This is a genomic window from Buchnera aphidicola (Sitobion avenae), assembly GCF_005082585.1.
Classification (GTDB): domain Bacteria; phylum Pseudomonadota; class Gammaproteobacteria; order Enterobacterales; family Enterobacteriaceae; genus Buchnera; species Buchnera aphidicola_Z.
The window spans coordinates 461,374-519,044 of the sequence record NZ_CP034855.1; the positions used below are offsets into that span (position 1 = coordinate 461,374).

46 protein-coding genes, 1 tRNA gene and 2 pseudogenes (2 of these 49 only partly in view) are annotated in these 57,671 nt (G+C 24.7%); 33 read left to right on the forward strand and 16 right to left on the reverse strand.

What is annotated here, in order from left to right; all coding sequences use genetic code 11:
- Both D9V77_RS02140 and mutS read right to left on the reverse strand, forming a co-directional pair.
- A protein-coding gene (locus D9V77_RS02140; protein ID WP_158338629.1) for an assimilatory sulfite reductase (NADPH) flavoprotein subunit crosses the window boundary here: on the reverse strand, positions 1 to 1,295 show its 5' portion. Its footprint begins 511 nt before the window's first position; 1,295 of the gene's 1,806 nt are visible here — the first part of the coding sequence; it begins with the start codon at positions 1,293 to 1,295; its stop codon lies beyond the left edge, outside the window.
- 197 nt (positions 1,296 to 1,492) lie between these two features.
- Positions 1,493 to 3,907, reverse strand: a complete 2,415-nt coding sequence (gene mutS, locus D9V77_RS02145) for a DNA mismatch repair protein MutS (protein WP_158338631.1) — start codon at positions 3,905 to 3,907, stop codon at positions 1,493 to 1,495.
- Positions 3,908 to 4,040: 133 nt separating this feature from the next.
- Here mutS and D9V77_RS02150 point away from each other — a divergent pair, with 133 nt between their 5' ends.
- Both D9V77_RS02150 and D9V77_RS02155 read left to right on the forward strand, forming a co-directional pair.
- Positions 4,041 to 4,670 (forward strand): DsbA family protein, encoded by a 630-nt coding sequence (locus D9V77_RS02150; protein ID WP_158338633.1) that lies wholly within the window; start codon positions 4,041 to 4,043, stop codon positions 4,668 to 4,670.
- Between the two features lie 136 nt (positions 4,671 to 4,806).
- Entirely contained in the window at positions 4,807 to 5,670 is an 864-nt protein-coding gene (locus D9V77_RS02155; protein ID WP_158338978.1) for a 5'-3' exonuclease, read from the forward strand.
- Between the two features lie 27 nt (positions 5,671 to 5,697).
- Here the strand turns inward: D9V77_RS02155 and yihA are convergent, their stop codons facing one another.
- The gene (gene yihA / locus D9V77_RS02160) at positions 5,698 to 6,315 is read right to left on the reverse strand and encodes a ribosome biogenesis GTP-binding protein YihA/YsxC (protein ID WP_158338635.1); all 618 of its coding nucleotides are present in this window, start codon (positions 6,313 to 6,315) and stop codon (positions 5,698 to 5,700) included.
- 189 nt (positions 6,316 to 6,504) lie between these two features.
- Here yihA and typA point away from each other — a divergent pair, with 189 nt between their 5' ends.
- A complete protein-coding gene (gene typA, locus D9V77_RS02165; protein WP_158338637.1) occupies positions 6,505 to 8,331 on the forward strand; it encodes a translational GTPase TypA in 1,827 nt (608 codons plus the stop codon).
- A gap of 101 nt (positions 8,332 to 8,432) precedes the next feature.
- On the opposite strand, the gene gmk is transcribed toward typA, so the two are convergent.
- On the reverse strand, positions 8,433 to 9,056 hold the full coding sequence (gene gmk / locus D9V77_RS02170; RefSeq protein ID WP_158338639.1) for a guanylate kinase: 624 nt from the start codon (positions 9,054 to 9,056) through the stop codon (positions 8,433 to 8,435).
- A gap of 117 nt (positions 9,057 to 9,173) precedes the next feature.
- The gene (gene ygfZ / locus D9V77_RS02175) at positions 9,174 to 10,133 is read right to left on the reverse strand and encodes a tRNA-modifying protein YgfZ (RefSeq protein WP_158338641.1); all 960 of its coding nucleotides are present in this window, start codon (positions 10,131 to 10,133) and stop codon (positions 9,174 to 9,176) included.
- A 173-nt stretch (positions 10,134 to 10,306) separates the two neighbouring features.
- Between ygfZ and prfB the strand changes: the two genes are divergently transcribed.
- From prfB to tusA, 12 genes are all read left to right on the forward strand, one after another.
- Positions 10,307 to 11,405 (forward strand): peptide chain release factor 2 gene (gene prfB, locus D9V77_RS02180; protein WP_158338643.1). Its coding sequence is split into 2 segments (ribosomal slippage): positions 10,307 to 10,381 and positions 10,383 to 11,405, totalling 1,098 coding nucleotides; the frame shifts between segments, so codons are not numbered across the junction.
- Between the two features lie 9 nt (positions 11,406 to 11,414).
- Positions 11,415 to 12,935, forward strand: coding sequence for a lysine--tRNA ligase (gene lysS / locus D9V77_RS02185; RefSeq protein ID WP_158338645.1), 1,521 nt, complete (start codon positions 11,415 to 11,417; stop codon positions 12,933 to 12,935).
- 73 nt (positions 12,936 to 13,008) lie between these two features.
- Complete coding sequence (gene lysA / locus D9V77_RS02190) at positions 13,009 to 14,256, forward strand: diaminopimelate decarboxylase (RefSeq protein ID WP_158338647.1); 1,248 nt, start codon at positions 13,009 to 13,011, stop codon at positions 14,254 to 14,256.
- A gap of 64 nt (positions 14,257 to 14,320) precedes the next feature.
- On the forward strand, positions 14,321 to 15,175 hold the full coding sequence (gene lgt / locus D9V77_RS02195) for a prolipoprotein diacylglyceryl transferase (protein ID WP_158338649.1): 855 nt from the start codon (positions 14,321 to 14,323) through the stop codon (positions 15,173 to 15,175).
- Positions 15,176 to 15,181: 6 nt separating this feature from the next.
- Entirely contained in the window at positions 15,182 to 15,976 is a 795-nt protein-coding gene (gene thyA, locus D9V77_RS02200; protein WP_158338651.1) for a thymidylate synthase, read from the forward strand.
- A 65-nt stretch (positions 15,977 to 16,041) separates the two neighbouring features.
- Positions 16,042 to 17,367, forward strand: a complete 1,326-nt coding sequence (miaB, locus tag D9V77_RS02205) for a tRNA (N6-isopentenyl adenosine(37)-C2)-methylthiotransferase MiaB (RefSeq protein WP_158338653.1) — start codon at positions 16,042 to 16,044, stop codon at positions 17,365 to 17,367.
- A gap of 181 nt (positions 17,368 to 17,548) precedes the next feature.
- The gene (gene ybeY / locus D9V77_RS02210; protein WP_261979301.1) at positions 17,549 to 17,848 is read left to right on the forward strand and encodes an rRNA maturation RNase YbeY; all 300 of its coding nucleotides are present in this window, start codon (positions 17,549 to 17,551) and stop codon (positions 17,846 to 17,848) included.
- Positions 17,849 to 17,928: 80 nt separating this feature from the next.
- Positions 17,929 to 18,807, forward strand: coding sequence for a CNNM family magnesium/cobalt transport protein CorC (gene corC / locus D9V77_RS02215; RefSeq protein ID WP_158338657.1), 879 nt, complete (start codon positions 17,929 to 17,931; stop codon positions 18,805 to 18,807).
- A gap of 90 nt (positions 18,808 to 18,897) precedes the next feature.
- A complete protein-coding gene (gene leuS / locus D9V77_RS02220) occupies positions 18,898 to 21,477 on the forward strand; it encodes a leucine--tRNA ligase (protein WP_158338659.1) in 2,580 nt (859 codons plus the stop codon).
- Positions 21,478 to 21,515: 38 nt separating this feature from the next.
- Complete coding sequence (holA, locus tag D9V77_RS02225; RefSeq protein WP_158338661.1) at positions 21,516 to 22,520, forward strand: DNA polymerase III subunit delta; 1,005 nt, start codon at positions 21,516 to 21,518, stop codon at positions 22,518 to 22,520.
- Positions 22,521 to 22,545: 25 nt separating this feature from the next.
- Complete coding sequence (gene nadD / locus D9V77_RS02230; RefSeq protein ID WP_158338663.1) at positions 22,546 to 23,187, forward strand: nicotinate-nucleotide adenylyltransferase; 642 nt, start codon at positions 22,546 to 22,548, stop codon at positions 23,185 to 23,187.
- Positions 23,188 to 23,252: 65 nt separating this feature from the next.
- Entirely contained in the window at positions 23,253 to 23,483 is a 231-nt protein-coding gene (gene tusA, locus D9V77_RS02235; protein WP_158338665.1) for a sulfurtransferase TusA, read from the forward strand.
- Between the two features lie 153 nt (positions 23,484 to 23,636).
- Here the strand turns inward: tusA and asd are convergent, their stop codons facing one another.
- Positions 23,637 to 24,749: an aspartate-semialdehyde dehydrogenase gene (gene asd / locus D9V77_RS02240; protein ID WP_187307863.1), complete on the reverse strand. Its 1,113-nt coding sequence runs from the start codon at positions 24,747 to 24,749 to the stop codon at positions 23,637 to 23,639.
- 297 nt (positions 24,750 to 25,046) lie between these two features.
- Between asd and D9V77_RS02245 the strand changes: the two genes are divergently transcribed.
- The 8 genes from D9V77_RS02245 (at position 25,047) to recD (ending at position 37,591) form a co-directional block, all read left to right on the forward strand.
- Complete coding sequence (locus tag D9V77_RS02245; protein ID WP_158338669.1) at positions 25,047 to 25,640, forward strand: YhgN family NAAT transporter; 594 nt, start codon at positions 25,047 to 25,049, stop codon at positions 25,638 to 25,640.
- Between the two features lie 89 nt (positions 25,641 to 25,729).
- Positions 25,730 to 26,896 carry a phosphoglycerate kinase gene (locus tag D9V77_RS02250; protein WP_158338671.1) on the forward strand — a complete coding sequence of 389 codons (1,167 nt, stop codon included), beginning with the start codon at positions 25,730 to 25,732 and terminating at the stop codon, positions 26,894 to 26,896.
- Positions 26,897 to 26,941: 45 nt separating this feature from the next.
- Positions 26,942 to 28,018 (forward strand): class II fructose-bisphosphate aldolase, encoded by a 1,077-nt coding sequence (fbaA, locus tag D9V77_RS02255; protein ID WP_158338673.1) that lies wholly within the window; start codon positions 26,942 to 26,944, stop codon positions 28,016 to 28,018.
- Positions 28,019 to 28,159: 141 nt separating this feature from the next.
- Positions 28,160 to 29,005, forward strand: a complete 846-nt coding sequence (mscS, locus tag D9V77_RS02260) for a small-conductance mechanosensitive channel MscS (protein ID WP_158338675.1) — start codon at positions 28,160 to 28,162, stop codon at positions 29,003 to 29,005.
- A gap of 55 nt (positions 29,006 to 29,060) precedes the next feature.
- The gene (recC, locus tag D9V77_RS02265; RefSeq protein ID WP_158338677.1) at positions 29,061 to 32,279 is read left to right on the forward strand and encodes an exodeoxyribonuclease V subunit gamma; all 3,219 of its coding nucleotides are present in this window, start codon (positions 29,061 to 29,063) and stop codon (positions 32,277 to 32,279) included.
- 1 nt (position 32,280) lies between these two features.
- Positions 32,281 to 32,445 carry a UvrD-helicase domain-containing protein gene (locus D9V77_RS03155; RefSeq protein WP_261979265.1) on the forward strand — a complete coding sequence of 55 codons (165 nt, stop codon included), beginning with the start codon at positions 32,281 to 32,283 and terminating at the stop codon, positions 32,443 to 32,445.
- An 8-nt stretch (positions 32,446 to 32,453) separates the two neighbouring features.
- On the forward strand, positions 32,454 to 35,774 hold the full coding sequence (recB, locus tag D9V77_RS02270) for an exodeoxyribonuclease V subunit beta (protein WP_261979302.1): 3,321 nt from the start codon (positions 32,454 to 32,456) through the stop codon (positions 35,772 to 35,774).
- Between the two features lie 5 nt (positions 35,775 to 35,779).
- Positions 35,780 to 37,591, forward strand: a complete 1,812-nt coding sequence (gene recD / locus D9V77_RS02275; protein ID WP_158338679.1) for an exodeoxyribonuclease V subunit alpha — start codon at positions 35,780 to 35,782, stop codon at positions 37,589 to 37,591.
- A gap of 37 nt (positions 37,592 to 37,628) precedes the next feature.
- Here recD and argA read toward each other — a convergent pair whose 3' ends face one another.
- Together argA and D9V77_RS02285 are read right to left on the reverse strand one after the other, a co-directional pair.
- Positions 37,629 to 38,957 (reverse strand): amino-acid N-acetyltransferase, encoded by a 1,329-nt coding sequence (argA, locus tag D9V77_RS02280; RefSeq protein WP_158338681.1) that lies wholly within the window; start codon positions 38,955 to 38,957, stop codon positions 37,629 to 37,631.
- A 146-nt stretch (positions 38,958 to 39,103) separates the two neighbouring features.
- Positions 39,104 to 39,180 (reverse strand) — tRNA-Met (locus D9V77_RS02285).
- A gap of 843 nt (positions 39,181 to 40,023) precedes the next feature.
- Between D9V77_RS02285 and ribE the strand changes: the two genes are divergently transcribed.
- From ribE to nusB, 4 genes and pseudogenes are all read left to right on the forward strand, one after another.
- Positions 40,024 to 40,500 carry a 6,7-dimethyl-8-ribityllumazine synthase gene (gene ribE, locus D9V77_RS02290; RefSeq protein ID WP_158338683.1) on the forward strand — a complete coding sequence of 159 codons (477 nt, stop codon included), beginning with the start codon at positions 40,024 to 40,026 and terminating at the stop codon, positions 40,498 to 40,500.
- A gap of 49 nt (positions 40,501 to 40,549) precedes the next feature.
- Positions 40,550 to 41,521 carry a thiamine-phosphate kinase gene (thiL, locus tag D9V77_RS02295; protein ID WP_158338685.1) on the forward strand — a complete coding sequence of 324 codons (972 nt, stop codon included), beginning with the start codon at positions 40,550 to 40,552 and terminating at the stop codon, positions 41,519 to 41,521.
- A gap of 59 nt (positions 41,522 to 41,580) precedes the next feature.
- Positions 41,581 to 42,684, forward strand: a pseudogene (ribD, locus tag D9V77_RS03160) (bifunctional diaminohydroxyphosphoribosylaminopyrimidine deaminase/5-amino-6-(5-phosphoribosylamino)uracil reductase RibD).
- A gap of 21 nt (positions 42,685 to 42,705) precedes the next feature.
- The gene (nusB, locus tag D9V77_RS02310; RefSeq protein ID WP_158338687.1) at positions 42,706 to 43,137 is read left to right on the forward strand and encodes a transcription antitermination factor NusB; all 432 of its coding nucleotides are present in this window, start codon (positions 42,706 to 42,708) and stop codon (positions 43,135 to 43,137) included.
- A gap of 57 nt (positions 43,138 to 43,194) precedes the next feature.
- Here the strand turns inward: nusB and dxs are convergent, their stop codons facing one another.
- The 3 genes from dxs to D9V77_RS02325 all read right to left on the reverse strand — a co-directional run bounded on the left by dxs (position 43,195) and on the right by D9V77_RS02325 (position 47,181).
- A complete protein-coding gene (dxs, locus tag D9V77_RS02315) occupies positions 43,195 to 45,021 on the reverse strand; it encodes a 1-deoxy-D-xylulose-5-phosphate synthase (protein WP_158338689.1) in 1,827 nt (608 codons plus the stop codon).
- 19 nt (positions 45,022 to 45,040) lie between these two features.
- A complete protein-coding gene (gene ispA / locus D9V77_RS02320; protein ID WP_158338691.1) occupies positions 45,041 to 45,925 on the reverse strand; it encodes a (2E,6E)-farnesyl diphosphate synthase in 885 nt (294 codons plus the stop codon).
- Between the two features lie 95 nt (positions 45,926 to 46,020).
- The gene (locus D9V77_RS02325) at positions 46,021 to 47,181 is read right to left on the reverse strand and encodes an MFS transporter (protein ID WP_158338693.1); all 1,161 of its coding nucleotides are present in this window, start codon (positions 47,179 to 47,181) and stop codon (positions 46,021 to 46,023) included.
- A 75-nt stretch (positions 47,182 to 47,256) separates the two neighbouring features.
- Between D9V77_RS02325 and D9V77_RS02330 the strand changes: the two genes are divergently transcribed.
- The gene (locus D9V77_RS02330; RefSeq protein ID WP_158338695.1) at positions 47,257 to 47,601 is read left to right on the forward strand and encodes a TusE/DsrC/DsvC family sulfur relay protein; all 345 of its coding nucleotides are present in this window, start codon (positions 47,257 to 47,259) and stop codon (positions 47,599 to 47,601) included.
- A 20-nt stretch (positions 47,602 to 47,621) separates the two neighbouring features.
- Here D9V77_RS02330 and cyoE read toward each other — a convergent pair whose 3' ends face one another.
- From cyoE to cyoA, 5 genes are read right to left on the reverse strand one after another with little or no spacing between them, the layout of a single operon-like run.
- The gene (gene cyoE / locus D9V77_RS02335) at positions 47,622 to 48,479 is read right to left on the reverse strand and encodes a heme o synthase (protein WP_158338697.1); all 858 of its coding nucleotides are present in this window, start codon (positions 48,477 to 48,479) and stop codon (positions 47,622 to 47,624) included.
- A gap of 28 nt (positions 48,480 to 48,507) precedes the next feature.
- On the reverse strand, positions 48,508 to 48,825 hold the full coding sequence (gene cyoD / locus D9V77_RS02340) for a cytochrome o ubiquinol oxidase subunit IV (protein WP_158338699.1): 318 nt from the start codon (positions 48,823 to 48,825) through the stop codon (positions 48,508 to 48,510).
- On the reverse strand, positions 48,825 to 49,445 hold the full coding sequence (gene cyoC / locus D9V77_RS02345; RefSeq protein ID WP_158338701.1) for a cytochrome o ubiquinol oxidase subunit III: 621 nt from the start codon (positions 49,443 to 49,445) through the stop codon (positions 48,825 to 48,827). The genes cyoD and cyoC overlap by 1 nt, the downstream gene beginning before the upstream one ends.
- Positions 49,442 to 51,427, reverse strand: a complete 1,986-nt coding sequence (gene cyoB / locus D9V77_RS02350) for a cytochrome o ubiquinol oxidase subunit I (protein ID WP_158338703.1) — start codon at positions 51,425 to 51,427, stop codon at positions 49,442 to 49,444. Before cyoB ends, cyoC begins: the two co-directional genes overlap by 4 nt.
- Before the next feature lie 4 nt (positions 51,428 to 51,431).
- A complete protein-coding gene (cyoA, locus tag D9V77_RS02355) occupies positions 51,432 to 52,352 on the reverse strand; it encodes a ubiquinol oxidase subunit II (protein WP_158338705.1) in 921 nt (306 codons plus the stop codon).
- Positions 52,353 to 52,601: 249 nt separating this feature from the next.
- Between cyoA and D9V77_RS02360 the strand changes: the two are divergent.
- From D9V77_RS02360 to lon, 5 genes and pseudogenes are all read left to right on the forward strand, one after another.
- Positions 52,602 to 52,926: pseudogene (locus D9V77_RS02360) on the forward strand (BolA family protein).
- Positions 52,927 to 53,027: 101 nt separating this feature from the next.
- Positions 53,028 to 54,353 (forward strand): trigger factor, encoded by a 1,326-nt coding sequence (tig, locus tag D9V77_RS02365; RefSeq protein WP_158338709.1) that lies wholly within the window; start codon positions 53,028 to 53,030, stop codon positions 54,351 to 54,353.
- A 139-nt stretch (positions 54,354 to 54,492) separates the two neighbouring features.
- On the forward strand, positions 54,493 to 55,110 hold the full coding sequence (gene clpP / locus D9V77_RS02370) for an ATP-dependent Clp endopeptidase proteolytic subunit ClpP (RefSeq protein ID WP_158338711.1): 618 nt from the start codon (positions 54,493 to 54,495) through the stop codon (positions 55,108 to 55,110).
- A 95-nt stretch (positions 55,111 to 55,205) separates the two neighbouring features.
- Positions 55,206 to 56,492 (forward strand): ATP-dependent protease ATP-binding subunit ClpX, encoded by a 1,287-nt coding sequence (clpX, locus tag D9V77_RS02375; RefSeq protein WP_158338713.1) that lies wholly within the window; start codon positions 55,206 to 55,208, stop codon positions 56,490 to 56,492.
- A gap of 186 nt (positions 56,493 to 56,678) precedes the next feature.
- Positions 56,679 to 57,671, forward strand: the start of a protein-coding gene (gene lon / locus D9V77_RS02380; protein WP_158338715.1) for an endopeptidase La. The gene runs 1,347 nt beyond the window's last position; 993 of the gene's 2,340 nt are visible here — the first part of the coding sequence; it begins with the start codon at positions 56,679 to 56,681; the stop codon falls past the right edge of the window.

The following is a 57,671-nucleotide window of genomic DNA, read 5'->3' on the forward strand; positions in this document are numbered from 1 at the left end:
TTTAAAGATTGCGTAAGATAACTAGAAGCTCCTCCTAAATATAAACAACCAGAAATTAATTTTTTTACAACTCCAACTGTAATATGAATTTCATTATCTATTTCTTGTTGTGAGGAAGAAATAGAATATAATCTAGGTGTTAATGGACGAAGCAGACTAATTAATTGTTCAGAAGATAACTTTGATGGATGATCAGTTATCATTTTAATTAAAGGAGTTTGAACAGTATAACTTTGCAAATTAGAATTATCAGATATAATATTTTTTAAAAATTTATTCTCAGTAAGAATCGCATAATTTTTCACAATATTTTTAGTGTTCGTTGTTAATTCAAAATTATTTTTTAAAGCTTCAAAAATTGTAAGAATATTATCTTTAATTTTAATTTTATCAGATGAATTGATAGAAAGTAATTCTAATATATTTCTTACTAAATTAGTATCATTTTTATACCAAACACCAAGCGCATCACCAGGTTCATAATTAATATCAATATTACTAATATCAATTTCAATATGATGAATATCTTTTTTAGAATTGCGTCCAGTAATTTTTTGGTTCGTTAACACAACAGCTTGAGCAGGATTTTTTTTTGTATAATAACTTTTTGAAATGATAACTTTTTTTTCTTGTTCTAATAATGATGAAGAAGATTTGTAATCTTTATTATTATGATCAATAGATCGCAATAATTCTTGAGACCATTGATAATAATTTTCCTCATACTCAATATCAGAATCAAATCGATTTAATAAAGAACGCGCACCTAGCTCTTTAAATCTTTTATCAAAATCTTTTCCTGCTTGACAAAATAAATTATAGGATGTATCCCCTAATCCAAATATACTATAATATAAATTATTTAGATTCGGAGCGTTTTTTGACATTATAAATTTATATAAGGATAATGCTTCTTCTGGAGGTTCACCTTCGCCTTGAGTTGAAATAATCAATATTAATATTTTTTCATTTTTAATTTTTTTAAATTGATAATCAATTGCATTAATTAAACGAGTTGTTTTATTGTTTTTATTAAAAAACTTATAAAGACGTTCAGATAACAGTTTTGCATTCCCAGTTTGAGAAGCTGAAACAATAGTAATAATTTGATTGTTTTTATTTGATTCATCTATTTTGAGAGAAACACTATTAGATTTTTGATTTGCAACTTTCCAAAAATAACCTGATAACCAAGCACTTTGAATATTAGTACAAGTACTTTCAAGTTTTTTTACATTATTTAATTGTTCTGGGCTTAATGGGAGTAAAAGATCAAACATATTTTGATTTTTCATTGTACTAAACATCCAAATTGTATTGCATTAAAAACCTAATATTATAAATATTATAAATAGAATATAATTTACAGAAAATATTAATATTACGCTACTATCTAATAACAAAATTAAGATTTTATATAAAAATATTTACTTTAAAATACAAAATAAATTATTTATATTATTTTGTAAAAAAATACACTTGTTATAAAACATTATATATTCTCTATTTCTATCAATTTTATTTTTGCATTTTCTATAACACTCTCTGGTAATCCAGATAGTGAAGCCACTGATATACCATAACTTTTTTTTGATACACCATTTTTTATTTTATATAGAAAAGCAATATGTAAATTACTCTCAATAGCAGTAAAATGAAAATTTTTTACAAATTTTTCTATTGATTCTAATTTTGTTAACTCAAAAAAATGTGTGGACAACAACGTCATGGATTTATTTATATTTATTAAATGTCTAGAACATGACCAAGCTAAAGACAACCCCTCATTAGTTGAAGTCCCTCTTCCTAGTTCATCAATTAAAACTAAACTATTAGATGTTGCATTATGAAGAATATTAGATATTTCTGTCATTTCCATCATAAATGTTGAACATCCATTGCTTAAATCATCTGCAGAACCAATCCTTGTAAAAATCTTATCAATCGAACCTATTAATGCATATTTAGCAGGAACAAAACTTCCTATACAAGACATTATAACAATAAGAGCAATTTGACGCATATAAGTACTTTTTCCACCCATATTTGGACCAGTTATAATAAGCATTCTTTGTTTTTTTGACAATACAACAGAATTACTTATAAACGGTGTCTTTAAAAAAGACTCTACAACTGGATGACGACTTTCTAATAAAGAAATACCATATTTTTTACTCATAATAGGACGAACATAATTTAAAGATATAGAACGTTCAGATAAATTTACCAATACATCTAATTCTGATAATGCTAATGCACTATCTTGTAATTTCTCCAAAAAAGGTTCTATAATATTAAAAAGATCTTCATATATTTTTTTTTCTAGGCATAAAGATTGAATTTCTGAAGTTGAAACTTTTTGCTCATATTCTTTTAATAAAGGAATACTATAACGTTCTGTATTTTTTAATGTTTGTATTCTTGTATAATGTTGAGGAATTAAATGAATATGACGTTTGCTGACCTGAATATAATAACCAATAATTTTATTAAATCTAATTTTAAATGATTCGATCATTAATTTTCTTTTTTCTTCACTTTCAAAATTTTTAATATATTCTTTAGAATTTTTTTTAATCGAACGAAGAGTATCCAATTGATCATTATAAAATGAAGCTATTACACCTCCATCTCGAATAGAAACAGATGGTTTTAAACTAATAGCTTTTTTCAATAAAAATAAAATTTCTTTAAAAGATCCAATAGATACACGTATTTTTTTAATATGTTTACATTTAATATTTTTTAAAATTAAATGTAAATTAGGTAAAATTTCTAATGTAGCACGCATTCGTACAAAATCATAAGGGGAAGCAGTACGTAAAGATAAACGAGAATAAATTCTTTCTAGATCATTAACTTGACGAAGAATAGGTTGTAATTCTTTATAAAAAGATTGTAAAATACTTACACTTTCATGACGATTTTTAACTATATTAAAATTTTTTAGAGGAGAATTTAACCACCGATTCAACATTCTACTGCCCATAGATGTAACAGTTTTGTTTAATATTGAAGATAAGGTATTTTTTTTTTCTCCTGAAATATTTTGAGTAATTTCTAAACTTCTACGTGTATTAAAATTCATTAGAATATTATCTTTCATATAATTGTATTTTAATTCACGAATGTTAGGCAGAATAGTCATGTGCATTGATTTTACATATTGCAGTAAACAACCAGCAGGGCGAATTACAAAATTATTTTTTTCTATACCAAAACCATTTAGACTATAAGTATTAAATTGCAAGTTAAGTGACTTGTATGATACATCTAAATCAAATTCTAATAATGAGCGCTTGCGAATACATCTTCTGTGTTCAATTAAAAACATATCTGAAAAATTTTCTGGATAAAGTATTTCTTTAGGGTTTGTGCGTTCAATTTCTGCTAGAAAATCACTAACATGAAAAATTTTAGATACGCCAAAAAAACCTAAGGAAATATCTAAAATAGAATATCCAAATTGATTATTTTCCTTCCAAATAGCTGCTATAAAGTTATCTTCATTTTCATGAAGAAATGCTTCATCTGTAATAGTTCCAGGCGTAATTATTCGAATTACTTTACGAGAAATTAATTTATTTTTATAATTAGAAGAACCTTTTTTTTGATCACATATAGCAATAGATTCACCTAATTTTACGAGTTTGGATAAATAATATTCTGATTTATGACATGGTACTCCTGCCATTGGCACTACTTTGTTATTTGAATACCCTTTTTTTGTCAAAGTAATTTTTAATAATTCAGAAACACGTTCTGCATCTTTATAAAACAACTCATAAAAATCACCCATTTGATAAAAAAGTAACATATCAGGATACTGTGATTTTAAAGATAAATACTGTTTTATCATTGGCGTATGGTTGTTTATGTTACCATTAATATTTGTTTTTTTTTTCATAGTATAAAATTCACATTTCTCTACATCTATGATTCATAATGTTAAAAACTATAAAACATATAAAAAATAGTATTTTATAGATTATTTTGATTGTGTAAAAATTAATAACAAAAAATAAAATTAGGTGCTCTAAATGAAAAAAATATTAATTATTTTATGGATTTTCATATTCTCTTGCAATGTTTTTGCTTGTGAATTTAATAATGGAAAAGAATATACTATAAAACATAAAATTATATCTAATATACCTGATATAATAGAATTTTTTTCATTTTTTTGTCCATATTGTTATGAGTTTGAAAAAACACATAACACCAGATATTTAATAAAAAAAAATATTAAAAAAAACATGAATATTCAAAAATATCATGTCAATTTTTTAGGAGGGAAGTTAAGCTCTATTTTAACAAAATCTTGGATAATAGCACAACAAATGGGAATTGAAGAAAAAATTATTTTGCCTATTTTTCAAGGAATTCAAGATACTCATACAATTAATAACATTGATAGCATAAAAAAAATTTTTAAAAAAGAAGCTGGAACAAGTGAACATCAATTTAACAGTTTTTGGAATAGTCTGACACTTAAAATACTACTTCAAAAACAAGAAAAAGATATTCAAAAATCTAATTTAGATCATATTCCAACAATGCTGATTAATGGAAAGTATGTAATTGACTATTCAAATATAGAAGAAATATTCAAATATCATTTTTCTAAAAAATATATCAAATTAATTCAATTCTTAATAAATAAAAAATAAAAATTTTTATTTATTTTATTCAAGCATATTAAAATATATAATTAATATCAATTGATATTAATCAATCAATTGTTATTAATAAATCGATTTTAATAAAAAAATGAATGAAATAAAAAAAATGAATGAAATAAAAAAAATGAATGAAATAAAAAATCACCCTGTTATTATAATAGATGGAAGTTTATATTTATATTCATCTTATTATGGATTCCGTGAATTTCAACATACTTCAGGACAATCATGTGGCGCAATATATGGCATGTTAAAAATGATCGATAATATCTTTAAAAAATATAAACACTCTGAAAAATTCATTATTGTATTTGATTCATCTCAAAAAACATTTAGAAAAAAACTATTTAAGGAATATAAAAACAATAGAATGCCGATGCCTAATGCACTATGTATGCAAATTCAACCTCTTTTTAGAATACTGAAAAAAATTGGTATTAAAGTTTTAACTATTCCAGGAATAGAAGCAGATGATATTATTGGTAGTTTAGCGTATAAATTAGAAAATATAGGAGAAAAAATATTAATTATAAGTCATGATAAAGACATGCTTCAACTTGTTACCAAAAATATTAATATATTCAATAAAAAAGATAATCGTATTATAACACCAGAAGTAATAAAAGAAAAATATGGTATTGCACCTAAGGAATTCATTGATTTGTTGGCTTTGGTGGGAGATGTCTCTGACAATATCCCAGGAATTCCAAAAATTGGCATAAAAACTGCGTTATTTTTATTAAATAACTTTTCTAATATTAAAAATATTTATAATAATATTGAAAAAATACAATTCTTGCCATTACGCAATGCCAAAAATATTGCAATTGAGCTAAAAAATAATAAAAAAACAGCTTTTCTTTCATATGAATTAGCAAAAATAAAATTAAATATTTCTATTGATGTAAATTTAAATGAAATGATCATAAAAAAATATTGTTCTAAAAAGACATTTCGTGTTTTTCATAAGTATATTTCAAGTTTTTAATGAATATTTGTTATTATGTAGATATCATTATTTATTTAAAATAATATATTCATTATACCATTGATCTAGAATTGATTTGAATTTTTGAACACCAATTTTTTTGTACGATGAAAACAATATGACTTTAAAAAAAACTAAATACATATTTAATTTTTCAGATACCATATTGACTTGAACATTTTGTTGTCTGATTTTCATTTTATCGCATTTAGTCAAAAGGACCAAGAGAAAAACTTTTTTATATGAGGCTATAGTGATTATTTTTTGATCAAGTTTTTTCAATGGATATCTAATATCCATCAGACATACAAAAATTTTTACTTGATCTCGTTTTTCTAAATAATTATATATTGTTTTTTGCCATTTTTCTCTAATCAACAAGGGTGCTTTAGTATAACCGTATCCAGGTAAGTCAACTATTCTTAAACCAGAAACTACTTCAAAAAAATTAATTAATTGAGTTCTACCAGGAGTTTTGCTAAAACGAGCCAATTTTTTTTGATTTGTTAATGTATTAATAGCACTAGATTTTCCAGAATTAGAATAACCAACGAATGCAATTTCAACACCGTCTTGAATTTCTATATCAGTTATTTTTGCATAACTTTTTAAAAAATGTGTTTTATTATAATTTAATGAGTTCAAAAATTAATCCTATTTTTTAAAATTATCAAAGAATTATTAAAAAAATCTTTTTTATAAAAAAAGTATTTTTTTATACATGTTTGTAACATGTAATATATACACGTTATTTCCTCAAAAATGAATCTCGTCTTGTTATTCTATCTAAAACTAGTCTCGAATACATCTATTTATTATTTTAAAGGAAGAAAAATGCATAAGAGTATAAGAAATATTGCAATTATAGCACATGTTGATCATGGAAAAACTACATTACTTGACAAACTTTTACAACAATCAGGTACATTTGAAAAACATGAAGAAAAAACTGAAAGAATTATGGATTCTAATGATTTAGAAAAAGAACGAGGTATTACAATTTTATCTAAAAATACTTCTATAAAATGGAAGAATTATAAAATAAACATAGTAGATACTCCTGGTCATGCCGATTTTGGTGGTGAAGTAGAACGTGTAATGTCTATGGTAGATTCAGTGCTTTTAGTAGTAGACGCCTTAGATGGGCCAATGCCGCAAACACGATTTGTTACTAAAAAAGCATTTAAATATGGTTTAAATCCTATAGTTGTTATTAATAAAATTGATAGAATTAATTCTCGTCCTGATTGGGTGGTAGATCAAGTTTTTGATCTTTTTGTTAACCTTGATGCAAATGATCAACAGCTTGATTTCCCTATTATTTACACGTCTGCTGTGCTTGGAACTTCAGGAACAGATTATCTAAACATGCAAAAAAATATGATTTCACTATATGAAGCTATTATTAAATATGCTCCTGCTCCTACTGTTAATCCTAATCAAAAATTTCAGATGCAAATTTCACAACTTGATTATAATAATTATCTAGGAGTAATCGGGGTAGGTCGCATTAAACAAGGATCTATAAAACCTAATGATCAAGTAACTGTTATTAATAGTTTTGGAGAAAAACGTAATGGGAAAATTAATAAAGTTTTAAATTATTTTGGATTAAAAAGAATGGAGATCAATCAAGGATATGCTGGTGATATAATCGCTATTTCAGGTCTTAATCAATTAAAAATTTCTGATACAATTTGTCATCCAGATAATTTACAATCTTTACCAGTATTAAGTATAGATGAACCTACAGTAAACATGTTTTTTTCAGTAAATACTTCGCCTTTTTCAGGAAAAGAGGGAAAGTATGTCACATCTCGCCAAATTTTAGAAAGACTAGAAAAAGAAACTATGCACAATGTAGCTTTACAAATAAAAGAAACAAAAGATGCAAATATTTTCTCTGTTTCTGGACGTGGTGAATTACATTTATCAATTTTAATTGAAAATATGCGTCGTGAAGGATTCGAGTTAGAAGTTTCTCGTCCAAAAATTATTTTTCGCGAAATTAATGGCGTTAAAAAAGAACCATTTGAAAATGTAATTTTAGATATCGAAGAAAAAAATCAAGGCAGCGTTATGCAGTTTATAGGCGCAAGAAAAGGTGATCTAAAAAATATAATTCCTGATTCGAAAGGCAGAGTTAGACTTGAATACATATTATCTAGCAGAGTATTAATCGGTTTTCGTACAGAATTTATGAGTATAACTTCTGGAACAGGACTTTATTATTCATCTTTCAGTCACTATGATAATATTCAAGATAATAACATTGGACAGAGAAAAAATGGAGTTTTAATATCTAATAGTACAGGAATGGCAGTTGGATTTGCTTTATTTAATCTGCAAGAAAGAGGAAAATTATTTATAGGACATGGCGCTCAAGTATATGAAGGACAAATAATAGGACTTCATAATCGTTCTAATGATTTAACAGTGAATTGCTTAACTGGAAAAAAATTAACTAATATGAGAGCTTCTGGGACAGATGAAGCAATAGTTTTAACAACATCCATTAATATGACATTAGAAGAAGCACTAGGATTTATTAATGATGACGAATTGGTAGAAGTTACACCTAATTCTATAAGATTACGCAAAACCTATTTAAAAGAAAACGAAAGAAAAAGAGCTAATCGTAAAAAAATTGATTTAAAATAAGACAAACAAAAAACACTCAATATTATTTTTTTAATTATATAATTCTATTTATTCAATAGAATTATATAAAATATTTTTACATTATTCAATATTCTCTTAAATTAGCGTTTTAACAAATTAGAAATTAATAAGTTGTACTTATTTTTTTGATGAAATAAACACAAATGTTCAGCAGTAATAATGGTTATTAAATCATTTACTGCTTTTTTAAAATCATCATTAATTATGAGATAATCATATTCTGAATAATGCTGCATTTCATCTACTGCTTTTTCCATTCTATGCGCAATAACTAAATCACTATCTTGACCTCTTTCTCTCAATCTTTTATATAATACATCTTTAGATGGTGGTAATAAAAAAATACTTTTTGATTCTGGCATTTTACATTTAATTTGTTTAGCTCCTTGCCAATCAATATCAAGAAAAACATCAGTTCCAGAAAATAACATTTCTTCGATAGATTGACGTGAAGTTCCATAATAATTACTGAAAACTTTTGCATGTTCTAAAAAAGATTTTTTTTTAACCATAATTTGAAATTCTTTTTTTGATACAAAATGATAATGTTTCCCGTGTAATTCACCAGGTCGTATAATTCTCGTAGTATGAGAAATAGATACTTGAATGTTATATAAAGTTTTTGACTTTAATAATCCTTCAATTAAACTTGATTTTCCTGTTCCACTTGGAGCTGAAATAATAAAAAGAATACCTTGAGACATAATATATTAAAAAATAGTTTTGGCTAAAATTTTATAAAAAATAAATATTTTTCTTTATAAAAAAAATAAATCCTGTTTTAAAAAAACAAAATATAAATAAAAAATAATTACTATTATCTATTTTTTTATGAAAAAGATATTTCTGAATCCACATATTCTAAATAAATTATTTATATTTATAGATTTATATAAAACTACTTGAATATAAATTTCTTCAAATTTAACATGAACAATAGATAACAAAACGCCAATTTTAGACCATTGACCATCTATTTGTGTTTCAATAAATGAACCTATTTCAGGAAAAATATTCCCTTTACTGATCAAATAACATAAATAATATTTATTTGTTTTTTTAAAAAATATTCGCGCTATTGTTTCTTGTCCATAATAACATCCTTTTTTAAAGCTTATAGCTTTAAGCTTATCTAAATTAATTGCTTGTGGTGTGAATCTTTTAGAACATGTTTTATCAATAATAGGAAATCCGGCTTCAATATCTAACAATAACCATTGCTTGCTATTATTAAAAAATATTTTTTTATTAATTTTTTTTTTAAAAATTAAAAAATCTGCAAAAGATAAAACTAATAAAAATCGTTCAGATGGATCTGAATACCATAATATAGTCGTATTTTCTTCATGCATTACTGGACAATTTTCGCTTGGAATATCAATAAAAAAATTTGATAAAAATGCTCGAGCATCTGATCCTACAATTCCTATTAAACAAATATCATGTAATTCATGAAATTTTATTTTTGAAAAAATAGAATACTTATGCATTTCTCTCATTTGAATTTCAGAAACACTTTTTCTTTGAATATAACCATAACCTTTTTCATAATGAAATAAACGCAAAGTACTCCATACTTTTCCATTAATATTACAATGTGCACAAAGTGCATGATGCGTTTCAAGTAAAAAATTCATATCAATAGTTAATTGATTTTGAAGATATGTTTTACTATCTAGACCTTCTACATAAATTAAAGACCATTCTTCAAGTAATATCATAGTTAATGATAATTCATGTGAGGGATAAACAACATTTTGTAACGATACAAATGATGGCATTATTTTTATTTCCTAATAATACATTTAATGCAAATTATATAAAATCAAAATAAATGTATCTATTGAATTAAATAGATATAATAAAAAATGTATTTTTTAAATATTATTAAAGTATACAAAAAAATTTAAAAATTTTTCAAATTTAATTAAATTAAGAGAAGAAATGTAAAATTATGTTAGAAACAAACACAATAATTAATCAAATAAAAAATCTTAAAAAACGTATAAAAGATCTCAAGAGGTATCTTTGACTATAATGAGAAAAAAATACGGCTTGCAGAAATTAATTTAGAATTATCATCACCTAAAATATGGGAGGAACAAACATCTATTAAAAAACTTAATAAAGAAAAATATTTATTAAATTCTATAATTCAAAATATTAATGAAATCGAACAAAATATAAAAGAAGTAATTATTTTTTTAGAGTTAGCAACAGAAACAGAAGATAATACAATATTAAAAGATTCTTTGATAGAAATGCAAAAAATAGAAAAAAAAATCAAGAAACTTGAATTTTATCGTATGTTTTCAAAAAAATATGACAACTGTAATTGCTATATTGATATACAATCTGGTTCAGGTGGAATAGAAGCACAAGACTGGTCTAAAATGTTACTTAGAATGTACTTGAGATGGACTGATAAAAAAGGATTTGAGACAGAAGTTATCCACGAATCTGTTGGAGACATAGTTGGAATTAAATCCTCTACTATTAAAGTAATCGGAGATTACGCTTTTGGATGGCTAAGAACAGAAACAGGTATACATCGTTTAATTAGAAAAAGCCCTTTTGATTCTGGGAAAAGACGTCATACTTCTTTCAGTTCAGTTTTTATATATCCAGATGTAGATGATAAAATTCGTATAAATATCAATTATTCTGATCTAAGAATTGATGTATACAGAGCATCTGGAGCTGGAGGTCAACATGTAAATCGAACAGAATCAGCTGTACGTATTACTCATTTACCTACAAATATTGTTACTCAATGTCAAAATAATCGTTCTCAACATAAGAATAAAGAACAAGCAATAAAACAAATGAAATCAAAACTATATGAAATACAAATAAGAAAAAAAAATGAGCAAAAACGAGAATTGGAAAAAAATAAATCAGATATCACCTGGGGAAATCAAATACGTTCATACATCTTAGATAATTCAAAAATTAAAGATCTTCGTACTGGCGTTGAAAAAAATCATATTCAATCTGTTTTAGATGGGGATTTAGATGATTTTATTGAACAAAGTTTAATCATGGGATTATAAGGAATACAGATGTTAGAAGTAAAAAATAATAATAATGACGAAAATAATGTTTCTAATAATGAAATTCAAAGAAGAGAAAAAAAACTTATTGATATGAAAAAAAAAGGATTTTCTTTTCCAAATAATTTTAAAAAAAATACGACATCAAAAAACATTCTTCGAAAATATCAAACAAAAGATAATATTGAACTTAAAGTATTAAATATTGAAGTTGCTGTCGCTGGCCGTATGATACAAAGACGTATTATGGGAAAAGCTGCGTTTTTTACGCTACAAGATATGGAAGGAAAAATACAAATTTATATAAATGAAAAACAAATATCATCTGATTTTTATAATTCTCATTTTAAACAATGGGATCTTGGGGATATTTTAGGTGTAATTGGTGTATTATTTAAAACCAAAACGGGAGAGTTGTCTATTCATTGTAAAAATATAGATATACTTAATAAATCATTAAAACCTTTACCAGACAAGTTCCATGGTTTATCTAATCAAGAAACACGTTATCGAAAAAGATATTTAGATCTAATTAGCAATAATAAATTATATGATATTTTTAAAAAGCGTTCTAATATTATTACGACAATTCGAAATTTCATGATACATAATAATTTTTTAGAAGTAGAAACTCCAATGTTACAAAATATTCCTGGAGGAGCAAATGCGCGTCCCTTTATTACTTACCATAATGAAATTAACGATAAAATGTATTTAAGAATTGCTCCTGAATTATATTTAAAAAAATTAATTATTGGTGGTTTTGAACGTATTTTCGAACTTAATAGAAATTTTCGTAATGAAGGAGTATCTGCTCGTCATAATCCAGAATTTACTATGATGGAAGCATATATTGCATACTCTAACTATGAAGATATAATGGTTCTAATAGAAAATATTTTTAAAAAAATTATCGAATCACACTTTAAAAGTAAGAAAATCATATTCCATCAAAATGAATTTGATTTTAGCAAACCATTTCATAGATTAACTATGAAAAATGCTATTCTTAAATTTAATTCAAATATCACTCTATCTGATTTAAATGATTTTAATAAAACCAAAAAATTTGCACAATCTATAGGTATAAAAATAGAAAAAAAATGGGGAAGTGGTGAGATAGAAACTAAAATATTTGAAAAAACAGTAGAAAAAAAATTAATTCAACCAACTTTCATAACGCAATACCCAGTAGAAGTTTCTCCATTAGCAAGACGTAATGATATAAATCCAGATACAACTGATAGATTCGAACTGTTTATTGCTGGATACGAAATAGGAAATGGATTTTCAGAACTAAATGATGTAGAAGATCAGAAAATACGTTTTTTAAATCAAATCAAAAAAGCAAATAAAGAAGAAAATAAAAACATATTTTATGATCAAGATTATATAGAAGCATTAAAATATGGTTTACCACCAACGTCAGGATTTGGAATTGGAATAGATCGTTTAATCATGATACTGACTAATCAAATTAGTATTCGTGATGTAATTTTATTTCCGACACTTCGTTCTTTTAAAAAATAATTTTATTAATTAATAATTTGCATTTTAAAAGATATATAAAAAAAAATATTTTTAAAATTTAATGAGATATAAAATGCCAAGTCTTTTAAATAACACTGAAAACAATCTCAATGAAAACACAATTAAAAATTTAATACAAAAATATCAACCTCCATTTTGGATTTACGACGCTGAAATTATTTACAATAAAATCAAATTATTAAAAATGTTTGACATTATTAGATTTGCTCAAAAATCTTGTTCAAATATTAATATATTACGCTTAATGAAAAACGAAAATCTAAAAATAGACGCTGTTTCATTAGGTGAAATTGAAAGAGCTTTATTATCTGGATTCAAACCAAACACAAATGAAATAATTTTTACTGCAGATATTTTAGATCAAGAAACTTTATGTAAAGTAGTTAATTTTAAAATACCAGTCAATGCCGGCTCTTTGGACATGTTAGAACAATTAGGGAAAATTTCACCAGGACACCATGTTTGGTTAAGAATTAATCCAAAATTTGGATATGGACATAGTAAAAAAACTAATACTGGAGGAGAAAACAGCAAACATGGTATTTGGGAGCCAGAAATGGCAATCCCAATTATAAAAAAATATCAATTAAAATTAATAGGTTTACATATGCATATAGGTTCAGGAGTTAACTATTTACATTTAAAGAAAGTTTGTCAATCTATGATTCAATATGCTTTTCAATTGAATCAAAAAATATCATCTATTTCTGTTGGCGGAGGTTTGCCTATACCCTATAAGTTCAATGATGAACCTATTGATATCAATAAATACTTTTCTTTATGGGATCTAGCAAGAAAAAAAATTTCTAAATTTTTAGGAAAAAAAATTCAATTAGAAATTGAACCTGGAAGATTTCTTGTTGCAGAATCAGGAGTTTTAATTTCAAGAGTATGGGCTACAAAAAAAATGGGCGATAAATATTTTGTTTTAGTAGATGTTGGATTTAATGATTTAATGAGACCAACTATGTATGGCAGTTACCATCATATATCCGTTATTACTGGAGATAATAGAATTCTTAACGAAAAAGAAATAATTGATACTGTTGTTGCAGGTCCTTTATGTGAATCAGGAGATATTTTTACACAAAAAGAAGGTGGAACCGTCCAAACCAGAAAATTGCCGATTATAAAAATAGGAGACTATTTAATTTTTCATGATACAGGAGCTTATGGTGCTTCAATGTCATCTAATTATAATACAAGACCACTTATTCCAGAAATATTACTAAAAAATAACAGTTCTATTATTATTCGAAGACGTCAAACAATTGAAGAATTGTTAAGTTTAGAAAAATAATATTTTTTTAATAATTTACTAAAATAAAAAAATATTTTCTTTAATTAAGGATATCATCTAAAAAATGTACATCTTTTTTCCTAAATTAAATCCTATAATTTTTACTTTTGGTTCTATATCTGCTCGTTGGTATGGTTTTATGTATATTATTAGTTTTTTATTTGCAATTTGGTATGGAAAAAGATGTAGTATTAAAAATAAAAAAAAATGGTATGAAAAAAAAGTAGAAACTTTATTATATGCTGTTTTTTTAGGCTCATGTATTGGAGGAAGAATAGGATATATTATATTTTACAATTTTACATACTTTTCTCAAAATATATTACGTATATTTTATGTATGGGAGGGAGGAATGTCATTTCATGGAGGATTAATAGGTGCTGTAATTGTAATGACATATTTTTCTCTAAAATATAAAAAAAAAATATTAGAAATATCTGATTTTATCGCTCCATTAATACCATTTGGATTAGGTGCTGGAAGATTAGGTAATTTTATTAATAGTGAACTATGGGGTCGTGTATCACCAAGCTTTTCATATGCGATGATTTTTCCTAATTCTCAATATCAAGATTTAGAAACAATAAAAAAACATCCTCAATTAAAACTACTATTTGAAAAATATGGAGCACTACCACGTCATCCTTCGCAATTATATGAATTTTTTTTGGAAGGTCTTGTGTTGTTTTTTATATTGTATTTTTTCTCAAAAAAAAATAGACCAATTGGTTGTACAAGCGGTTTATTTTTAATTTTCTATGGAGTATTTAGAATATTTGTAGAATTTTTTAGAGAACCAGATCCTCAAATAGGACTATTAGAAAATATAATTACTATGGGACAAATATTATCTATTCCAATGATTTTTTCTGGATTAATTATTCTTTATATATCTTCTATAAAAAAAAATAAATCATGAGGAATTATGAAACAATATATTAAATTAATAAAAAAAATAATTAAAATAGGCAATCAAAAAAAAGATCGTACAGGAACAGGCACATTATCTATTTTTGGTTATAATATGAAGTTTAACTTACAAAAAGGTTTTCCACTTCTTACAACTAAAAAATGTCATATTCCATCTATCATTTATGAACTTTTATGGTTTTTAAAAGGAGATACTAATATTAGTTATCTCAATAAAAATAAAATATCGATTTGGGATAATTGGGCTGATGAATTTGGAAATGTTGGTCCAATATATGGAAAACAATGGAGAAGTTGGAATACACCAGAAGGTAATGTAATTGATCAAATAAAAAATGTATTAATACAGTTAAAAGACAATCCTGATTCCCGTAGAATATTAGTGTCTAGTTGGAATGTTGGAGATATTGATAAAATGAAATTACCTCCCTGCCATGTTCTTTTTCAATTTTACGTATTCAAAAACACATTAAGTTGTCAACTATACCAACGTTCTTGTGATGTGTTTCTTGGACTGCCTTTTAATATAGCTAGTTACTCAATACTTATACATATGATAGCTCAACAATGCAACTTAAAACCAGGAGAATTTTTATGGACAGGAGGTGATGTTCATTTGTATAATAATCATATTGAATTAGCAAAAAAACAAATACTTAGAACACCTCGAAAACTCCCGGAATTAATAATTCTCAAAAAACCTCATTCATTATTTCAATATTCTTTTCAAGATTTTAAAATTCTTGGGTATTATCCTTATCCTCCTATTAAAGGAAAAATATCTGTATAAAAAAATAAACGTACTTTTACTAGAAATAATTTTTTATCAATTAAACTGGATTGATTTTAAAACATATGAAAAAAATATATATAAAAACTTGGGGTTGTCAAATGAATGAATATGATTCATCTATGATTACCACGATATTGCAAAAAACAAAGAAATATTCACTTACAGAATCAGCAGAAAAATCTGATATTTTAATATTAAATACCTGTTCAATTAGAGAAAAAGCTCAAGAAAAAGTTTTTCATCAGCTCGGAAGATGGAAAAAAATAAAAAATAATAACCCAAGTGTTATTATTGCCGTAGGAGGCTGCGTAGCAACTCAAGAAGGTAAAGAAATTTTCAAAAGAGCAAATTATGTAGATATTATATTTGGAACTCAAACTTTGCACAAGTTACCACAAATGATTTCTGAAGTAGAAACAAGTCGCAAATTATCTATTGATATTAGTTTCCCTAAATTAGAAAAATTTAAATATTCACTAGAATCTAAAAAAAAAGGATATACGGCAAATATTTCGATTATGGAAGGATGTAATAAATATTGTTCATTTTGCATAGTTCCATATACAAGAGGGCGTGAAATTAGTCGTCCATGTGATGATATTTTATTTGAAATATCTATTTTAGCAAAACAAGGAGTAAGAGAAATTAACTTATTAGGACAAAATGTTAACGCATATAAAGGATCTACTTTTAACAGAAAAATTTGTTATTTTTCAGAATTAATACGATTAGTTGCAGAAATAGATGGTATTGATAGAATTCGTTTTACTACAAGTAATCCACGTGAATTTACTGATGATATTATCGATGTATATAAAGATACACCAAAACTAGTTAGTTTCTTGCATCTTCCTGTACAAAGTGGTTCAAATAAAATTCTTAATTTAATGAAACGCTCATATACAATAGAAGATTATAAATCTATTGTTAACAAGTTAATTATTGCTAGACCTAATATTCAAATTAGTTCTGATTTTATTGTTGGTTTTCCTGGAGAATCTGAAATAGACTTTCAACAAACAATGCTTTTTATAAAAAATATAAATTTTGATATGAGTTTCAGCTTTATATATTCTAAAAGGCCTGGAACACCTGCTTCTAAAATGAAAGACGATGTTGATTTAGAAGAGAAAAAAAAACGTTTGTATATTTTGCAAGATCGTATAAATATACAAACTATGTTATGGAGTAGAAAAATGTTCGGGACTATACAATCTATTTTAGTAGAAGGCGTATCAGATAAAAATATCATGGAATTATATGGTCGAACAGAAAACAATAGAATTGTTACTTTTAAAGGTTCCCCTAACACAATTGGACAATTTGTTAATGTAAAAATTAAAAAAGTACATACACACTCATTAAAAGGCGAATTACTTCAAAAATAATTCCATTCAGATATATGAAAAATATTATTATAAATCTTCAAATCTGTTCTAAAAATACAAAAAGAATACCAAAAAAAATACATTTTAAAAAATGGATACAAAAAATTTTATATAAAAAAAAAACATCAATATAATCACAATCCGTATTGTAGATGAATTAGAAATTAAAAAATTAAATTTTATCTATAGAAAAAAAAATCAAGCAACAAATATCTTATCATTTCCTTTTAATAAATTTATTAAAGTGAATCATAAATTGTTAGGAGATTTAATCTTATGTAAAAATATAATTGAAAAAGAATCCCTTAAGTACAAAAAATCATTGGAATCACATTGGGCTCATATAACAATACATGGAACACTGCATTTATTAGGATACGATCATAAAAATAATAAAGAAGCAAATATCATGGAAAAAATTGAAAATAAAGTAATGCTATCTTTAAAATATAAAAAACCACATCTTTTAAAAAAATTTTAATCTTCTATAAAAAATATTTTAACTCAGGCATTTCTACCATAGAATAGTAGAACATATTTTAAAAAAGACAATTTAATACTATGAGTGATAAGCATTCACAAAACTGTGATAAAATAAATAGGAAAGGATTTTTTTCTATTTTATTAAATCAAATTTTTCATGATGAACCGAAAAATAGAGAAGAACTATTAGCATTAATTCGCGATTCAGAACAAAACGAACTAATTGATCAAGATACTTGCGATATGTTAGAAGGAGTTATGCATATCGTCAAAAAAAGAATTAAAGAAATCATGATTCCTAGAACACAAATGATTACATTAAAATTAAATTATGATTTAAATGAATGTCTTGATGTTATTATTGAATCGGCGCATTCGCGTTTTCCAGTTATGAGCAGTGATAACAATTATGTTGAAGGATTTTTAATTGCTAAAGATTTATTACCCTTTATGAAAAGTTCTAAAAATATTTTTTGCATAAAAAATATATTACGACCAGCTGTGGTAGTTCCAGAGAGTAAATATGTAGATAGAATGTTAAAAGAATTTCGCTCGAAAAGAAATCATATGGCTATAGTTATAGATGAATTTGGAGCTGTATCTGGTTTAGTTACTATAGAAGATATACTTGAATTAATCGTTGGAGAAATCGAAGATGAATATGATGATGAGGAAACATTAAATATTAGAAAACTTCAAAAATGCACTTTTTCTATTAGAGCACTTACAGAAATAAAAGAATTTAATGAAACCTTTAATACTAATTTTAGTGATGAAGAAGTAGATACTATAGGAGGATTAGTTATGAAAGAATTTGGCCATTTACCAAGTCGTGGTGAAAGTATAAAAATTGATGGTTATTCTTTTAAAATTTCTGTAGCAGACAGTAGAAAAGTTATACAAATACATGTAACTGTTCCAGAAAATAAGATACCTGTTCTTATGGAAGTTCAATAAAACTATTTTTTAAGATTTAGAAAAAATAAGATTATTTTAAATTGCAATTTAAAAACATTATATTTCTCAAATATTTTTGTAGAGACAAAAATGGAAAAAGAATATTTACCAAGCAAAATAGAACTTTATGTACAGAAATACTGGAAGAAAAATAAAACCTTTGAAGTAAAAGAAGATTTGAAAAAAGAAAAATATTATTGTCTTCCTATGCTTCCATATCCTTCTGGAAAATTACATATGGGTCATGTTAGGAATTATACTATTAGTGACGTTATTGCTCGATATCAAAGAATGCTAGGAAAAAACGTCTTGCAACCAATGGGCTGGGATGCTTTTGGTTTACCTGCTGAAGATGCATCTATAAAGAATAATACGACTCCTTCCTCATGGACTAAAAAAAATATAAAATACATGAAAAAACAACTTCAATCACTGGGTTTTAGCTATGATTGGAGTCGTGAAATAACCACTTGCAATCCAGAATATTTTCATTGGGAACAATGGTTTTTTACTGAATTATATAAAAAAAAACTAGTATATAAAAAAAACAGTTTAGTTAATTGGTGTGTTTATGATAAAACAGTTTTAGCAAATGAACAAGTTATTGATGGTTGCTGCTGGAGATGTCAAAATAAAATAACAATAAAAAAAATTCCACAATGGTTTATAAAAATAAGAAATTATGCTGAATCTTTATATCAAGATTTAAAAAAATTAACTTGCTGGCCTGAAAATGTAAAGAACATGCAACGAAATTGGATTGGACGAATAAAAGGATTTCAAATAACTTTAAAAATTTTTAATACATCTGAAAAGTTAAAAGCATTTACGAATAGATTAGATCTTATAATGGGTGTGACATATGTTTCAATATCTACCTGTCATAAATTATCTCTAAATTTATCTAAAAATAATAAAATAATTAAAAAATTTATAAAAGAAAACGAATGTGTATCACCAGAAGAACTTAAAAAAGTTAAATATACAGGAATTAATACAAATATTTTTGTCCTTCATCCAATCACAGAAAAAAAAATACCAATTTGGATTTCCAATATTACTTTAAAAGAATATGGAACGAATGCAGTTTTATCAATTCCTGGACACAATGAAAATGATTGGAATTTTGCAATCAAAAATAATTTAAAAATTAAATATGTTGTACTAAATCCTGACAATCAAGAGTTAAATTCATATACGTCTTTTATAGATATAAAAGGAATATTAGTTAATTCTAAAGAATTTAACGGGTTAAATTTTCAAGAAAGCACAAAAAAAATAAAAAAAATACTATATCAAAAAAAAATATTAAAAGAAAAGATTCATTATAAACTACAGGATTGGTGCGTATCAAGACAACGCTATTGGGGAACACCTATTCCAATGGCTAAATTAAGAAATGGGAAAATTATAGCAATACCAAAAAATCAATTACCTGTAGTTTTACCAAAAATTAGGAAGAATATTGACTCATCACTAAAACCCATTAGTTCTAATTCAAAATGGGCTCAAATTTTTATTAATAATAAAAGTGCTACTAGAGAAACAGATACTTTCGACACATTTATGGAATCATCTTGGTACTATGTAAGATATACTTGTCCTAATTTTAACACTGGTATGGTTGATTTAATATCATCAAAATATTGGCTTCCTGTTGATCAATATATTGGAGGAATAGAACATGCAATAATGCATTTAATGTATTTTCGATTTTATCATAAATTATTACGTGATTTTAAATTAGTTGATTTCGATGAACCAGTAAAAAAATTATTATGTCAAGGAATGGTTCTTTCTGAAGCTTTTTATGAAATTGACAGCAACTGTCAAAAAAATTGGTTTCATTCGTCATCAATATTAATAACACGCAATTCAAAAGGAGAAATTGTTAAATCATATACTAAAGAAGGGAAAGAACTCGTTTACGCAGGAATGATTAAAATGTCTAAATCAAAAAACAATGGAATTGAACCAGAATTAATAATTCAACGTTATGGAGCTGATACAATTCGTTTATTCATTATGTTTGCTGCTCCTGTAGAATCTTCATTGGAATGGAAAGAATCTGGAGTAAAAGGAATTTATCGTTTTTTAAAAAAACTTTGGACACTAATATTTAATTATATTCATGTACAAAAGACACACAAAGAAACAAATATTAACATATTAAATTATCAGCAATCTGAATTACAATATCAATTACATAAAACTATTGCAAAAGTTTCTGATGATATAGGTCGTCGACAAACGTTTAATACTGCTATTTCTGCAATCATGGAATTAGTAAATAAATTAATAAAAGCTTCAATGAAAGATGAACAAGACAAATCTATTATGCGCGAATCCTTGATTTGTATAATTAAAATGCTCTATCCATTCATACCTCATTTTTGTTTTTTTGTTTGGAACTATTTTGATGAAAATATCTCTATTGAAAATCAAAAATGGCCTGTCTTTAAAGAAGATATTTTATTAAAAAAATATAGTATAATTATTGCTCAAATTAATGGAAAAACACGATGTACTATAAAAGTATCTAATAATTTAACTAAAGAAGAAATATTTTTATACGTGCAAAATGAACCAAAAATCAAAAAATATTTAAATAATATTAATATAAAAAAAATAATATATATTCCAAATAAAATAATCAATTTTGTAATATAAAATATTAATATATTTATAAGAATAGTGCCATTTATTATATGAAAACTACCAATCCAAATGAACTAAAAAAAAAATTAATAAAAAAATTGCATCCTTTTTATATCCTTTTAGGAGAAGATTTTTGCTTGCTAGAAAGAAATCAAAACTTGATATTGAATTTTTCATATAAAAAAGGATTTTTAGAGAAAGTTATAATTGATATAGAAAAAGATAAGGATTGGAACAAGATTGTTTTATTGTACAAAACTAAAAATTTATTTTTTAAAAAAACCACTTTAATAATCAACTTTCTTATTAAAAAATTAAATAATTTTTTAATTGAAAAAGTTTATAAAATATTTTTTTTGTTTGATTCAGATATATTAATAATTTTAAAATTTAATCATTTATCTTATTTTGTACAAAGAAATAAGTTGTTAAATAAATTTCTAAACTGTCACTATAATAGTATAGTTTCCTGTTTTACACCATATAATTTATCTTTTATTAATTGGATTCAATATGAAATTAAAGAAAAAAATATAAATATGGAAGAAAAGGCATTATCTTTATTATGCAAACATTATAAAGGTAATACTTTATTTATATATAATGTTTTGGATATAATTTCAATAACATGGCCTGATACTCCTATTACAAGAGCAAAATTAAAAAAAATTATTATTGACTTTTTTGAGTTTTCTGAATTATGTTGGATTAATTCTATATTTGAAAATCAAAGAGAAAAATCTATTTATATATTAAACATTTTTTTGAAAAGAAAATATAATCCTCTTGTTTTAGTCCGTTCTTTACAAAAAGATTTATATAAATTAATTCATATGAAACGCGAAACAAAAATAAATATGAACACATTTTCAGAGGAATATAATATTAGCAGTTTAAGAGATAAACATTTTATGAATGCTTTAAAAAAAATTAACTGTATTAACTTATTAAAAGCAATTCAAATTCTTGTAAAAATAGAAATAAATATCAAAAAAAAATATAATAATGATGTTTGGAATCAACTACAAGAATTAACTTTAATATTATGCAATTAACATTTCATATATTTAGACATAAAAAATGAAAAAATTACATGCAATTTTTGGTGGAAATTTTGATCCAATTCATTATGGTCATATTTATTTAGCTAAAAAATTAGCAAAAGAACTCTCCATAGAAAAAATAATATTTTTGCCAAATAATTATCCTCCTCATCGAGAAAGAACTCAAACATCTATAATAGATAAAATAAAAATGATTAAACTTGCTATTCATGATAATCCTTTATTTCAAATAAGTTACCTGGAAGCAAAAAAAAATAAACTCTTTTACACCATAGATACATTAAAAAAAATTAGAAAAGAAATAAGTTTTTTAAGACCTTTGTGTTTTATCATAGGAGAAGATAACTTGCAAAAAATATATCTTTGGAAGGACTGGAAAAAAATATTATTATACTCTCACTTATTGATTTGTCCTAGAAAACATAAAAAAAAATATCATCATGAATTAGAACAATGGATTAATTCTAATATTACGTACAATGTAAATTTCCTGCATCAAAAATCATCTGGTTTTATTTTTTTTTCGAATATACCTCTTATTAATATTTCTTCCACTACAATAAGAAATAATTACTCTATAGGTAAAAGTTCTAATCTACTTTTACCATCTATTATTAATAATTATATTTTATCAAAAAAGTTATACCATAAGGATTAATTTTACCATTCATAGTTTTGTGCTATTTTTTAAAAGAATAAAATTAAACGTCTTTAAGAAAACCAATGAAAAAAAAAATTATTTTAAATGTAATTGGACTTCGGTGTCCAGAACCAATTATGTTAATTAGAAAGACAATGCGTAATATGAAAAACAATGAAACAATATTAATTGTATCAGATGATCCCACAACTAAAAGAGACATTCCAAATTTTTGTTATTTTATGGAACATCAATTATTAAAACACGACATAAAAGTTAAACCTTATCGTTATTTACTAAAAAAAGGACTGTAACTTTTCAAATAATAAAAAAATGTTTTTCATGATTATTAAACATTTAATATATACACTTTTAAATTTAATATATATCTATTATTAATACATATATATTAAAATATTGTGTATATATTAAAAAATTTATATTATTATAATAGCAGTAAAAACATATTATAAATTAATTAATATGTTTAACATTCTTCTTAAAGGTTCTGCTGCACCCCATAAGAGTTGATCCCCAACAGTGAAAGCAGATAAATATTTTTTACCTATATTTAATTTTCTTAAACGACCTATTGGTATTTTTAATGTATTAGTTACTGCAGATGGAGTTAATTTTAATAATGTATCTCGTGTATTATTTGGAATAACATCTACCCAATGATTATGATTTATAATGATTTCTTCAATTCTTTCCAAAGAAAGATCTTTTTTTAATTTAATAAAAAATGATTGACTATGACAACGAAGCGCCCCTATTCGCACACATATACCGTCAATTAAAACATGATTGTTAGCACCTAAAATTTTATTAGTTTCAGCTTGACCTTTCCATTCTTCTCGACTTTGACCATTGCTCATTTCTGAATCAATCCAGGGTATTAAGCTGCCTGCTAACGGTACAGAAAAATTTTTTACAGGAAAATTAATACTACGAGATATTTCGGTGACTTTATGTTCGATATTTAACACCGAAAGAGAATCGTTAAATAAATCTTTTGAAACAGCATTATACAAGGTTCCCATTTGATTTAATAATTCTATCATATGACGTGCACCTGCACCTGATGCAGCTTGATAAGTAGATATATTAATCCATTCAATTAATTCTTTTTCAAACAACCCACCTAAAGACATTAACATTAAACTGACAGTACAGTTACCTCCTACAAAAGTTTTAATTCCTTTATAGATAGAATGTTCTATAGAATCGTAGTTAACTGGATCTAATACAATTATAGAATCGGAATTCATTCTTAAATTCGAAGCTGCATCTATCCAATAACCTTTCCAACCATTTTTTCGTAATTTTGGATAAACTTTTTCAGTATAAACACCTCCTTGGCATGTAATGATAATATCCATATCTTTTAACATGTCAAAATTATAAGCATCCTCTAAAACATTATGTGATATATCATTTAAAATAGAAACGTATTGACCAGATTGAGATGTTGAAAAAAAGACAGGTTTAATTTTTAAAAAATCATTTTCTTCTTGCATTCGTTTTAATAAAACTGATCCGACCATTCCACGCCAACCAACTAAACCTACAAGTTTCATCATTAATAAATACAGGGAGTTATTTACATTAAAAATTATTTTTATCAATATTGATAATAAATACAGTTAAAGTAAAAACTTTCCCGCCTCCTAAAAATAATCAGTAAAAATATTAATTAAATAATTATAAATTTTATGTAAGAAAAATATATACTCTTTAAAGACATAAGAACTCTATATAGAAATATTAAAATAGAAAATTCTATTTTAATTTTAAATATACTATAACATCATAATTTTATACTAAAAAATTAAGTATAAAAAAAGTATAACTTTAAAAGGATACAATAGATTAAAATGACTGAAATTATCTCTACAACGATATTACTAATTCTAATTATGGATCCTTTGGGAAATCTTCCAATATTCATGACAATACTAAAACACCTAGAAGAAAAACGACGAAGAATTGTAGTTATACGGGAAATGATTATAGCATTAATTATTATGCTATTATTCTTATTTGTTGGGGAAAAAATACTTATCATTCTAAATTTAAAAACTGAAACTGTCTCAATATCTGGAGGCATTATCTTGTTTTTAATTGCTATTAAAATGATTTTTCCTTCTGAAGATAGTAAGAGTAATGAAGTTTCTTCATATGAAGAACCTTTTTTAGTTCCTTTAGCTATTCCTTTAGTTGCTGGACCCTCTTTATTAGCAACATTGATGTTACTGTCACATCAATACTTACATCATATATCTTATTTAATTGGATCATTATTAATTGCATGGTGTTTTACCGTTATAATATTGTTATCATCTGGTTTGTTTTTGAAATTATTTGGTTCAAAGGGTGTTAATGCTCTAGAACGTCTTATGGGTTTAGTCTTAATCATGCTTTCTACTCAAATGTTTCTTGATGGGATAAGAACATGGTTTAAAAACTAAAAATATATTATTTATTTAAGAACCTGTTATTAATAAAATAACAGGTTAAAATAAGTTTTTTAAAAAAATAGTGAACAAGGTATTATATTGTGAATATAAAAAAAATAACCGAAATAGATATAACAGGAAAAAGAGTTTTAATAAGAAGTGATTTAAACGTTCCTATAAAAAATGGAATTATTCAATCTGATGCTAGAATATTAGCTGCTCTACCTACTATTGAGTTAGCTATTCAAAAAAATGCAAAAGTAATTATTATGTCTCATTTAGGAAGACCTAAAGAAGGATGTTACACGGAAAAATATTCTTTATTTCCTATATTTGAATATTTTAAGGAAAAATTAAAAAATATTAAAATACATTTTTCTAATAATTTTTTAGATGATGTTAAAGTTAATTCAGGAGAAATTGTAATTTTAGAAAATACTCGTTTTAATAAAGGAGAATCAAACAACAGTGATGAACTATCTAAAAAATATTCTAATCTTTGCGATATATTTGTAATGGATGCATTTGGAAGTGCGCACAGAATGCAATCATCTACATATGGTATTGGAAAATTTGTTAAAATAGCATGTGCTGGACTTCTGTTAACAAAGGAAATTAATGCTTTAAAAAAAGCATTAAAAAAACCAAAACGTCCAATGGTAGCTATAGTTGGAGGAGCAAAAGTATCAACTAAATTTAATGTATTACACAATCTATCTAAAATTGCAGATACAATAATAGTTGGTGGAGGTATAGCAAACACTTTTTTAGCTATTGATTACAAGATAGGAAAATCATTGTATGAATCAGATTTTGTATCTGAAGCTAAAAAATTACGTGATAAATATAATATTGTCATACCAATTGATTCTCGTGTAGGAAAAAATTTTTGTAAAAATGAAAAATCTGTAGTTAAATTACCTGATAATATTACGGAAGATGAAGAAATTATGGATTTAGGCGATCAAAGTATTAACAATGTTGTTAATATTCTTAAAAAATCTCAAACAATTATTTGGAATGGACCAGTTGGAGTATTTGAATTTCCAAATTTTAGGAAAGGCACCGAAATAATTGCAAAAACAATTGCACAAAGCGACGCCTTTTCTATTGCAGGAGGAGGAGATACATTATCTGTGATTGATATGTTTAATATTAAAAATAATATATCTTATATTTCAACTGGAGGAGGGGCTTTTTTAGAATTTATAGAAGGAAAAAAACTACCTGGAATATATATGCTAGAAGAAAATTTTAAAAAGCAATAAATTAAACAATTAATTTTTGAACTCATTTAATTACAAGGAAAAAAATTGAATATTTTAAGTATTGTTAAACCTGGAGTTATGAATGGCGATGAAACTCAAATAATATTTGAATTAGCTAAAAAAAAACAATTCGCCATACCAGCTGTAAATTGCATAGGAACTGATTCTATTAACATAGTTTTAGAAACTGCTGCTAAAGTAAAATCTCCAGTTATTATACAATTTTCTCATGGAGGTGCTTCTTTTATTGCAGGTTATAAAAATAAGTTTGCAATAGATCAAGAACACGCAATTAAGGGTTCTATATCTGGTGCTCAACATGTGCATTTAATGGCAAAATATTATAAGGTCCCAGTCATACTACATACTGATCATTGTCCTAAAGAAACCCTGCCATGGATTGATGGACTATTAGAAATAGGAAAGAACTACTACTTAAATCATAAAAGACCCCTTTTCACTTCTCACATGATTGATTTATCAAAAGAAAGTTTGCAGGAAAACATTTCGATTTGCAAAAAATATTTAAAAAAAATGCAATCTATTAATATGATGTTAGAAATAGAATTAGGATGTACAGGAGGAGAAGAAGATGGTGTGGATAATACTAAATTAGATAAAAAATTACTCTATACACAACCTGAAGATGTGAATTATGCTTATGAAGAACTGCAAAAAATTAGCAAAAATTTTAGCATTGCTGCTTCATTTGGTAATATACATGGTGTTTATCAAACTGGAAATGTTGATCTTAGACCTATTATTTTAAAAGATTCACAAACATTTGTAAGTACTAAACATAATTTAAAAAAAAATCCATTAAATTTAGTATTTCATGGAGGATCAGGTTCAAATTTAGAAGAAATTAAAGAATCTATAGAATATGGAATTGTTAAGATGAATATTGATACTGATATACAATGGGCAGCATGGAAAGGTATTTTAAAATTTTATAAAACAAATAAAGAATTTTTACAGAATCAGTTAGGAAATAAAATCGATAAAAACAAACCTAATAAAAAATATTATGATCCAAGAACATGGATAAGAAAATCACAAGAATCTATGTCAATTAGACTAGAGAAATCATTTAAGGAATTAAACTCTTTTAACATTTTATAAAATCCTTTTAAAAATTTTATTTTTATACCGGGGAATAAATAAAAATATTCTCCGAAAAACTACTTTATCAAAGTACATAATATGTATTAAAATAAATCATATTATATGATATTAATTACCAAAAAACATACAGAGATAATAATGGATGAATTAAGTGTAGTGAATGATATCAATCATGCAGGCAATTGGTTGATACGTAATCAAGAATTATTGCTTGGATATATAGTAAGTCTAACATCTGCTGTTATTATTTTATCTGCTGGAATGTTTATATCTAAAATTATATCAAATGGAGTCAATCAAATATTAATTACTCGTAATATTGATCCCACTATTGCTGGTTTTCTTTCTGCATTAATGCGATATATTATTATTACGTTTACATTAATTGCTTCATTAGGCCGTATTGGAGTACAAACAACATCGGTAATTGCTATATTAGGAGCTGCTGGTATGGCAATAGGTTTGGCTTTGCAAGGATCTTTATCTAATTTTGCGGCCGGCGTCTTATTAGTAACACTAAGACCATTAAAAACTGGAGAATATGTTGATTTAGGAAATGTTTCAGGAACTGTATTAAACATTCATATTTTTTATACAACACTTCGTACGTTAGATGGAAAAATTGTAGTAGTTCCTAATAATAAAATTATTTCTGGCAATATTATAAATTATTCAAGAGAAACCACACGTCGTAATGAATTTACCATAACTGTTGCTTATAATAGCGACATTGATTTAGTAATAAAGGTATTACGCGCAGTGATAGAAAAAGAAGAAAGAGTAATTAAAGATAAAGATATTATTGTTGGTCTTAGTGAATTAGCCCCATCTTCTTTAAATTTTACAGTACGTTGTTGGAGCAAAAACCATGATTTAAATGCGGTATATTGGGACTTAATGGCTAAATTCAAAAAAGCATTAGACAAAAATAATATTAATATCCCTTATCCTCAACTAGATGTACATTTGTACAAGAAAAAATAAAAAATATTGTAAATATACAAGTTATTTTTTAATGTATTTAAAAAACTGGATTTCTATGTTTATAGTTTATAAATCAAATTCACTTAATACACTGTTATTAGAAGCATATAAAATTATTCAAGAAAAACCTCTTAATAATATTTTTGAAAAAGAAATCTTTGTTTATGATAGTAAAATACTATTCCAATACTTAAATATATTTATTGCTGAAAAAATAGGAATTTCTGCTAATATAAAATTATATCATCCTAATGATTTTATATGGAAGTTATTCGAAATAATATCACCTAAAAAAAAATTAAAAAATACTTTCACTCATTCTATGATGATTTGGAAAATTATGAAAATTATAGATGATAAAAAAATTTTTGAAAATTATAATAAAAAAGAAGCTAAACTTCAAAAATTTAAATTTTCATTTCTTATGGCAAATATATTTGAACAATATATTTTTTATCGTCCTAATTGGATTAATGAATGGGAGACAGAAAAAAATACATCAATCATTGATCAAAATGATATATGGCAAATAAAATTATGGATAGAAATAATAAAAAATTCAAAAAAAACTCATCAATATAGTTATCATTTTGCAAATTTATTTTATAATTTTCAAAAATTATTTGAGGAAAAAAAAATACAAAAAAAACATCTACCCAGTCGTTGTTTTATTATTTCTTCTTTTGCATTAAATCCTTCTTATATAAGGATTTTTCAAAATATTAGTACATATATTAATATTTACTTTTTATACGTTACTCCTTTTAAAAAAAACATATTTAATTTTATACAAGATAATAATATCTTTTTAAATCAAAAAAAAAATAAAAAACCGTGTGATAATTCACTAATAAAATTATGGGGACAATATGAAAAAATATATGCTTTATATATCATTCGATCTAAAGAAATGAAAATAATTAATTGTTTCAAGGAAAATAACAATAGAAATTTATTAAACAGCATTAAAAATGATTTATTAAAAAAAAATATTAATAAAAAAAAAAGATTTCTAATCTCAACAGATAATTCAATTTCTATAAATATTTGTTTTAATAAAAAAAATGAAATTGAAATACTGCATAAAAAATTATTAATATTTTTTAATAAAAACTCATCTATAAAGCCTAAAGATGTAGTTGTTACTTCTTTTTCAATTGAAAATTATATTTCATCTATTAATTCAGTATTTGCATCAGAAAATAATAAAAAACAAATTCCTTTTTTTATTGCGAATAAATTTTCTAAAAAAACAAATATAATAATATCTTCTTTTAAGAAGATATTAAATTTAGCTAATAGTCGTTTTCATAATGAAGAAATATTAGAATTTCTTGATATTCCTGAAATAGCAAAGAAATTTAACTTATCAGAAGAAGAAATAAAAATTTTATATTATTGGATAGAAGAAGCAAACATTCGATGGGCTATTGATTGCAAACATAAAGATTATTTATCATTTCCTAAAAATAAACAAAATACTTGGTTATACGGCATAGAAAAATTACTTCTTAGCTATGCAATGAATGATACAGAAAAAGTTTGGAATAATATTTTATCATGTAGTTCAATTAATGGTTCTAGAACAGAAATTATAGAAAAATTAATTATATTTATAAAAACATTAAAGAAATGGCAAAAAAAATTATCGAGATCACAATATCTTATACATTGGCATTCTTTATCTAAAGATTTAATTAATGATTTTTTTTTCTGCAGTCAAAAAATAGAAAAATCTATTAAAATGATCCAAAAAAATTGGACAGAAATGATTAATAATAATTTGTCATCTGGTTATTTAAAAAAAGTTTCAATTAATATACTAATCAAAAATTTTTTTTATAAATATTATTTTAACAATCATCAAAAATTCTTACCCGATGTAGTAAATTTTTGTCATCCTAATGCTGTATGTTATATTCCATTTAAAATAATATGTATTATTGGAGCAGATCATCTAAGTGTTCCAAAAATAAATCATTTAGATAAATTTAATTTATTAAAAAAATACCCATTAATTGAAGATATTAATATCTATCAAAAATATTGCTACTTATTTGCTCAAAGCATATCTTGTGCTGAACAATATTTTTATATTAGTTATGTTGGATATTCCATTAAAGATGAAAGTAAAATATATCCTTCGATTTTAATAGATCAATTACTACACTATATATCATCAAATTTCTGTTTTTCAGGAGATTGTAATTTATCTTTACAAGACAACTCTAAAAAAATCATTAAGCATCTTTGTAAAAAATATAAAATACAATATTTTTATAAAAAAAAATACGCCAATCCTAGTACAACAGAAAATTTACAAGATGTATTTAAATATACAAATAGAAATATCAACAATAAAAATATTCTGAAAAGAAATAGTTGTACTAAAATTAATTTAAAAGATTTAATTACATTTTGGAAAAACCCGATATGCTATTTTTTTAATGTTAATCTGCAAATAAAAGTTGATATAAAAAAACACGCAATTAATACAACAGAACCTTTTTCAGTAAATCAAGAAGATTCTTTTAAGATAAAAAATATTTTATTAAATAAAATAATAAATAATCAAGATACAATGGAATTATTTAAAAAATATATGCTTTCTGGAAAACTACCTTATGATTTTTTTGGAAAGATATTCTGGAATCAAAAACTAAAAGAAATGACAATGATAGCAAAAGAAGTTATGAAATACAGAATTTCAAAAGAAGAGAAAAAAATTAATTTAAAAATAGAAAAATATCAAATAGATGGAATCTTATCTGAAATACAAACCACAGGATTACTACGTTGGAAACCTAATACAATCAACTTTAGTGATCGTATTACTTTATGGTTAGAACATTTAATTTACTCTTTATTAGGCGGCTGTGGAGAAAGTAGAATAATAGGTTATAAAAAACAAACTTGGTCTTTTTCTTCCTTAACTTTTGATCTAGCATATACTTATCTTTTAAAATATATTAAAGGATATGTGGAGGGTATAAAAAAACCTATATTATTAACAAAATCAGGCGCATCTTGGCTTGATCAAGTTTATGATAGAAAAAATAAAATTGTAAGCAATGATTATTATATCCAAGAAAAAGGACATAAGAAATTATTAGAAATATGGATAGGAAACAAATATATTCAAGGAGAACAAGAAAACTTTTACATTAAACAAATAATTTCAAAATTAAACGAAAAAAATATAAAAAAAATTTGTAAAACAGCTGAAAAATGGTTAATTCCAGTATTAAAACATAAAAAAACAAATAAAAAATAATATGAATAATACAAATATCAAAGAAAAACTTAATGTATTTAAAATACCTCTGAATGGAATACACTTAATAGAAGCTTCTGCAGGAACAGGAAAAACTTTCACCATTGTACTATTATATTTACGTTTATTATTGGGTCTAAAAAAAAAAATACAAAAAAACTTTTAGTACATCAAATATTAGTAGTTACTTTTACTAATGCAGCAAAAGAAGAATTATATATACGTATTAAAGATGGAATTCAAAATCTATATTTAACATGTATTAAAAAGAAAAATAAAAACACCTCTTTAAATTTTTTTTTAAAAGAAATAAAAGATATAGATGAAGCTATTTCTGTTTTACAAACCGCAAAAAATGATATAAATAATTCGTCTATTTATACAATACATGGTTTCTGTCAACATATATTGCAATTACATACTTTTAATTTAAATTATCTTTTTGAAGATAAAATAATCAATAACGAAGATGATTTATATTTACAAGCTACACAAGATTTCTGGAGACATTGTTTTTACAATTTACCGGAAAATATAATCAATATTATTTATAAAGACTATAAAAGTCCAGAACACCTTTTAAAAGATATCAGACCATTTTTACATATGCAGTCAATTAATTTTTCTGAAAAAATTTCAAACAATAAAGATTTGATTATACGTCATCATATAAATATAAAAACAATAAATATTTTTAAAGAAATATGGTTAATACACTATGAAAAAATCATAAAAGAAATTAACACTGTACAAATAAATAAAAAAATATATAGTAATTTGAATCTTACTAAATGGATTAATCATATTACAATATGGGCTAAATCTGAAACTAAAGATTATACAATACCTATTTCATTAAAATATTTCGCAAAAAAAAATATAAAACAGAATACAAGAAATAATATTTGCTCTAAATATATCGTTTTTCAAGAAACTGAAAAAATATTAAAAAAAAATTTTTCATTAAAAAATATTTTGATAATTTATGCCATAAAAAAAATTAAAAAATTTTTGCTAAAAGAAAAGAAAAAAAAATCTTTTCTAGGATTTAATGACTTATTAAATATTCTTTTCAAAATTATAAAAAAAGAAAAATCTTTAAGAAAATTAATACGAAAACAATATCCAGCAGCATTTATTGATGAGTTTCAAGATACTGATATTCAACAATATAAAATGTTTAATCGTTTATATAAAAAAAGCAAAAAAACAATATTATTTCTTATTGGTGATCCAAAACAAGCAATATATAGTTTTAGAGGTGCAGATATTTTTTCTTATTTATATGCAAAATCTAAAATAAAAAAATACTATTATCTTGATACTAATTGGCGTTCTTCTATAAGTATGTGTCAAGGTATTAATATGTTATTCTCTCAAAATAAAAGTATATTTATATTCGAAAATATTCCTTATATACCAATAATACCCGCTGATCAAAATTCAAAAATGAACTTTATCATCAATGAAGTTCCACAGATACCAATTAGATTTTTTTTTCAGAAAAAAAAAGAAGTACGTATAGATGATTATCAATCCTGGATTTCAAAACAGTGCGCAAATGAAATTAGTTTTTGGTTAAATTGTGCAAAAAAAGGACAGGCTAAAATTATAACCAAAAAAGGTGAAAAAATTCTAACATCTAATGATGTTGCAATATTAGTAAGAAATAAAAAAGAAGCTTCTCTTATTCAGGAAGAGCTAAAAAAACTCAATATAATTTCAATATATTCATCTGACAAAAAAAGTGTATTTCAAACTATGGATTCTCAAGAACTACTTTGGTTACTAGAATCTATTATAGATCCTGATAATGAAAAATTATTACAACGATCTATTTCTACGCATATCTTAAAAAAAATATTGTTTTTATCAAAAAAAGAAAATTCATTTTTTATAATAGAAAAATTATACGAATATTACCGTATATGGGAAGAGATAGACATTTACCATATGATTAAAATTATGATATTAGAATATCAAGAACATTCTGATCCTGCAGAAATAAATGCTAATTACATGAAAAATTTAAATTTTTTACATATAGCAGAAATACTACAAGAACAATTTCAATTTTTTGAAAAAAAAACATCTTTAATTCGTTGGTTTCAAAAAAAAATATCACAAGAAACACATGTTTCACATAATGAATATATTAGAAATTTTAATGAATCTCAATCAATTAAAATAATTACTATACATAAATCTAAAGGATTAGAATATCCCATTGTTTGGATACCTTTTAGTATAGATTTTAAAAAAGCAATATTACCTATTTATCATGATGAAAAGAATTTCAAAACACTTTTTAATACAAAAGAAAGTAATAAATACTTAAAAATATCAGATGAAGAGAGATTAGCAGAAGATATACGATTTTTATATGTCGCACTCACAAGATCTATTCTTCATTGCAGCATCGGAATAGCGTGTTTAATAAAAAAAATAAAAAAAAATGGGAATCATAGTGATGTTCATAAAAGTAGTATAGGATACCTTATTCAAAATGGAAGATCTATGAATTATGAAGATTTATGTGAAAAATTAAAAAAAATAAGTGCAAATAATTTAATAGAAGTAAAAAATAATACAGATTGTATTAAAATGCCAGTAAAAAAACAAACTATTTATTTAATAAATAGAAATGTTAGTATAAATACAAATATAAAAAATACTTGGAATATAACGAGTTTTACACAATTAAATGAAGCAAATAAATTATTCAAAGAACATAAAAAAATTATTCAAGAAAAATTTTTAATAAAAAAGAAAGAAAACAAAAATAAATTATTAACAATACACAGCTTTCCAAAAGGAAAAAAAACTGGATTAATGATTCATTATATATTAAAAAATTTACATGTGTTTAAGAAAAAAGATTGTCATTGGGTTTCTGATATTTTAGAAGAATATAATTTATCTACCAAATGGACTCAAACATTAATTACTTGGATAAAAAATATCATTAATATACCAATTACCAATAAAAAAATTATTTTATCTAAAATACACGAAAAATTGTGCATGAAAGAATTAGAATTTTTTTTACCTATAAAAAATATATTATATGACAAAGAATTAAACAAAATTATTCAATCTATTGATCCTATATCAATGACTGCTCCGAAATTATTTTTTAATCCAGTCAAGGGACTATTAAAAGGATTCATTGATTTGGTCTTTTTTTGGAAAGAAAAATATTACATTATAGATTATAAGTCTAATTGGTTGGGTAAAAATAATGATTTTTATTCTGATACACATATCAAAAAAGAGATGATTAGAAAAAGATATGATTTACAATATCAAATATACACTATAGCAATACATAAATATTTACAAGAGAAAATAAAAAATTACAATTATAAAAAAGATTTTGGTGGTGTTGTGTATGTTTTTTTACGTGCTGCAGAGATTAATAAAAAAAATAATGGTGTTTTTTACACTATGCCAGATCATTCTCTTATAGAAAAAATAACAACTTTAATTTCATAAAAAATATGATTATTTTATTAAAAAAAATTTTAAAATTAAAAATAATACGTCCTATTGACTTTTATTTTTCTCAATTTATCGCGAAAAAAAATATTATTGTAATGTTAGTTGCAGCCTGTACAAGTTATGAAAATAGTAAAGGTCATATTTTTTTACCTATTCAATACTTTGAAAAAAATTATTTTTTTTCTAGTTCAGATAAAAAATTAATTAATAATATATTAAATATATTACAAAAAAAAATAAATTGGACTATCGAATTATTAAAACATGAATCTGTCAGTGACGGTTCTACTTCTACACCTTTAGTTTTATATGACGATAAAATATATCTTTATAAGATGTGGGCATCTGAAAAAAAAATTTTGCACTATTTAAATATAAACAATAAAAAACAAAGAATTAATCAAGAGAAGTGTTCTCAAATACTAGATAACTTATTTCCTAGTAAAGTTATAAACTATCAAAAAATAGCAGTAGCACTTACTTTAATAAATCGTATAACATTTATTGTTGGTGGTCCTGGAACAGGAAAAACCACTACAGTATTAAAAGTAATAATTGCACTAATTAAAAGTTCAAAAAAATCAATAAAAATTCAATTATCTGCACCAACAGGAAAAGCAACAACACGTTTAACTGAAATTATAAAAAATAATATTTTTGACGTCTATTGCTCTCAAACAGAAAAACACTCTATCCCATCTAAAGCTATAACTATACATCAACTATTAGGAATTCAAAAAATATCACAAAAAAATTTTTTTAATAAAAACAACTTATTAGATGTAGATGTTTTAATTATTGATGAAATATCTATGGTAGATATTTTAATGATGGAAAAAATACTTCTGTCTATTCCGAAAAACACTAAATTAATTTTTATAGGGGATCATAATCAATTATGTCCAATAGAATCATGTTCTGTTTTAAGGAAAATTTGTCACTACGCTAATGATGGATATAGCTTAAAAACTATAATTAATATTGAAAAACTAACACAATATAAATTGTTAAAAAAAACCAATAAAAAAAGCACAACATTTATTAGTAATAGCATATGCGTTTTAAAAAAAAATCACAGATTTCATAAAAACTCAGGAATTTATATTTTGTCAAATGCTATTTGTAATAATAAAATAAAAATTATTACAAAATTATTTAAAAACTTAATAAAAAATGTATTTTTTTATGAAACCAACTCTTCTAAAAAATATGAAAAGATGATTAAAAATATCTCTTTAAACTATAAACATTTTTGGAATAAAATACAGAAAAAAGAAAAAATACAGAAAATAATAAAAGCTTTTCAGACTTATCAAGTATTATGTGTATTACATGATGGTCTATTTGGTGTTAATTTTTTAAATAAAAAACTAGAAGAACATATGTACAAAAAAAATATTAAAAAATATTTTCTTGTTAATGGACAAGAGTGGTATGTAGGAAAACCTATTATGATCACTCGGAATAATAGATATTTAAATATATCTAATGGAGATATAGGTATTACTAATATCAGTAAAAATGGTGTTTTACAAGTATCTTTTTTAAAAGAAAATAACACGGTTAATAATATCCCTGTAAAAATTTTAAGAAATTATAACACTGCTTGGGCTATTACTGTTCATAAAGCACAAGGTTCAGAGTTTATTAATACAGCTTTAATATTACCAAATTTTAATGCTCAAGTTTTAAACAAAGATATTTTATATACTGGTATAACAAGATGTCGAGAAAAATTAAGTATTTTTTCCGATAAAGAAATTTTTATCAACACAGCTTTAAAAGGTAAAGATAAAACAATTTATCAATAAAAGTAAATTACTTTCTATTAACAATATCAATAAATACTTAAAATACATCAATCATTAGAATTTTTGAACCACGCTGATAATTATACATTTTCTTTTTACTTTCAGGTAACATTTCAACATCTACTAGAATAAAACCTCTTTCTTGAAACCAATGAATACTTTGAGTTGTTAATACAAAAATCTTTTCTAAATGCATTTCTTGCGCATGAATTTTAATATTTTTTAACAATAAATCTCCGCGAGAAGAATTTCGATAATCAGGATGAACTGCTAAACATGCCATTTCACCTATTTTTTCTTTCAAAAAAGGATATAATGCAGCACAAGCAATAGTTAAATTATCATATTCAATAATAGTAAATTTATCTACTTCTATTTCTAATTGTTCTCTTGATCTACGAACTAAAATTCCTTTTTTTTCTAAAGGACGTATTAATTCTAGTATCCCCCCAATATCGTTAATGCTAGCCTGTCTTATTTTTTCTGCTGACTCCATAACCATCTGAGTGCCAATACCATCACGAGAAAATAATTCTTGTAATAATGCGCCACTTTTATGATAGCTAATTAAATGACTACGATTTACTCCACTTTTACAAGATTTTATTGCCCCTCTTAAAAAACGCACTGTTGAAGACATGTAATCACCTGTCTGTTCTAGTGTTTTAATCGTATTTTTTATATCATTTGGTAATAATTCAGAAATAATTTCGCCTTTATGATTTATAACGCCTTGATTTCTACAAAAACCTATCATTTTCTCTGCTTTTAGCTCAATGCTAAGTTGAGTAGCTATTTCTTCAGAAGTTAAATTAAAACTTTCTCCTGTCACAGAAACTGCTACTGGACCAATTAAAACTATTGCTCCATTTCTTAATTGATAATCAATGGCATTTTTATCAATTCTTCTAATTCGACCGCTATGACAATAATCTATACCATCATCTACTCCTAACGGTTGAGCAATAATAAAATTACCACTTACTACATTAATATTAGCTCCTTGCAGAGGCGTATTAGTTAGACTCATTGATAAACGTGCTGTAATATCAAGTTGCAATCTTCCGGCTGCTTGTTTTACTTGTTCTAAAGATGCTAAATCAGTAATACGTATATATTTATGATAAATAATGTTAATATTTCTTTCTTTTAAAATAGTATTAATTTGAGGACAGGCACCGTATACAACTACCAAACGAATACCTAAACTATGTAACAATCCTATATCATTAATAATACCAGAAAAATTCCCATATTTAATTGCTTCACCACCCAACATTATTATAAATGTTTTACCCCGATGAGCATTAATGTAAGGAACGCTGTGACGAAAACCCTGAACTAATTCAGTATTACGTTCTTTCATAAAAATCCTCTTGCATTTTTATTGCAATCTATATATTATTTTTTATAAATATAATTTTTCTTATCTTAGAAGAAGATTAAAATATTTGGAAGGTTTTTTTAAAAAAAGATGATGTGAAATTAAAAATATAGAATTAAAATTTACATTGGTTGCGGGGGCTGGATTTGAACCAACGACCTTCGGGTTATGAGCCCGACGAGCTACCAAACTGCTCCACCCCGCGTCTGTATTAAAATAAATAATACACTTTTATAAAAAAAATAGCAATATTTTTTATAAAAAAAATAATTTTGTTATTTTTTACATTTAAAAAATAAATATATTTAGAAATTTATTTTGAAACTGATTAAAACATAACTTAAATATTAATCAACCTAACTACTTTAGGATAAATCCATTTTAAAAAAATGTAATCAATTATTATATTAATGCTAAAATAAGATGATGAGAAACTCTAATAGTACTAGCTAGAAAAATTAAAAAGATAGTTTTAAATATCTAATATGTTCAACACTTATTATCTCGTGAAAATGCAGCTTTACCAAAAAGAAAAGATATATATAATAGATATTTAGATAAAAAAACGTATTTTAGATCATATTTCTTAAATAAATAATTTTATCATGAAAATGCAAGACAACACATTTATAGATAATAGAAATAATAAAAAAGTCAATTTTTTTATATGTATTAAAAAAGATGACCTTATATAGACATCAGATAAATTTTAATAAAACAAAATAGAATAGAAAAAATATATTTATGAAAAGTCAGCTGAAAAAATACAAACAGAAAAATATAAAATTTATTTGAAATAAATAAACTCTTTATATTTTTAAAGAAAATGAAGTAAGAAAAGAAATTATAATTATTTTATTAAAAAACTATTTCTTAATAAGAAAAATATATGTATTTATAAATATAAAATGTATCATGTTAAAATTTGTGAAAAAATTAGAAAAAATCTTCTGTATTATAAAGTTTCTATAATCACTATAGATATACTTAGGTAGCAAATAATAAGTAATCAATTATCTCAATTGTAATAATGAAAAAGTATAAAAATATGAATACGATTCAATCAGGAATTATAGCTAAAAATGCATCTATTGCTATTATTATTGCTCGATTTAATAATTTTATCAATAACAACTTATTACTAGGAGCGTTAGATACTTTAAAAAGAATAGGCCAAGTCAATGAGGAAAAAATTTTACAAGTATACGTACCTGGAACATATGAAATACCAACTGTCGCAAGTCATCTTGCGAACTCCGGAAAATATGACGCTATTATTGCTATAGGAACAATTATAAAAGGTAGTACTGATCATTTTAAATATATTGCTAGTGATACCAGTAGCAATCTTTCAAGAATTAGCACGCAATATTTTTTACCGATTACATTGGGCATATTAACAACAAAAAATATTGAACAATCAATAGAAAGATCTGGGACAAAAATGGGTAACAAGGGTTCTGAAGCAGCTTTGGCTGCATTAGAAATGATTAATGTTATGAGAACTTTAAAAAAAATAATATAATATTCAATATTTTTTATTGACTACTTGTGTAAAGATTAAATTATAAATAATGAAATATACTGAATTTGAAATTATCTCGCAATATTTCCACCGGGATAAAAAAAAATATTTTAATGAAATTAAGGGAATTGGCGACGATAGTGCGTTAATAAAAATACCAAAAAATGATATTCTCGCGATTAGTACTGATACACTGGTTGAAGGTACACATTTTTTAAAAAGTATAAGCCCTACAGATTTAGCATATAAAACAATAGCAGTTAATCTCAGTGATCTTGCTGCAATGGGCGCTAATCCAAAATGGATAACACTATCTATTACAATGCCTAAATCTGATAGTCTATGGTTACAAAAATTTAGCAATAGTTTCTTTAAAACCTTGAATAAATATAATATGCGTTTAATTGGTGGTGATACAAACTGTGGACCATTAAGCATTACTTTAAGTGTTTACGGGTTAATTAAAAAAAAGACTACATTATTAAGAAGTAACGCTAATATAGGAGATTTAATTTATGTAACCGGAACTCTTGGAGAAAGCGCTGCTGGTTTATTTTTACTTAAAAAAAAGATTTTTATAAAAAATTCAAGTATACGCAATCATCTAATTAAAAAACACTTAAATCCTATTCCTAGAATTTGCGAAGGAAGAGCGCTGGGAAAAATTGCTAATGCGGCTATTGATATATCAGATGGATTAGTTTCTGACTTAGGTCATATATTAAAAAGTAGTCAATGTGGAGCAAATATCAATTTAAATACACTACCTATTTCAAATATTTTAATAAACAATTTTCAACGTAAATATTGCTTAGATTGGGCATTACATGCAGGAGAAGATTATGAATTGTGTTTTACTATTCCAAAAAAAAACATTAAAAAATTAAATGTAATTAAGAAAAATTTCTCAGTTGATTTTACGTGTATTGGGTACATTACACCTATTGAACACGGTTTCAATTTATTTCGTAATAAAAACAAAATTCTTTTCAAAAAAAAAGGTTTTAATCATTTTGATTAAAAAAACATTTTATAAAAATACAAAAAATGTGTTGGTTAAAAATGAATGATATATTTTACATGAAAAAAGCAATAGAACTAAGTAAATTAGGAGAATTTACCACAGCTCCCAATCCTAATGTAGGTTGTGTAATTGTGAAAAATAATATTATTGTTGGAGAAGGATGGCATAAAAAACCAGGAAAAAATCACGCAGAAATTAATGCATTAATCATGGCAGGAAAAGAAGCAAAAGGAGGAACAGCTTATATAACACTAGAACCCTGTAATTATTTTGGGAAAACACCTCCATGCTGTGACGCACTTGTTAAAGCTGGTATTGATCGTGTGATAATTTCTAATATAGATCCTAATCCTAAAGTTTCTGGTAATGGAGTTCTATACTTAAAACAACATGGTCTTTCTGTGCAAGTAGGTGTGCTCTCAAAAGAGTCAAAAAAAAATAATAAAGGATTTTTTAAAAGAATGAAAACTGGTTTACCATGAATACAACTCAAATTAGCAATGTCAATAGATGGAAGAATCGCCATGAGAAATGGTGAAAGTAAATGGATTACATCAAAATATGCACGTCAAGATGTTCAAAAGTTTCGCGCAAAAAGTTCAGTTATTCTCAGTAGTAGTTCTACTATTTTAAGTGATGATCCTTTATTAAATATACGCTATAAAGAATTTGATAAAAAAACACTATCTATTTTTTCTCAAGAACACTTTCAACATCCAACAAGAGTAATTATAGACAGCCAAAATCGTATTAAACCATCACATAAAATTATTGAAACTGAAGGGAGAATTTGGCTGATAAGATTAAAACCCGACAATAAAATATGGCCTAAAAATACAACACAAATCATAGAAAAAGAATATAATAAAAAAATTGATATATTTTCTCTTTTTAAATTTCTAGGGAAATCAGAAATCAATAACGTTTGGATAGAAGCTGGAAGCACCTTCTCTGGATTTCTATTAAATTCATATTTAATAGATGAATTAATTATATATATGGCACCTAAAATACTAGGGCATGAAGCAAAACCATTATGTATGGTTTATAAAAAATTAAAAATATTAAATGCTCTTCAGTTTAAATTTCAAGATGTTTGCAATATAGGTCCTGATATGAGATTTATTCTATCACCTAAACGATATAATACGAATATATAAAATAAAAGAGAAATTTTATTTATGAAACCATCTTCTCGACGAAAAGCACGTGCGTATGCTTTACAAATGCTGTATTCTTGGGAAATATCTCATAATAATATTAAAGAAAATGCTATATATTTCTTAAAAGAAAAAAATAAAAATAATATTGACATTGTATATTTTTATGAGTTGATCAATGGTATTACATGTGATTGTAAAAATATAGATTATTTAATGCAACCTTACTTATTTAGATCACTAAAAGAATTAGGACATATTGAAAAAGCAATTCTTAGAATTTCATTCTATGAATTACATAAAAGAAATGATATACCTTACAAAGTATCTATTAATGAAGGTATTGAACTAGCTAAATTATTCGGCTCTGAAGACAGTCATAAATTTATCAATGGCGTGTTAGATAAAGCAGTATTTAAAATGGGATATAATAAAAAAATTATTGTGACATAATTAATTCTATCAAAAATATTTTTTGATTAGATTAAATCTTGATAAACATATTCTCGATTATTGTGTTAACCAACAAAATATTTGATTATGAATGCCTTCTGCATCTAATTGATAATCATGTCTAATTTCTTCTTGGGTGCCTTGCGGAATAAATTTATCTGGTAATCCAATATTTAAAACAGGTAGAAAAATCTTATTCATCATAATAAACTCATTTACAGCGCTTCCTGCTCCACCAGAAATTACACCCTCTTCAAGAGTAATAAAAAATTTATGTTCAGATGATAATTTTAAAATCATATTTTTATCTAAAGGTTTGACAAAACGCATATCAACCAACGTTGCATCTAAATTATTTGCTGCAAAAAATGCGTTTTCTAATAAAACACCAAAATTTAAAATCGCTATTTTTTTACCTGTCCTTTTTATTATAGATTCTCCTAATGGGATACTGTGCATAGGCATTAATAATGTTCCATTACCACATCCTTTAGGATATCTTACTACACTGGGACCTTTTCTGTACATATATCCAGTATAAAGCATTTGACGACATTCATTTTCATTACTAGGTGTCATAATCACTATTCCAGGAACACATCTTAAATAAGCTAGATCGAAAATTCCTTGATGAGTTTGACCATCATTACCAACAATACCCCCTCTATCTATAGCAAATAAAACAGACAGTTTTTGTAATGCTATATCATGTATAAGTTGATCATATGCTCGTTGTAAAAAAGTAGAATAAATAGCAACAACAGGCTTATAACCACTAATAGCGAGACCTGCAGCAAAAGTAACTGCATGTTGTTCAGCAATAGCAACATCAAAGTATTGATCTGGAAAAAGACGAGAAAATTTTACCATTCCAGAACCTTCACACATTGCAGGTGTAATAGCTATTAACTTTTTATCAAATGCAGCTATTTCACACAGCCAAGAACCAAAAACATCTGAATAACTAAGAGATTTTGAAACTGATGAATTATATGATGATATTGCATGCCATTTAATAGGATCTAACTCGGCTGGAAGATAACCTTTTCCTTTTTTAGTTACAAGATGTAATAAATAAGTACCTTTTTTGTTTTTTATTTCTTTTAACATATTAATAATAGAAAAAATATCATGCCCATCAAATGGACCTAAGTATTTAAAACCTAAATGAGAAAATATCGATTGAAAAGAAATACGATTATTTTTACTTTTTTTATTTTTTCTAAAGAATTGCTGGTAAAACAAATGTATTTTCTTTTGGTTTATTTTAGTATTTTTAATATTTCTTAGAAATTTTAAATGATTATTTAAAGCCCCTACGTTTTTTGAAATAGACATTTGATTATCATTTAATATAACTAATAAATTAGATTTTATTTCTCCAGCATGATTCATAGCTTCAAATGCCATACCGGCAGTCATTGCGCCATCACCAATAATACAAATAGTCTGTCTATTTTTACCTTCTTTTTCAGCCGCAACAGACATTCCTAAACCTGCACTAATTGAAGTGGAAGAATGACCAACACTTAAAGCGTCATATTTGCTTTCTTCTCGGCAAGGAAAAGAATGCAAGCCATTCTTCTTTCTAATACTGTTAATTTTTTTTCTTCTTCCAGTTAATATTTTATGAGGATATGCCTGGTGCCCTATATCCCATAATAAATTGTCAAATGGGGTATTATAAACATAATGAAGAGCTACAGTAATTTCTACTACACCTAGTCCGGAAGCAAAATGTCCTTTAGAAACAGTAACTACATCTAATAAATATGCGCGTAGTTCAAAACATAACTGAGGCAACTGTTCGACAGGTAAACAACGTAAATTTTCTACTGAATTAGCAAAAGATAAAATTGGATATTTTTTAAAATTAAAATTCATTAGCTACTCATTATTCAATTTATTTAATACGTTTAATTATAAATTTTGTTAATTCTTCTAATTGATTAGTGTTGAATTCTTTTTTTAAACTATTTAATGCCGAAAATGCTTTATTATATAGTTTTTTTATTTTTTTTTGAGATTTATCTAAACCTATTATCGTTGGATAAGTATTCTTTTTAATTATTTTTTTATTTTTTATATTTATATTATCTTTTTTAAGATCGAAGATATCATCTTGAATTTGAAATGCTAAACCGATAGAGCTTGAAAAGAAATCTAAAAGTGACAATATAGATTTAGAAAAATTATTAGAAGATAGATATACTAAACGTACAGCAGAACGTATTAAAAAAGCAGTTTTATATAAATTAATAGTTTCTAATTCAGATAAGTTCACTGCTTTTTTTTCTGCCTCTAAATCCAATTGTTGACCCATACACATTCCAGAAAAACCAATAGAATTAGATAATTCAGAAATCATTTTTATACGTTTCAAATTAGATACATTTGGCATAAATTTTTCAGATAAAACATTAAAAGCAAGGCTTTGTAGAGCATCACCAGCTAATAAAGAAGTGCTTTCACCATATTTTATATGACAAGAAATTCTTCCTCTTCTAAAATCATCATTATCCATACATGGTAAATCATCATGTATTAAAGAATAGGAGTGAATACATTCAATAGCAATAGATATTACATCTAATGTAATTATATTCACTTTAAAAACTTTACCAGTTGTATATATTAAAGACGAACGCAATCTTTTGCCACCTGAAAATAAACTATATTTCATTGCTTTTAAAAGATTTGATTTTTGAAAAGATAATTTATTTAATGTATAAAATAATTTTTTATCTATGCGACGTTTATATATCTGATGCAAATGAAAAAAATTCATGTTTAAGCACCTAGAGAAAATAAAAATTTAATGATTTATAACACAATAAAATTATAATCAATATTTGTTAAATTTTAACATACTATATATAAAATTTACTTTTTACAAATAACACTAAAAAGAAACCATAGTATAATAATAAATATCTGAAATAAAAACATTTGCGAAAAATTGAAAACACTATATAACCATCCACCTAAAATACCCCCAAAAGAAATACCTAAAAATTGACTCGTAGAATAAATACTCATAATACTACCTTTATAATTATTTAATGATTTTTTACTTAAATATGAAGGAAGAAAAACTTCAAGAAAGTTAAAAGATATAAAAAAAATCTGCAAAGAAATTATTAAAAATAATAAATTATTTTGAATAACTAGAAAAATCACTTCTGAAAAAAAAATAAGAAAAATACAAATTTCAATAATGTTTTCTAGAATATATTTATATTTACAATAAGATATGAATAAGGATAAAATAAAAAAAGAAATTAATATAGTACTTAAATATACCTTCCAATGATCATTCAAAGACAAACCAGAAAGTTCAAACTGATTAGGAATCATCATAAAATTAATCATTAATAAAAAATGTAAAAAAAATATACCTAAATAAGACCTAAAATTGTTTTTTTCGAAAATAAATTGAAATACTTGATTATATGAATAATATGTATTATTTTTTTTTAATGTGATTTTTTTTGAATAAGGAATTAAAAAGTAAAAAATTATTATACACATAATAGATGCAAAAGAAGATATCCAAAAAATTGAAAAAAAACCAAAAAATTTAACAATCAAAGGTCCAGAAACCATAGCAATTAAAAACGAAACAGCAAAACTGATACCTATTGCAGCAATAGATTTAATATGGTGTTTTTCTCGAATCAAATCAGTTAAAAAAGCCATGCACACACCAGATATAGCCCCTGAACCTTGTAAAAATCTACCAATTATCAAACCCCAAATTGAATGAACATTAGCTGATATAAAATTCCCTAAAAAAAACATAAAAAGACCTATTAAAATCATTTCTTTTCGACCATATTTATCAGACAGTATTCCAAATGGAATTTGAAATATTATCTGAGCAATACCATATGTTCCCATTGAAAAACCAATTAAAAATTTATTTGCTCCATCTAAATACATTCCATATTTGCTCAAAACAGGAAGAATCATAAACATTCCTAACATTCGTAATAAAAAAATTACACAAAAACTTAATGTGACTTGTAATTCTAAAAAGTTCATTTTATAATTCTCTATATTAAATTTAATGTCTTCTTCAAAACTTATTTTTAAGTTTAAACATGCCTATCAAAAATAATGAATTCTAATAATAAAACATTATATACATATGAAAAAATTGAAAAAGATTCAGAGGGATATTTAAAAAAAACTAAAGATTGGAGTATAATATTAGCAGAAGAAATTGCAAAAAAAGAAAATATTAATCTAAATCCTGATCACTGGAAAGTAATAATTTTTGTGCGCAAATTTTATTTTAAATTCAATGTAACACCATCAATGCGAATGCTAATTAAAAGTATTAAAAAAGAGATAGGAGAATCTAAAAGTAATAGTATTTATTTATTTAAACTTTTTCCTAAAGGACCTGCTAAACAAGCCAGTAAAATTGCTGGGATACCTAAACCAGTGAAATGCCTATAACAATATAAAAATTCAGTTCTCTAAAAAAAAATATCTATTGATAATAAAAAATTAAATACAACAATAACTATTATGGAATAATAAAACAATTGATTTATATTTTTTTTATTATTGATATTTTTAATATGAGAATAAGACAAAAATAACCAATATAAATTTAAAATAGAAGATAAAAATAAAAAATTATAACTTAAATGACCCAAAAATTCTAATAACAAACTAAAAAAAATAAAACCGAGAATATAATAAAAAATATGTTTTTTTGTAGTCGAAATACCTTTGACTACAGAAAAAACAGGGATGTTAGCTTGTTTATAATCTTTTATTCTCACAATAGAAATAGCATAAAAATGCGCCATTTGCCAAAATATTAAAATAATAAATAACAGTATTGAATACATATCAATAGCATTAGAAACTGCGGTATAACCAATAATAGATGGTGTGGCGCCTGAAAAACTTCCAATAAATGTCGAATATATCGATCTCCTTTTATATACCAGAGTGTATAAGATTACATAAATTAAAAATCCTAAAATCGATGCACTCATTGATATAAAATTTACTAAAAAACCTAATATAAAAACACCTAAAACACCTAAAAAAATAGCAAAAATTAATACAGGAAAAAAATCAAGTAATTTTTTTGATAACACTCTATTACTTGTACGTTTCATTTTATTGTCTATATCAAAATCAATTAAATTATTAAAAACACAAGCAGAAGCAATTACTAAAGATCCTCCTAACATAGTGCATAAAAATAAAAACAAATTAAAAACGATATATCTAGATGCAAACAAAAAACTACCTGCAATTAAAATAGAATTTCCTATAATAATGCCAGGTTTAATTATCTCTAAGTAATTTTTAAACATATAAAAGATACATTTTAATTATAAATTATTACATCATATGATGATTTAAGTTGTGCATAATCCATATAGAACCAAATACGACAATAAATATTATTACAATTACAAATAGCAAAGTTATAAGATTCCAACGCTCTTTAGATGAAAAATTTAAATGCAAAAAAAATATAAAATGAATAACAATCTGACTAATAGCACATAATAAAAAAATAATACAATTAATTTGACTTGAAAAAATTTTTTGTATTGCTAATACAAATGGAACTGTAGTTAATACTAAAGAAAACAAGAAAGCTAATATATAAGATTTCATTTCTTCAGTTACATTTAACTTGAGAAAACGTTGCATTAAATAACTCCATTCAAATAAACAAAAGTAAAAACACAAATCCATATAATATCTAAAAAATGCCAAAAAATACTAAGACATAAAATACGAGTGCGAATGGGTTGAGTCAAACCAAGTCTTTTGATTTGATAAAGAATGGATAATATCAGAATTAAACCGAAAAAAATATGGATACCATGAGTGCCAATTAGAGTAAAAAAAATAGAAAAAAATGCATTTTTATCAGGACCAAAATTTCTTAATATAAGTTCATAGAACTCATAAATTTCCATAAACAAAAAAATAACACCCAAACAAAAAGTTATTATTAAATATGAATAAATCATTTTTATATTTTTCTGGTTCATTGCAATAATAACAAAACCACATGATAATGAACTGAATAACAATAAAACTGTTTCTAATAGAACAGAAGACAAATTCACAATATTATTACTAATTAAATCCACTGATATATTCGATGAAATTATAGTATAAACAGCAAAAAGAACTGCAAACATGATACAATCACTCATTAAATATATCCATAAACCAAATAATTTATTAGAGTCTGATTCTGTATCACAAACATTTGAATGAACATTTAACATCATAATATTACTTATTTTATTTTCTATCATTTTAAACCTGCTTTTTGAATATTTTTAAAGTGTTGATTTTCAATTTTACAAATCTCTTCTGATGAGATCGTATATTCATCATCTTCATTAAGACTTTTAATAATTAAACTAAAAACAATCGCGAAAAAAGACAAAAAACACAACCAAGTAATATACCAAACTGCCGAAAAACCAAAAAATAATGAAAATATACTAATAAAAAAACCTAATCCAGTATTTTTAGGCATGTGAATTTTATCATAATGAACATTATTTATTATTTCATGTTCTTTTTTTTGTTTTTTTTCCCAAAAATCATCTCTATTTTTTACCATAGGAATGACGGCAAAATTATATAATGGAGCAGGTGAAGAAGTAGACCATTCTAAAGTTCTGCCATCCCAAGGATCACCAGTCAAATCTAAATTATCTTGACGATCTCTTACTGAAATAAAAAATTGAACAACTTGACATATAATTCCTATTCCAATAAAAATTGCCCCAATTGCAGCAATGCATAATAATACATGAAATTCAGAATCAATATTCTGGCTTAAACGGCGAGTCATACCCATTAATCCTAAGAAATATAAAGGTATAAAAGCCAATAAAAAACCTATAATCCAAAACCAAAAAGCACGTTTCCCCCATATTTCATTTAAAACAAATCCAAATAATTTAGGAAACCAATAATTAATTCCAGCAAAACAGCCAAAAACAACTCCGCCAATTATTACATTATGAAAATGTGCAACTAAAAATAAACTATTATGTAAAATAAAATCAGCTGGAGGCACTGATAATAATACACCAGTCATTCCACCAATAGAAAATGTTACTAAAAAACCCAATGTCCATAACATAGAGGAATGCATGTGCACAGAACCTTTATACATTGTAAATAACCAGTTAAAAATTTTTACACCAGTGGGAATTGCTATAATCATAGTAGTAATTCCAAAAAAAGCATTTATATTTGCTCCTGCTCCCATGGTAAAAAAATGATGTAACCATACAATAAAAGATAAAATTGTAATAGATAATGTAGCCCACACTAAAGATACGTAGCCAAATAAGCGTTTTTTAGAAAAAGTTGCTACTATTTCTGAAAACACACCAAATACTGGCAAAACTAAAATATAAACTTCTGGATGACCCCAAATCCATATCAAATTAACATACATCATTGCATTTCCACCTAAATCGTTAGTAAAAAAATGAAAATTAAAATAACGATCTAAAGTCAGCAATGCGAGAGTAACAGTTAAGACAGGAAATGAAATAACTATAAGAATATTAGTGCATAAAGAAGTCCAGGTAAAAACCGGCATTTTAAAAAAAGACATTCCTGGTGCTCTCATTTTTAAAATCGTCACTAAGAAATTAACTCCTGTTAATGTCGTTCCAATACCAGCAATTTGTAAACTCCAAATCCAATAATCAACTCCTACACCTGGACTATATTTTATACCAGATAATGGAGGATAAGCCAACCAACCTGTTTGAGCAAATTCTCCGATTCCTAAAGATAAGGTAAGCAGTGCAGAACTACTAACGTTTAGCCAAAAACTTAGATTATTCAGAAATGGAAAAGCTACATCACGAGCTCCAATCTGTAGTGGTATAACTAAATTCATTAAGCCAATAACAAGCGGCATGGCTACAAAAAAGATCATTATCACACCATGTGCTGTAAATACTTGATCATAATGATGTGAAGGCAAGAATCCTTTAAAACCTGCTGATGAAATCACCTGTTGTGTCCGCATTAATATGGCATCAACAAAACCTCGAAATAACATTACAAATGCAAGTATTCCATACATAATAGATATTTTTTTATGATCAACTGTAGTAAACCATTCATACCATAAATATTTCCATTTTTTATAATAAGTAATAGTTGATATAATGCATAACGCTATTAAAATAATTGCAGTATATGTAACCATTATAATTGGTTCATGATATGGTATAACATCGAATGTCAACTTTCCAAACATTATTCTATTTCTCCATGTTAGAATTTTTCTGTGTAATTTTATGAATAATATTTTTGTCTATTATTTTAAAATTTTTTATGGAATATTGATTTTTGATTTGATCAAATAAATGTTTTTTAACACTAGAAAAATATTCTATAGAATAATTTTCATTTGGGACAGATATTCTATTAAAAATTTTCATTGTATTTAATTTTAAAGATGAGTTTTTTATTTTCTTAATCCAATCTATAAAAGTAGAATTTTTTAGAACAGATATGGCAGAAAATTTCATATTAGAAAAACCTTTACCACTATAATTAGAAGAAATTCCTTTATATTTACCTGGATTATTAGCAATTAAATTCAATTCTGTTGTCATTCCAGGCATGGCATATATTTGACTTCCTAAAGATGGAATGAAAAAAGCATTCATAACAGAGTTTGCAGTAATTCGAAAAATGATAGGTCTGTTAACAGGAAACATAATTTCATTAATAGTTGCAATTTTATAATCCGGATAAATAAATAACCATTTCCAATCTAATGCCACTGCATCTATTTTTATAGGATCATTAAAAGAAACTATAGGTTTTTTCGGTTCTAATTTATGACTATAATTCCAAGATAAAAAAGCTAAAATAGAAACTATTACTATAGGAATAGTCCATACTACGATTTCTATTGTTTTTGAATCACACCAATCAGGTTTATATGTTTTATTTATATTAGTAGAACGATATTTAAAAGAAAAATATATGGTCATGAAAATTACAGGGATAATGATGAATAACATCATTATAAATGCTATTAATATTAATGAACATTCTTCTACAGCAATTGCTCCATGAGGACTTAATAATAAACTATTACACCCATTTAGAATAAAAAATATTAACATTAATGATAATATTTTGAAAAAATAATTATAATTTATAAATCTCATTCAAAAACCTCAAAAGTAATATAATTATTATTAAAATATTTTTAGAAAAACTATTTCCATTAGAAAATTTTTTATCAATATTATTGACTGATAAAAAACTAATAATTTGTGAAATAATTGAATTATTTTTTAAAAATTGATAAAATTTAAAATGTTTTTGAAATTTTTTAAAAATAATTTAGTACTTCTTAAACAGTATAATATTTTTATAATTTTTTTTATTAATAAATTAGGACGTAACATCAATTAATGACTCTAGAAAAAATAAAAAAATATTTAATATCTAAAATACAAATAAACTTGATTGAAATCTATGATGATAGTCCATTTCACAATCATACAGAAAAAGGTCTTACACATTTAAGAATAACGATTGTTAGTAATCATTTTATTGATCAAAAATTAATCGATAGACACCGCATAATTTTTGCCATATTATCAGAATTATTCAAAAAAAAAATATATTCATTAACATTAAATGTCTATACTTTACACGAATGGAATGATAAAAAGTTTAAAAAAAATAATAATTCTAAGTGTTTAAAAAGAAAATAATATTTTATCAGTTTATTAAAATTTTTTCATAAAATAATTATAATATTCATTCAAAAAAAAAATTTAAAACAGTGCTATATCTGTAATACACTGATAAAAGCAATCGGTTGAGGTAATAAGATGAAATTTTTTATGGAAAAAAATAAAGATGCAGGTCATCGTGTTACAATTAAAATTCCAAAAACAACAGTCAATAATTCTCTTTTTAGAGAATTTATGAAAATCAATCAAACAAATAAAATTAATGGATTTAGAAAAGGTAAAGCACCTATTAAAGTCATACAAGAAAAATATGGAAATTCTGTTTATTATGATGTATTTAGAGAACTAATGCAAAAATTTTTTTACGAGTTTACGAATAAAGAAAAAATAAAAACCATTGGTTCTCCAAAATTTTACATGCATGATAATAAAGATAACAGTAAAGAATACTTTGAATATTCTGTGATTTACGAACTATATCCAAATTTTCAAATACAAGATGTAAAAAAAATAAAAGTAAAAAAAATAAACGTACAAATGACAGATGAAGAGATCAAAAAAAATATAGAACGATATCAAATAAAAGAAAACATATGGAATTCAGTCAACAAACCTATTAAACCTAACGATCGTGTCACAATTAATTATTGCATTTATGAAAATAATAAAAAAATTAAAAAATTTAATGCACAAAATATTAGTTTTATTGTCTCTCAAAACACACTAATACCGCAATTAAATTACAAAATAATTAATCATTTTATAAATGATATTGTTTTTTTTAAAATTAAATTCCATGCATTTTATCCAGAAAAAGAACTTCAAAATAAAGATATAACATTTAAAATAAAAATCATCAAAATTGAAAAAAAACAAGAAGAACTAGAAGGAAATAGAAAAAAAAATACTTTAGAAAAAAAAATTAATCAATTACACTACCAAACTATTAAAAATAATCTTAATTCTCGAATTAATATAATAACTGAAAAGTATTTAGAAGATCAACTAATACAAAAAATAATCGAAAAAAATATTATTTTGATACCTCCGCTTTTATTTCAAGAAGAAATAAAAATTTTATACAAACAATATAAAAAGAAATATAAAGAAGAAAACTCTAATCTTTTAGAAAAAAAATACCATTTTGATCTGAATTTGAAAATTAAAAAAAGATTATCTATTCGAGTCATAATGGAAAAAATTATTTATGATAATCAATTAGTTGCAGATGAAAATAACATACAAAAATTAATTAAAAAAATATCTTCAAACTATAAAAAACCAAAAGAAATTATTAATTTGTATAATAAAACTCCAAACTTAAAAAATACTATAAAAAATATAGAGTTAGAAAATCAAGCCATGTTTTTATTAAAAAAAATTATTAAAATTGAAAATGAATATTGGAATTTTGATCAATTTATAAATTATAAGTGGATGAATCATGAAGAATTAATTTTTTAATAAATTAGCATATTCTAATAACAAAAATTTTTTAATATATAAATTTTTAAATATGATAATTAAATTATTTAATAATGAAATTACCAAAAATATAATATTAATTATTAAAAATAATATTGAACATTTTCGGGAATAAAAAATGTTATACAATAATAAAAAAAATTCATATGCGACAACCTTAATTCCGATGGTTGTAGAACAACATTCTAGAGGAGAACGTTCATATGATATATATTCAAGATTATTAAAAGAACGAATAATCTTTATGACAGGAACTATTGAAGACAACATAGCTAATAATGTTGTAGCTCAAATATTATTTTTAGAAGCTGAAAATCCAGAAAAAGATATATTTTTATATATCAATTCTCCTGGAGGTATCATTACATCAGGTTTATCTATTTATGACACTATGCAATTTGTAAAACCAAAAATTAGCACTATTTGTATGGGACAAGCATGTTCCATGGCGGCTTTATTATTAACAGCAGGAGCTAAAGGAAAAAGATTTTGTTTACCCAATTCAAAAGTTATGATTCATCAACCTTTAGGTGGATGTCAAGGACAAGCTTCAGATATTGCTATTCATGCTCGAGAAATAGTAACAATGAAAAAAAAATTAAATAAATTAATGTCATTCCACACTGGTCAATCTATAAAAAAAATAAACAAAGATACAGAACGAGATTGTTTTTTATCAGCAGATGAATCTGTTAAATATGGACTAATCGATTTTATTTTAACTCAACGTTCATAAAAAAATCAACTCAATCAAGTTTCAATAAAATATTTAATAACACACATAGAATCTATTTACTCAAAAATATAAAACGTGTAAAAAAGAGGTTAAACATGACAGATAAGAGTAAAGAAAATTCTAAAAATCTTCTTTATTGTTCTTTTTGTGGAAAAAATCAAAAAGAAGTACAAAAGTTAATAGCTGGTCCAACAGTATATATATGTGATGAATGTATAAGATTATGTAATGATATTATTACGGAAAAAAATCCAAAACATAAAATAAATCATACCAAAAATAGAATAAATGATTTACCCACACCACATGAAATAAAAAAACACCTTGATAATTATGTAATCGGACAGGATTATACAAAAAAAGTTCTATCTGTCGCAGTTTACAATCATTATAAACGTCTTAGTAATTTTAACAATCAAATAGATTCAGTTGAATTAGGTAAAAGCAACATTTTATTAATAGGCCCAACAGGAAGTGGAAAAACATTATTAGCACAGACGTTGGCTAAATTTTTAGATGTACCATTTACTATTGCAGACGCGACAACTCTCACCGAAGCTGGATATGTAGGAGAAGATGTTGAGAATGTGATACAGAAATTATTGCAAAAATGCAAATATGACGTAAAAAAAGCAGAACTAGGTATTGTTTATATAGATGAAATAGATAAAATAGCAAGAAAATCTGATAATCCTTCAATTACTAGAGACGTATCAGGAGAAGGGGTACAACAAGCTTTATTAAAATTAATCGAAGGAACATTAGCTTCTATTCCTCCTCAAGGAGGACGAAAACACCCACAACAAGAATTTTTGCAAGTAAACACTTCAAATATTTTATTCATATGTGCTGGTGCTTTTTCAGAACTATCTAAAATTATTTCTAAACGACTAGATACAGGAACAGAAATAGGTTTTAATGCTGATGTTAAAGAGAAAAAACAAAAAATACTAGAAGATGTTTTATTAAAACAAGTGGAACCTGAAGATTTGATAAAGTTTGGATTAATTCCTGAATTTATTGGTCGTTTACCAATAATAACTATATTAAATAAATTAACTGAAGACATGTTAGTTAACATATTATGCAAACCTAAAAACGCGTTAATTAAACAATATCAAACATTATTTAACCTAGAAAAAGTACAATTAGAATTTAATACAGAATCTGTCATAGCCATAGCAAAAAAAGCCATGAATAAAAAAACAGGTGCTAGAGGATTACGATCTATTATTGAAAATATATTACTTGATATAATGTATAAATTACCATCTATGGTTAATATAGAAAAGGTGTTAATTAATGAGTTTGTTGTAAATGGTAATGCATTACCCAAAATAATATATGGAAAAAACAAATCACAAAAAGCATTAGGTGAATAAAAAAAAGACATCTGATGATCTAAAAAATAAAAGCAATTATCTTTTATTTTGTCAAACGCTTAGCATCAAACGTCAAGCGACCATTCCGATATACTTGGCTAATTATAGATGTAATTGCATGTTTCATTACATTGTGCAATTTGTAAATATTATAAATATCGGGAAATTCAACTAAGAGAGAGCTCTATGAATTCTGAGCGTTCTGAACGCATTAAAATCCCTGTATTACCATTACGAGACGTAGTTGTATATCCCTATATGGTAATTCCATTATTTGTAGGTCGTAAAAAATCGATTAAATGCATTGAAAATTCGATGAATAACGACAAGAAAATTATGTTGATTGCACAGAAAGAAGCATCTAAAGATGAACCTACTACCAATGATTTATTCAATATAGGAACTATTAGTTCTATTTTACAAATGTTAAAATTACCAGATGGTACAGTAAAAGTATTAATAGAAGGATTACAACGTGCCTATATTAAAAACTTAACAAATAATGGAGAACATTTTGTTGCAGAAGTAGAATTAATCATTTCTCCTACTATTTTAGATAAAGAGCAAGAAGTATTAATTCGTACCACAGTAAATCAATTTGAATCTTATATCAAACTGAATAAAAAAATTCCATCAGAAATATTAAATACTCTTAACAACATTAAAAGTTCAGAAAAACTAGCAGATACTATTGCTGCTCATATGCCATTAAAATTAAATGATAAACAATCAGTACTAGAAATACGTAATATAAATGAAAGACTAGAGTTTTTAATGGCTATTATGGAATCAGAAATAGATTTACTGAAAGTCGAAAAAAGAATTAGAAATCGTGTTAAAAAACAAATGGAAAAAAGTCAAAGAGAATACTACTTAAATGAACAAATAAAAGCAATTCAAAAAGAACTTGGTGATATGGATGAAATTCCAGATGAAAACAAAATATTAAAACGCAAAATCAAAGCATCAAAAATGCCAAAAGAAGCACGAGAAAAAACAGAATCAGAATTACAAAAATTAAAAATGATGTCACCCATGTCTGCAGAGGCAACAGTAGTACGAAGTTATATTGATTGGATGATACAAGTACCTTGGCATATTAGAACAAAAATAAAAAAAGACATTCAACAAGCTAAAAAAATTCTTGATATTGATCATTTTGGCTTAGAAAAAGTTAAA

Coding starts and splice junctions, on each gene's coding strand:
- cyoE (WP_158338697.1), bottom strand. CDS start 48,479: ATGTTTAAAAATTACTTAGAGATAATTAAACCTGGCATTATTATAGGA.
- cyoA (WP_158338705.1), bottom strand. CDS start 52,352: ATGAGATTTATAAATTATAATTATTTTTTCAAAATATTATCATTAATG.
- ispA (WP_158338691.1), bottom strand. CDS start 45,925: ATGAATTTTTTTCATTTGCATCAGATATATAAACGTCGCATAGATAAA.
- D9V77_RS02155 (WP_158338978.1), top strand. CDS start 4,807: ATGAATGAAATAAAAAATCACCCTGTTATTATAATAGATGGAAGTTTA.
- dxs (WP_158338689.1), bottom strand. CDS start 45,021: ATGAATTTTAATTTTAAAAAATATCCAATTTTATCTTTTGCTAATTCA.
- tig (WP_158338709.1), top strand. CDS start 53,028: ATGAAATTTTTTATGGAAAAAAATAAAGATGCAGGTCATCGTGTTACA.
- argA (WP_158338681.1), bottom strand. CDS start 38,957: ATGAAAGAACGTAATACTGAATTAGTTCAGGGTTTTCGTCACAGCGTT.
- cyoC (WP_158338701.1), bottom strand. CDS start 49,445: ATGATAGAAAATAAAATAAGTAATATTATGATGTTAAATGTTCATTCA.
- recD (WP_158338679.1), top strand. CDS start 35,780: ATGATTATTTTATTAAAAAAAATTTTAAAATTAAAAATAATACGTCCT.
- ribE (WP_158338683.1), top strand. CDS start 40,024: ATGAATACGATTCAATCAGGAATTATAGCTAAAAATGCATCTATTGCT.
- D9V77_RS02325 (WP_158338693.1), bottom strand. CDS start 47,181: ATGAACTTTTTAGAATTACAAGTCACATTAAGTTTTTGTGTAATTTTT.
- thiL (WP_158338685.1), top strand. CDS start 40,550: ATGAAATATACTGAATTTGAAATTATCTCGCAATATTTCCACCGGGAT.
- mutS (WP_158338631.1), bottom strand. CDS start 3,907: ATGAAAAAAAAAACAAATATTAATGGTAACATAAACAACCATACGCCA.
- D9V77_RS02150 (WP_158338633.1), top strand. CDS start 4,041: ATGAAAAAAATATTAATTATTTTATGGATTTTCATATTCTCTTGCAAT.
- leuS (WP_158338659.1), top strand. CDS start 18,898: ATGGAAAAAGAATATTTACCAAGCAAAATAGAACTTTATGTACAGAAA.
- lgt (WP_158338649.1), top strand. CDS start 14,321: ATGTACATCTTTTTTCCTAAATTAAATCCTATAATTTTTACTTTTGGT.
- thyA (WP_158338651.1), top strand. CDS start 15,182: ATGAAACAATATATTAAATTAATAAAAAAAATAATTAAAATAGGCAAT.
- cyoD (WP_158338699.1), bottom strand. CDS start 48,825: ATGCAACGTTTTCTCAAGTTAAATGTAACTGAAGAAATGAAATCTTAT.
- nadD (WP_158338663.1), top strand. CDS start 22,546: ATGAAAAAATTACATGCAATTTTTGGTGGAAATTTTGATCCAATTCAT.
- clpP (WP_158338711.1), top strand. CDS start 54,493: ATGTTATACAATAATAAAAAAAATTCATATGCGACAACCTTAATTCCG.
- tusA (WP_158338665.1), top strand. CDS start 23,253: ATGAAAAAAAAAATTATTTTAAATGTAATTGGACTTCGGTGTCCAGAA.
- clpX (WP_158338713.1), top strand. CDS start 55,206: ATGACAGATAAGAGTAAAGAAAATTCTAAAAATCTTCTTTATTGTTCT.
- nusB (WP_158338687.1), top strand. CDS start 42,706: ATGAAACCATCTTCTCGACGAAAAGCACGTGCGTATGCTTTACAAATG.
- mscS (WP_158338675.1), top strand. CDS start 28,160: ATGGATGAATTAAGTGTAGTGAATGATATCAATCATGCAGGCAATTGG.
- holA (WP_158338661.1), top strand. CDS start 21,516: ATGAAAACTACCAATCCAAATGAACTAAAAAAAAAATTAATAAAAAAA.
- gmk (WP_158338639.1), bottom strand. CDS start 9,056: ATGTCTCAAGGTATTCTTTTTATTATTTCAGCTCCAAGTGGAACAGGA.
- recC (WP_158338677.1), top strand. CDS start 29,061: ATGTTTATAGTTTATAAATCAAATTCACTTAATACACTGTTATTAGAA.
- D9V77_RS02330 (WP_158338695.1), top strand. CDS start 47,257: ATGAATTCTAATAATAAAACATTATATACATATGAAAAAATTGAAAAA.
- typA (WP_158338637.1), top strand. CDS start 6,505: ATGCATAAGAGTATAAGAAATATTGCAATTATAGCACATGTTGATCAT.
- corC (WP_158338657.1), top strand. CDS start 17,929: ATGAGTGATAAGCATTCACAAAACTGTGATAAAATAAATAGGAAAGGA.
- D9V77_RS02245 (WP_158338669.1), top strand. CDS start 25,047: ATGACTGAAATTATCTCTACAACGATATTACTAATTCTAATTATGGAT.
- lysS (WP_158338645.1), top strand. CDS start 11,415: ATGTTAGAAGTAAAAAATAATAATAATGACGAAAATAATGTTTCTAAT.
- miaB (WP_158338653.1), top strand. CDS start 16,042: ATGAAAAAAATATATATAAAAACTTGGGGTTGTCAAATGAATGAATAT.
- lysA (WP_158338647.1), top strand. CDS start 13,009: ATGCCAAGTCTTTTAAATAACACTGAAAACAATCTCAATGAAAACACA.
- ygfZ (WP_158338641.1), bottom strand. CDS start 10,133: ATGCCATCATTTGTATCGTTACAAAATGTTGTTTATCCCTCACATGAA.
- cyoB (WP_158338703.1), bottom strand. CDS start 51,427: ATGTTTGGAAAGTTGACATTCGATGTTATACCATATCATGAACCAATT.
- D9V77_RS03155 (WP_261979265.1), top strand. CDS start 32,281: ATGAATAATACAAATATCAAAGAAAAACTTAATGTATTTAAAATACCT.
- asd (WP_187307863.1), bottom strand. CDS start 24,749: ATGAAACTTGTAGGTTTAGTTGGTTGGCGTGGAATGGTCGGATCAGTT.